General features: G+C 68.6%; 54 protein-coding genes (1 of these 54 only partly in view). 25 read left to right on the top strand and 29 right to left on the bottom strand.

What is annotated here, in order from left to right:
• Positions 1 to 552, bottom strand: the 5' portion of a protein-coding gene (locus BLT64_RS08465; protein WP_011749031.1) for a peroxiredoxin. The gene continues 105 nt to the left of window position 1, outside the view; only the first 552 of its 657 coding nucleotides appear in the window; its start codon is at positions 550 to 552; its stop codon lies off the left edge, out of view.
• 161 nt (positions 553 to 713) lie between these two features.
• Here BLT64_RS08465 and BLT64_RS08460 point away from each other — a divergent pair, with 161 nt between their 5' ends.
• The 3 genes from BLT64_RS08460 to BLT64_RS08450 all read left to right on the top strand — a co-directional run bounded on the left by BLT64_RS08460 (position 714) and on the right by BLT64_RS08450 (position 3865).
• A complete protein-coding gene (locus tag BLT64_RS08460) occupies positions 714 to 2165 on the top strand; it encodes an aldehyde dehydrogenase family protein (protein ID WP_011749030.1) in 1452 nt (483 codons plus the stop codon).
• Between the two features lie 87 nt (positions 2166 to 2252).
• Positions 2253 to 2990 (top strand): SDR family oxidoreductase, encoded by a 738-nt coding sequence (locus BLT64_RS08455; RefSeq protein WP_011749029.1) that lies wholly within the window; start codon positions 2253 to 2255, stop codon positions 2988 to 2990.
• A gap of 29 nt (positions 2991 to 3019) precedes the next feature.
• Entirely contained in the window at positions 3020 to 3865 is an 846-nt protein-coding gene (locus BLT64_RS08450) for an ureidoglycolate lyase (protein WP_011749028.1), read from the top strand.
• Positions 3866 to 3905: 40 nt separating this feature from the next.
• Here BLT64_RS08450 and BLT64_RS08445 read toward each other — a convergent pair whose 3' ends face one another.
• The 10 genes from BLT64_RS08445 to efp all read right to left on the bottom strand — a co-directional run bounded on the left by BLT64_RS08445 (position 3906) and on the right by efp (position 13933).
• Positions 3906 to 4628: a GntR family transcriptional regulator gene (locus BLT64_RS08445; protein WP_011749027.1), complete on the bottom strand. Its 723-nt coding sequence runs from the start codon at positions 4626 to 4628 to the stop codon at positions 3906 to 3908.
• Positions 4629 to 4671: 43 nt separating this feature from the next.
• Positions 4672 to 5682 carry an aldose epimerase family protein gene (locus BLT64_RS08440; RefSeq protein ID WP_011749026.1) on the bottom strand — a complete coding sequence of 337 codons (1011 nt, stop codon included), beginning with the start codon at positions 5680 to 5682 and terminating at the stop codon, positions 4672 to 4674.
• A complete protein-coding gene (locus tag BLT64_RS08435; protein WP_011749025.1) occupies positions 5679 to 6521 on the bottom strand; it encodes an SMP-30/gluconolactonase/LRE family protein in 843 nt (280 codons plus the stop codon). The genes BLT64_RS08440 and BLT64_RS08435 overlap by 4 nt, the downstream gene beginning before the upstream one ends.
• Positions 6518 to 7120 (bottom strand): 2-dehydro-3-deoxy-6-phosphogalactonate aldolase, encoded by a 603-nt coding sequence (locus BLT64_RS08430; RefSeq protein WP_011749024.1) that lies wholly within the window; start codon positions 7118 to 7120, stop codon positions 6518 to 6520. The genes BLT64_RS08435 and BLT64_RS08430 overlap by 4 nt, the downstream gene beginning before the upstream one ends.
• Entirely contained in the window at positions 7117 to 8019 is a 903-nt protein-coding gene (locus BLT64_RS08425; RefSeq protein WP_011749023.1) for a 2-dehydro-3-deoxygalactonokinase, read from the bottom strand. The genes BLT64_RS08430 and BLT64_RS08425 overlap by 4 nt, the downstream gene beginning before the upstream one ends.
• The gene (gene mmsB, locus BLT64_RS08420; protein WP_011749022.1) at positions 8016 to 9200 is read right to left on the bottom strand and encodes a multiple monosaccharide ABC transporter permease; all 1185 of its coding nucleotides are present in this window, start codon (positions 9198 to 9200) and stop codon (positions 8016 to 8018) included. The genes BLT64_RS08425 and mmsB overlap by 4 nt, the downstream gene beginning before the upstream one ends.
• Positions 9193 to 10767, bottom strand: a complete 1575-nt coding sequence (gene mmsA, locus BLT64_RS08415) for a multiple monosaccharide ABC transporter ATP-binding protein (RefSeq protein WP_011749021.1) — start codon at positions 10765 to 10767, stop codon at positions 9193 to 9195. The genes mmsB and mmsA overlap by 8 nt, the downstream gene beginning before the upstream one ends.
• Positions 10768 to 10826: 59 nt before the next feature.
• The gene (gene chvE, locus BLT64_RS08410; protein ID WP_011749020.1) at positions 10827 to 11891 is read right to left on the bottom strand and encodes a multiple monosaccharide ABC transporter substrate-binding protein; all 1065 of its coding nucleotides are present in this window, start codon (positions 11889 to 11891) and stop codon (positions 10827 to 10829) included.
• Between the two features lie 257 nt (positions 11892 to 12148).
• A complete protein-coding gene (locus BLT64_RS27815; RefSeq protein ID WP_011749019.1) occupies positions 12149 to 13282 on the bottom strand; it encodes a GNAT family N-acetyltransferase in 1134 nt (377 codons plus the stop codon).
• Positions 13283 to 13369: 87 nt separating this feature from the next.
• On the bottom strand, positions 13370 to 13933 hold the full coding sequence (gene efp, locus BLT64_RS08400; RefSeq protein WP_011749018.1) for an elongation factor P: 564 nt from the start codon (positions 13931 to 13933) through the stop codon (positions 13370 to 13372).
• Between the two features lie 347 nt (positions 13934 to 14280).
• Here efp and BLT64_RS08395 point away from each other — a divergent pair, with 347 nt between their 5' ends.
• Both BLT64_RS08395 and BLT64_RS08390 read left to right on the top strand, forming a co-directional pair.
• Positions 14281 to 14601 (top strand): DUF6280 family protein, encoded by a 321-nt coding sequence (locus BLT64_RS08395; RefSeq protein WP_024842734.1) that lies wholly within the window; start codon positions 14281 to 14283, stop codon positions 14599 to 14601.
• A gap of 148 nt (positions 14602 to 14749) precedes the next feature.
• The gene (locus BLT64_RS08390; protein ID WP_041529995.1) at positions 14750 to 15181 is read left to right on the top strand and encodes a hypothetical protein; all 432 of its coding nucleotides are present in this window, start codon (positions 14750 to 14752) and stop codon (positions 15179 to 15181) included.
• Between the two features lie 12 nt (positions 15182 to 15193).
• Here the strand turns inward: BLT64_RS08390 and BLT64_RS08385 are convergent, their stop codons facing one another.
• Complete coding sequence (locus tag BLT64_RS08385; protein WP_011749015.1) at positions 15194 to 15910, bottom strand: LrgB family protein; 717 nt, start codon at positions 15908 to 15910, stop codon at positions 15194 to 15196.
• Positions 15907 to 16260 (bottom strand): CidA/LrgA family protein, encoded by a 354-nt coding sequence (locus BLT64_RS08380; protein ID WP_011749014.1) that lies wholly within the window; start codon positions 16258 to 16260, stop codon positions 15907 to 15909. Before BLT64_RS08380 ends, BLT64_RS08385 begins: the two co-directional genes overlap by 4 nt.
• 153 nt (positions 16261 to 16413) lie before the next feature.
• On the opposite strand from BLT64_RS08380, the gene BLT64_RS08375 reads away from it, so the two are divergent.
• From BLT64_RS08375 to BLT64_RS08355, 5 genes are read left to right on the top strand one after another with little or no spacing between them, the layout of a single operon-like run.
• The gene (locus BLT64_RS08375; protein WP_041529994.1) at positions 16414 to 19857 is read left to right on the top strand and encodes a chromosome segregation SMC family protein; all 3444 of its coding nucleotides are present in this window, start codon (positions 16414 to 16416) and stop codon (positions 19855 to 19857) included.
• A 45-nt stretch (positions 19858 to 19902) separates the two neighbouring features.
• Entirely contained in the window at positions 19903 to 20355 is a 453-nt protein-coding gene (locus tag BLT64_RS08370) for a YbjN domain-containing protein (protein ID WP_011749012.1), read from the top strand.
• A gap of 9 nt (positions 20356 to 20364) precedes the next feature.
• Positions 20365 to 20805, top strand: a complete 441-nt coding sequence (locus BLT64_RS08365; protein WP_011749011.1) for a RidA family protein — start codon at positions 20365 to 20367, stop codon at positions 20803 to 20805.
• Positions 20805 to 21560, top strand: a complete 756-nt coding sequence (locus BLT64_RS08360; RefSeq protein WP_011749010.1) for a glycerophosphodiester phosphodiesterase family protein — start codon at positions 20805 to 20807, stop codon at positions 21558 to 21560. Before BLT64_RS08365 ends, BLT64_RS08360 begins: the two co-directional genes overlap by 1 nt.
• Before the next feature lie 32 nt (positions 21561 to 21592).
• Positions 21593 to 22738 carry a GNAT family N-acetyltransferase gene (locus BLT64_RS08355; RefSeq protein ID WP_041530305.1) on the top strand — a complete coding sequence of 382 codons (1146 nt, stop codon included), beginning with the start codon at positions 21593 to 21595 and terminating at the stop codon, positions 22736 to 22738.
• Here BLT64_RS08355 and BLT64_RS08350 read toward each other — a convergent pair.
• Both BLT64_RS08350 and BLT64_RS08345 read right to left on the bottom strand, forming a co-directional pair.
• Positions 22725 to 23522 carry a TIGR02186 family protein gene (locus BLT64_RS08350; protein ID WP_011749008.1) on the bottom strand — a complete coding sequence of 266 codons (798 nt, stop codon included), beginning with the start codon at positions 23520 to 23522 and terminating at the stop codon, positions 22725 to 22727. The two genes, BLT64_RS08355 and BLT64_RS08350, sit on opposite strands and share 14 nt — an antisense overlap.
• Positions 23519 to 24442, bottom strand: coding sequence for a sulfite exporter TauE/SafE family protein (locus tag BLT64_RS08345; RefSeq protein ID WP_011749007.1), 924 nt, complete (start codon positions 24440 to 24442; stop codon positions 23519 to 23521). Before BLT64_RS08345 ends, BLT64_RS08350 begins: the two co-directional genes overlap by 4 nt.
• 191 nt (positions 24443 to 24633) lie before the next feature.
• Here BLT64_RS08345 and surE point away from each other — a divergent pair, with 191 nt between their 5' ends.
• Genes surE through BLT64_RS08330 form a run of 3 tightly spaced genes read left to right on the top strand, consistent with a single transcriptional unit; the run spans position 24634 to position 27288 of the window.
• Complete coding sequence (gene surE / locus BLT64_RS08340; protein WP_011749006.1) at positions 24634 to 25428, top strand: 5'/3'-nucleotidase SurE; 795 nt, start codon at positions 24634 to 24636, stop codon at positions 25426 to 25428.
• A gap of 8 nt (positions 25429 to 25436) precedes the next feature.
• Entirely contained in the window at positions 25437 to 26087 is a 651-nt protein-coding gene (locus BLT64_RS08335; RefSeq protein WP_011749005.1) for a protein-L-isoaspartate(D-aspartate) O-methyltransferase, read from the top strand.
• A 31-nt stretch (positions 26088 to 26118) separates the two neighbouring features.
• Positions 26119 to 27288 carry a M23 family metallopeptidase gene (locus BLT64_RS08330; protein WP_011749004.1) on the top strand — a complete coding sequence of 390 codons (1170 nt, stop codon included), beginning with the start codon at positions 26119 to 26121 and terminating at the stop codon, positions 27286 to 27288.
• A 77-nt stretch (positions 27289 to 27365) separates the two neighbouring features.
• On the opposite strand, the gene BLT64_RS08325 is transcribed toward BLT64_RS08330, so the two are convergent.
• From BLT64_RS08325 to BLT64_RS08285, 9 genes are all read right to left on the bottom strand, one after another.
• Positions 27366 to 28154 carry a hypothetical protein gene (locus BLT64_RS08325; RefSeq protein WP_011749003.1) on the bottom strand — a complete coding sequence of 263 codons (789 nt, stop codon included), beginning with the start codon at positions 28152 to 28154 and terminating at the stop codon, positions 27366 to 27368.
• 26 nt (positions 28155 to 28180) lie between these two features.
• Positions 28181 to 29575, bottom strand: a complete 1395-nt coding sequence (locus BLT64_RS08320; protein WP_011749002.1) for a TolC family outer membrane protein — start codon at positions 29573 to 29575, stop codon at positions 28181 to 28183.
• Between the two features lie 22 nt (positions 29576 to 29597).
• Positions 29598 to 30251, bottom strand: coding sequence for a protein-L-isoaspartate O-methyltransferase family protein (locus BLT64_RS08315; protein WP_011749001.1), 654 nt, complete (start codon positions 30249 to 30251; stop codon positions 29598 to 29600).
• Positions 30252 to 30573: 322 nt separating this feature from the next.
• Positions 30574 to 30993 carry a PaaI family thioesterase gene (locus BLT64_RS08310; RefSeq protein ID WP_011749000.1) on the bottom strand — a complete coding sequence of 140 codons (420 nt, stop codon included), beginning with the start codon at positions 30991 to 30993 and terminating at the stop codon, positions 30574 to 30576.
• A gap of 67 nt (positions 30994 to 31060) precedes the next feature.
• Positions 31061 to 31426: a hypothetical protein gene (locus BLT64_RS08305; RefSeq protein WP_011748999.1), complete on the bottom strand. Its 366-nt coding sequence runs from the start codon at positions 31424 to 31426 to the stop codon at positions 31061 to 31063.
• 94 nt (positions 31427 to 31520) lie between these two features.
• Complete coding sequence (gene selD / locus BLT64_RS08300; RefSeq protein WP_011748998.1) at positions 31521 to 32564, bottom strand: selenide, water dikinase SelD; 1044 nt, start codon at positions 32562 to 32564, stop codon at positions 31521 to 31523.
• On the bottom strand, positions 32561 to 35659 hold the full coding sequence (locus tag BLT64_RS08295; RefSeq protein ID WP_011748997.1) for an efflux RND transporter permease subunit: 3099 nt from the start codon (positions 35657 to 35659) through the stop codon (positions 32561 to 32563). Before BLT64_RS08295 ends, selD begins: the two co-directional genes overlap by 4 nt.
• Positions 35660 to 35662: 3 nt before the next feature.
• The gene (locus BLT64_RS08290) at positions 35663 to 36832 is read right to left on the bottom strand and encodes an efflux RND transporter periplasmic adaptor subunit (protein ID WP_011748996.1); all 1170 of its coding nucleotides are present in this window, start codon (positions 36830 to 36832) and stop codon (positions 35663 to 35665) included.
• Between the two features lie 158 nt (positions 36833 to 36990).
• Complete coding sequence (locus BLT64_RS08285; protein WP_036751458.1) at positions 36991 to 37164, bottom strand: DUF1674 domain-containing protein; 174 nt, start codon at positions 37162 to 37164, stop codon at positions 36991 to 36993.
• A gap of 54 nt (positions 37165 to 37218) precedes the next feature.
• Between BLT64_RS08285 and BLT64_RS08280 the strand changes: the two genes are divergently transcribed.
• The 10 genes from BLT64_RS08280 (at position 37219) to BLT64_RS08235 (ending at position 48847) form a co-directional block, all read left to right on the top strand.
• Entirely contained in the window at positions 37219 to 38493 is a 1275-nt protein-coding gene (locus BLT64_RS08280) for an RsmB/NOP family class I SAM-dependent RNA methyltransferase (protein ID WP_041529992.1), read from the top strand.
• 30 nt (positions 38494 to 38523) lie between these two features.
• Positions 38524 to 40173, top strand: coding sequence for a heparinase II/III family protein (locus BLT64_RS08275; RefSeq protein WP_011748994.1), 1650 nt, complete (start codon positions 38524 to 38526; stop codon positions 40171 to 40173).
• Positions 40174 to 40212: 39 nt separating this feature from the next.
• Entirely contained in the window at positions 40213 to 41802 is a 1590-nt protein-coding gene (gene purH / locus BLT64_RS08270) for a bifunctional phosphoribosylaminoimidazolecarboxamide formyltransferase/IMP cyclohydrolase (RefSeq protein ID WP_011748993.1), read from the top strand.
• A complete protein-coding gene (gene lspA / locus BLT64_RS08265) occupies positions 41802 to 42485 on the top strand; it encodes a signal peptidase II (protein ID WP_011748992.1) in 684 nt (227 codons plus the stop codon). Before purH ends, lspA begins: the two co-directional genes overlap by 1 nt.
• Before the next feature lie 31 nt (positions 42486 to 42516).
• Positions 42517 to 43089, top strand: a complete 573-nt coding sequence (locus tag BLT64_RS08260) for a DUF3035 domain-containing protein (protein WP_011748991.1) — start codon at positions 42517 to 42519, stop codon at positions 43087 to 43089.
• Positions 43090 to 43189: 100 nt separating this feature from the next.
• Complete coding sequence (locus tag BLT64_RS08255; RefSeq protein WP_011748990.1) at positions 43190 to 44608, top strand: M16 family metallopeptidase; 1419 nt, start codon at positions 43190 to 43192, stop codon at positions 44606 to 44608.
• Positions 44605 to 45918, top strand: coding sequence for a M16 family metallopeptidase (locus BLT64_RS08250; RefSeq protein WP_011748989.1), 1314 nt, complete (start codon positions 44605 to 44607; stop codon positions 45916 to 45918). The genes BLT64_RS08255 and BLT64_RS08250 overlap by 4 nt, the downstream gene beginning before the upstream one ends.
• A 43-nt stretch (positions 45919 to 45961) precedes the next feature.
• Positions 45962 to 47782, top strand: coding sequence for a DNA mismatch repair endonuclease MutL (gene mutL, locus BLT64_RS08245; protein ID WP_011748988.1), 1821 nt, complete (start codon positions 45962 to 45964; stop codon positions 47780 to 47782).
• Positions 47779 to 48426 (top strand): sulfotransferase family 2 domain-containing protein, encoded by a 648-nt coding sequence (locus BLT64_RS08240; RefSeq protein ID WP_011748987.1) that lies wholly within the window; start codon positions 47779 to 47781, stop codon positions 48424 to 48426. The genes mutL and BLT64_RS08240 overlap by 4 nt, the downstream gene beginning before the upstream one ends.
• Positions 48427 to 48475: 49 nt before the next feature.
• Complete coding sequence (locus BLT64_RS08235; RefSeq protein ID WP_011748986.1) at positions 48476 to 48847, top strand: DUF3775 domain-containing protein; 372 nt, start codon at positions 48476 to 48478, stop codon at positions 48845 to 48847.
• Positions 48848 to 49030: 183 nt separating this feature from the next.
• On the opposite strand, the gene BLT64_RS08230 is transcribed toward BLT64_RS08235, so the two are convergent.
• From BLT64_RS08230 to BLT64_RS08210, 5 genes are all read right to left on the bottom strand, one after another.
• Positions 49031 to 50215 carry a PQQ-dependent sugar dehydrogenase gene (locus BLT64_RS08230; RefSeq protein ID WP_011748985.1) on the bottom strand — a complete coding sequence of 395 codons (1185 nt, stop codon included), beginning with the start codon at positions 50213 to 50215 and terminating at the stop codon, positions 49031 to 49033.
• A 63-nt stretch (positions 50216 to 50278) separates the two neighbouring features.
• Entirely contained in the window at positions 50279 to 51334 is a 1056-nt protein-coding gene (locus BLT64_RS08225) for a saccharopine dehydrogenase (RefSeq protein ID WP_011748984.1), read from the bottom strand.
• 22 nt (positions 51335 to 51356) lie between these two features.
• Positions 51357 to 52205, bottom strand: a complete 849-nt coding sequence (locus BLT64_RS08220; protein ID WP_011748983.1) for a C40 family peptidase — start codon at positions 52203 to 52205, stop codon at positions 51357 to 51359.
• Complete coding sequence (locus BLT64_RS08215; RefSeq protein WP_011748982.1) at positions 52202 to 53605, bottom strand: leucyl aminopeptidase family protein; 1404 nt, start codon at positions 53603 to 53605, stop codon at positions 52202 to 52204. The genes BLT64_RS08220 and BLT64_RS08215 overlap by 4 nt, the downstream gene beginning before the upstream one ends.
• Positions 53606 to 53677: 72 nt before the next feature.
• Positions 53678 to 54055: a hypothetical protein gene (locus tag BLT64_RS08210; RefSeq protein ID WP_041530300.1), complete on the bottom strand. Its 378-nt coding sequence runs from the start codon at positions 54053 to 54055 to the stop codon at positions 53678 to 53680.
• Between the two features lie 143 nt (positions 54056 to 54198).
• Between BLT64_RS08210 and BLT64_RS08205 the strand changes: the two genes are divergently transcribed.
• Together BLT64_RS08205 and BLT64_RS25995 are read left to right on the top strand one after the other, a co-directional pair.
• Positions 54199 to 54849, top strand: coding sequence for a carbonic anhydrase (locus BLT64_RS08205; protein ID WP_011748980.1), 651 nt, complete (start codon positions 54199 to 54201; stop codon positions 54847 to 54849).
• A gap of 314 nt (positions 54850 to 55163) precedes the next feature.
• Positions 55164 to 55915, top strand: a protein-coding gene (locus BLT64_RS25995; protein WP_086000141.1) for an IS5 family transposase whose coding sequence is annotated in 2 segments (ribosomal slippage) — positions 55164 to 55485 and positions 55485 to 55915 — 753 coding nt in all. Because the reading frame shifts where the segments join, the coding sequence is not laid out codon by codon here.
• Positions 55916 to 55935 lie beyond the last annotated feature (20 nt).

Below are 55935 nucleotides of genomic sequence, written 5' to 3'. Positions count from 1 at the left end.
CTGGCCCGGCACCCAGTTCGCGGGAGTGGCCAGCGGCACGCCGTCGGTCTTTTGCACCGCATCCAGCGCCCGCAGGATTTCGGCAAAGTTGCGGCCGACCGACATCGGATAGGTCATGGTCAGCCGCACCTTCTTGTCCGGGCCGATGATGAAGACGGTCCGCACCGTGGCCGAATGCTGCGGCGTGCGGCCCTCGGTCGGCAGGTAGTAATCGGCCGGAAGCATGTCATAGGCCTTGGCGACCTTGAGGCCGGTGTCGTCGATGATGGCGAAATTCGCCGGCGTGCCGGCCACCTTTTCGATATCGGCCTTCCATTTGCCGTGGTCCTCGACCGAATCGACCGAGACGCCCAGAACCTTGGTGCCGCGCTTCTCGAACTCGGGGATCAGCTGTGCCACGACGCCGAATTCCGTGGTGCAGACCGGGGTGAAATCGCGCGGATGAGAGAACAGGACCGCATAGCTGTCGCCGATCCAGTCGTGGAAACTGATCTGGCCCTCGGTCGAGTTCGCGGTGAAATCCGGGGCGGTGTCGTTGATGCGCAGGGACATGTCGGATCCTTTCGGTTGATCTCAGGCGCCAAGATAGGCATCCGCGGCGGATTGTCCAACTCGATCTGTTCAGTCGTGATAAAATCCACCCCTGCTGCCGCTTGCAGCCCGGTCCCGCGGGTGCCAGTCTGCGGGCCAATCGCAGATCAAGGGAGGCTCGGATGAGCGGACTTGCCGACAAGCGGAAATTCTACATCAACGGCCAATGGGTCGCGCCCAGCCAGCCGAACGACCTTGAGGTCATCGACCCCTCGACCGAAGAGCCGGTTGCGGTCATCAGCCTGGGCGGCCAGGCCGACACCGATGCGGCGGTGGCCGCGGCCAAGGCGGCCTTCCCGGCCTGGGCGGCCACGCCCCCGGCCGAGCGGCTGGCCCATGTCGAAAAGATCCTGGAGATCTACAAGCGCCGCGCGCCCGACATGGCCGCCGCCATCAGCGCCGAGATGGGCGCGCCGCAGGACATGTCGCTGAACGACCAGACCGCCGCCGGCAGCTATCACATCGAGACCTTCATCGAGGCGTTCAAGGGTTTCGAATTCATCCGCCCGCTGCGTCCCGACACACCGACCAGCATGGTGGCATGGGAGCCGGTCGGCGTGGTCGGGTTGATCACCCCCTGGAACTGGCCGATGAACCAGGTCACGCTGAAGGTGATCCCGGCGCTGCTGGCCGGCGATACGGTGGTGCTGAAGCCCAGCGAGATCGCGCCGCTGTCCTCGATCGTCTTTACCGAGATCGTGGACGAGGCCGGGTTGCCGCCGGGGGTCTACAACATGGTGAACGGCGATGGCGTGGGCGTGGGCTCTCAGCTTTCGGTGCATCCCGACGTGGACATGATCAGCTTTACCGGCTCGACCCGCGCCGGCATCGCCATCACCAAGGCCGCCGCGGACACGCTGAAGAAGGTGGCGCTGGAACTGGGCGGCAAGGGTGCGAACCTGGTCTTTGCCGATGCCGACGAAAAGGCGGTGGTGCGCGGGGCGCGGCATTGCTTCTACAACAGCGGCCAAAGCTGCAACGCGCCAACGCGGATGCTGGTCGAGCGGTCCTTCTATGAGACCGCGGTCGAGCAGGCCCGCAAGGTGGCCGAGGAAACGGCCGTGGCAAGCGCGCATCAGCCCGGGCGGCATATCGGCCCAGTGGTCAGCAAGCAGCAATGGGACAAGATCCAGGATCTGATCCAGAAGGGCATCGACGAAGGTGCGCGCCTGGTCGCCGGCGGCCCCGGCCTGCCCGAGGGCGTCAATCGCGGCTATTTCGTGCGCCCGACGGTCTTTGCCGATGTCACCAACGACATGACCATCGCCCGGCAGGAGATCTTTGGCCCGGTGCTGTCGATCATCCCCTTCGACAGTGAGGAAGAGGCGGTCGGGATCGCCAACGACACGATCTATGGCCTGACCAATTACGTCCAGACCGGCGACGGTGCGCGCCGCAACCGGCTGGCGCGGCAATTGCGCGCCGGCATGATCGAGACGAATGGCCAAAGCCGCGGCAGGGGCTCGGCCTTCGGCGGCGTCAAGGCGTCCGGCCGGGCGCGTGAGGGCGGCGTCTGGGGGCTGGAGGAGTTCATGGACAGCAAGCAGATCAGCGGCTGGGACCCGGAAGCGTGATCCGTGGGGCCGCCTTTCGGGCGGCCCTTTTCCTTGCGGGGTCATGCCGCTAGCATCCGCGCCATGAAGGGCGAGGGGGCGCGAAAGATGAAAACCATCCTGATCACCGGCGGCGGCAGCGGTATCGGCCGGCTGACCGCCCGGCGGTTCCTGGAGGCCGGCTGGCGCGTCGGGCTGATCGGCCGGCGCGAGGCGGCCTTGGCCGAGACGGCGGCGGGCCACCCGGATGCGCTGGTCCTGCCTTGCGACGTGACGGACGAGGCGGCGGTCGATGCCGCCTTTGCCCGCGCGGTGGCGGAATGGGGACGGCTGGACGTGCTGTTCAACAATGCCGGCGCCATCCTGATCTCGCGCCTGATCGACGAGATTTCCTGGCAGGAATGGCGCGACATCGCCGGGGTGAACATCGACGGCATGTTCCTGTGCGCCCGCGCCGCCTTTCGCCAGATGCGGCGGCAGCAGCCGATGGGCGGGCGGATCATCAACAACGGCTCGATCGCGGCCGAGGCACCGCGTCCCGGCTCGGTGCCCTATACGGTCTCGAAACATGCGGTGACGGGGTTGACGCGGACGCTGGCGCTGGACGGCCGCCCCTATAACATCGCCTGCGGCCAGATCGACGCCGGCAATGCCGCGACCGAGATGATATCGGCCGTGGCGACGCAGGGCGCGCCGCAGGCCGACGGCTCGATCCGGCCCGAGCCGGTGATGGATGCGGCGAACGTGGCCGAGGCGGTGCTGCACATGGCCAGCCTGCCCGAAGGCGCCAACGTGCTACATATGACGGTGATGGCGACCAACATGCCCTTTGTCGGGCGCGGCTGAACAGTCTTGGACATGCGAAAGGATAAGGGATGAAACTGCTGCGCTATGGCCCGCCGGGCCGGGAAAAGCCGGGGCTTCTGGACGGCGAGGGCCGCATCCGCGACCTGTCGGCCCATGTCGCCGATATCGCCGGCGCGGTGCTGGAGCCCGAGGGGCTGGCCGGGATCGCGGCGCTGGACCTGGACGGGCTGCCCATCGTCTCGGGCCAGCCGCGGCTGGGGCCCTGCGTGGGCCAGGTGCCGAAATTCGTCGCCATCGGGCTGAACTATGCCGACCATGCCGCCGAGGCCGGGCTGCCGGTGCCGGCCGAACCGGTGGTGTTCAACAAATGGACCAGCTGCATCATCGGCCCGGACGACGACGTGGTGATCCCGCCGGGCGCGCAAAAGACCGATTGGGAGGTCGAGCTGGGCGTGGTCATCGGCGCCCGCACGAGCCATGTGTCCGAGGCGATGGCGCTGGAGCATGTCGCGGGCTATTGCGTGGTCAACGACGTGAGCGAGCGCGAATGGCAGGCCGAGCGCGGCGGCACCTGGGACAAGGGCAAGGGGTTCGACACCTTCGGCCCGATCGGTCCCTGGCTGGTCACGCGCGACGAGGTGCCCGATCCGCAGGCGCTGGAGCTGTGGCTGGAGGTGGACGGGCTGCGTCGCCAGCAGGGTTCGACCGCGACGATGATCTTCGGCGTGGCCGAGATCGTGGCCTATTGCTCGCGGCTGATGACGCTGATGCCCGGGGATGTAATCACCACCGGCACGCCGCCCGGCGTCGGCATGGGCGCGACGCCGCCGGTGTTCCTGCGGGGCGGCGAGGTCATGCGGCTGGGCATCGAGGGTCTGGGCGAGCAGCGCCAGAGGGTGCGGCGCAGCGACTGACGGCGCGGGTGCCGGAGTATTTGCAGAACGAAGAAGGCCGTCAGGCTTCGGCGGCCAGCGTTTCCGCCAGCGTGTCGGTCTTGGTGAAGTAGTCCGGCGACAGCCGCAGCACCCCCGGCAGGTCCAGCAGAACGCGGCGCAGGTGCTGGCGGATGGCGGCCTCGGCGCGGTCGGGGTCGCCCGCGGCGATGGCCTCGGCCACGTCGCGGTGCTGGGCCAGCATGGTGTCCTTGGGCGTCATCGCCGTCAGCAGGTGGCGGGCGCGGTCGAGATGCATCTTCATCTGGTGCAGGTGGTTCCAGACCATCGCCTTGCCGGCGATCCCTGCCAGGGTGGCGTGGAATTCCTCGTCCAGCTGCGCCAGTGCCGCCGGCTCGGTCTCGGCCTCCTGCCGGGCGATCTGGCGGGACAGCGCCTCGCGGTCCTGCGGTTGCGCGCGGGCGGCGGCCAGGCGCGCGATGTCGGATTCGACCGATTCGCGGATGAAGCGCGTGCAGAGCACCCATTCCATGTCGATGCGGGTGACGAAGGTGCCGCGCTGCGGCCGGACCTCCAGCAGCCCCTCTCCGGCAAGGCGGATGAAGGCTTCGCGCACCGGCTGGCGCGACAGGGCGCATTGGTCGGCGATCTCCTGTTCGGAGAGGCGCGTGCCGGGCGGCAGTTCGCCGCGGATGATGCGCTGGCGCAGGCGGGCGTGCAATTGCGCCGCGAAGGGCGCTTGCCCGCCCGTGGCGGATAGGGCTTCGGTCGATGCGGGGTCCATGAATCCTCCCTGAACCCGCATTAGTTCTATCCTTGATCTTGCGTCAACCTTTCGGGCTGCGGCAAAAGCTCATCACCGTGCTTTGGCGGTAGAGCTCGCCCGGCCCCAGCAGCGCCGAGGGATAGTCGGCATGGTTGGGCGCATCGGGCCAGAGCTGCGATTCCAGCGCGATGCCGGCATGGCGGCCATAGGGCCTTCCGTTTAGGCCCGGCGCGCCGGGCGCCAGATGCTCGCCGGGATAGACCTGGAGCCCCGGCTCGGTCGAGCGCAGGCTCATCATCAGCCCGCCCGCCCGGAGCATCGCGACCTTGCGCGGCATGATCCGGCGCCGGGACGAGACGCAGAGGTTGTGGTCGATGCGCGGCCCGCCCAGCCGTTCGCCCAGGGCGACCGGGGCGCGGAAGTCCAGATGCGTGCCCTGGACCGGGGCGGGGTCGCCCAGCGGGATCATGTCCCCGTCCACCGGCAGATAGGTCTCGGCCGGGATGGCCAGCCGGTGGTCCGACACGGTTTCCGCGCCGTCGAGGTTGAAATAGCTGTGCTGGGCGAAATTGCAGAAGGTGGCCTCGTCCGAGGTGGCGAGGATCGTCAGCATCAGGGTCGGGCCGGGCAGGATGGACCAGGTGGCGCGGATCAGCATGGCGCCGGGAAAGCCCATATGCCCCGCGGGCAGGTAATCGGCCAGCGCCACCGAGCTTTCGTCCCAATCGGCCAGCATCCAGTTGCGGGTGCCGCAGCCGTCATGGCCGCCGTGCAGCAGATGGCGCCCGTCCTGGTTGCGATCCAGTTGCAGATCCTGCCCGTCGATCACGGCGCGGCCATGCGCGATGCGGTTGGCATGGCGCCCGACCACAGCGCCGAAATAGCGGCCTTCGTCCAGATAGGGCTCCAACCGGGGAAAGCCCAGCACCAGCGAATGCCCCACCCCAGACAGCCGCAGATCCTGGAGCGAGGCGCCCAGCGTGATGATCGAGGCCGTCAGCCCGTGGCCCGAGATCGTCGCCTGCATCACTGGCCGGCCATCGGGAAGCATGCCGAACTTGCGGGGCATCATGCCTTGACCCGCGGCTCTGGCCGGCCCCGGGTGCCCGGATCCAGAAGCCAGGTGCGGCCATCCTCGGGACCGTGCCGGCCCTCGGCGGCGCTGGTCACGATTAGCTGCGAAAGATCCGGGCCGGCGAAGGCCGGGCAACTGGGCTGGCTGGCTGGCAGGGTCAGGCGGCGAAGCAGGCTGCCGTCCGGGGCATGGCAGGCGACCGAGCCGCTGCCCCAGCGCGCGTTCCAGAACCGGCCCTGCTCGTCGGTGACGGCGCCGTCGGGGAATTGGTCGGTGCCGGCCAGGTCCAGGAAGACGCGGGCCTCGGTGCGGGGCCAGCCCCGCTCGTCCAGGTCCTGCGACCAGACAGTCTGGGCGGCGGTGTCGGCGAAATAGGCCCGGCGCCCGTCAGGAGAAAAGCAGATCGCGTTCGGGATGGACATGTTTCCCCGCAGCAGGCGTAGCTCTCCTTCAAGATACCGATAGATCGCGCCTTTTCCAGCCTTGGCATCGCGTGCCATCGTGCCGAGCCAGAAGCCGCCGAAAGGATCGGCCCGCCCGTCGTTCGAGCGGTTGCCGGGCCGGTCGGCTTCCAGTGCGACCAGCCGTTCCTGCCGGCCGTCGCGCAGGTCGAAGCGGATGAGCGCGGTTTCGCTGGCGATCAGCAGGTGGTCGCGGTCGATCCAGCCGGCGGCCGAGACCATCTCGTCGAAGCGCCATTCCAGCTCGGCCCCGTCCTGCCGCGACAGGAGCCGGCGGCCGAGGATGTCGAACCAGAAGGGCTGGGCGCGCTCAGGATGCCAGAAGGCGCCTTCGCCCAGCTCGCAGATGCGGGGGTCGAAGACCTGTGCGCTCATGCGCAGGCCCGCAGCGCCGCCACGATTTCGCGCGCGCGGGCGCCAACTGTCTCGGGCCCGTCGCCGGGACGATAGAGCGCGCTGCCGATGCCGAAGCCCTGCGCCCCGGCGTCCAGCCATTCGACGAAATTCCCCGGGCCGGCACCGCCCACGGCATAGACCGGCAGGTCGGGCGGCAGTACCGCGCGCAGCGCCTTCAGCATGCCGGTGCCGGCCTGGTCGGCGGGAAACAGCTTCAGCCCGGTCGCACCGGCGGCGATGGCGGCAAAGCATTCGGTGGCGGTAAAGACGCCGGGCCAGGATTGCAGGCCGCGCGCCCTCGTCTCGCGGATCACCGCCGGATCGGTGTTGGGTGAGACGATCATCCGCCCGCCCGCATCGGCCACCTGCGCGACCTGGTCCACCGTCAGCACGGTTCCGGCGCCGATGGTCGCCTGTCCGTCCAGTGCCGCTGCCATCAGCCGGATGCTGTCCAGCGGATCGGGCGAGTTCAGCGGCACCTCGATCCGGTCGATGCCGGAAGCGACCAGGGCGCGGGCGACGGGCAGGGCCTCGGCCGGGGTCAGGCCGCGCAGGATGGCGATGATGGGCTGGGTCATGTGTCCTCCGGCAAGTCGAGGCGGGCGGCGGCAAGGCCGGCCAGGACCAGGGCGCTTGCGTCTTTCTGGCATGTCCTGGCGCCCGCTGCCAGCAGCAGGGTTTCGTAAAGCCGCGCCAGATCCGGCGCGCCGACGATCACGGTCGGGGCGTCCTGCCAGAAATCCCGCGCGGCGGCCAGTTCGGCGCCGATGAGCAGGCCCGAAAGCCGCCCCGCCGCCTGCTCCGGCGCGAGGCCCCGCAGCAGGGCGGCGGCGCGCAGGGCAAACAGCCCCGATTGCGCGGCATGGGGATCGGCCAGCGCCTGGGCCCCTGCCTGGACAACGGCCGTCGGGTCGGGTCGCGCCGTGCCGATGGTCAGCCGCAGCACCGATTGGCCGGCAAGCAGCGCGAAGATCTCTCCGGTCATGAAGCTGCGAAAGCGTTCGACCCGGCCCCGCGACAGGCGGACCCATTTGCTGTGGGTGCCGGGCAGGCAGAGCGCGCCCTCGAAATCCGGGTGCCCGGCCAGGAAGCCGGCGATCTGGGTTTCCTCGCCGCGCATGACGTCGGGCGGCTCGGCCTGCGACAGGCCGGGCAGGATGCGGACATCCAGCCGCGGGTCGCGGGTGGGAATGCTCGTGGCGCGGCGCGGGTCGATGGGCGGGCAGGGGATGGCGCGATAGCTCGCCTCGGCCCAGCCGCCGCGGGCGCCGACCATGCCGCAGGCGACGACGCGCATCCGGCCGGTCGCGGGCAGCCAGTCGGCGATCAGGTCGAGCAGCGCCGGCTCGAATTCCGTAGGCGTCAGCGCGCTCATGCCGCGATCCGAACTGCGGGCGCCCAGCGGCTGCGCATCCCGCATGGCCCAGGCGCGCAGCCTTGTGGTGCCCCAGTCGACGGCGATCCAGTTGGGGGTCACGACTTGCTCTTGTTCGACACGTCGAAGATCACCGCGGCCATCAGCACCAGCCCCTTGATGACCTGCTGATAGTCGATGCCGATGCCCAGGATGGACATGCCGTTGTTCATCACCCCCATGATGAAGGCGCCGACGACCGCGCCGATCACCGTGCCGACGCCGCCCGCCATCGAGGCGCCGCCGATGAACACCGCCGCGATCACGTCAAGCTCGAACCCCACGCCGGCCTTGGGCGTGGCCGAGTTCAGCCGGGCCGAGACCACGATCCCGGCCAGCGCCGCCAGCATCCCCATGTTCATGAAGGTCAGGAACACCACTCGCTCGGAATTGATGCCCGACAGCTTGGCGGCCTTGGCATTGCCGCCGATGGCATAGATGCGCCGGCCGATGGTGGTGCGTTCGGACACGAAGGCGTAAAGCGCGACCAGCACCGCCATGACCATGAAGACGTTGGGCAGGCCGCGGAAATTCGCCAGCACCCAGGTCATCCAGACCAGCGCCAGGAAGATCAGCGCGTTCTTGGCGGCGAAAAAGGCGAACGGCTCGTCCACGATGCCCACCGCCTCCTCGCGCTTGCGGCCGCGGATCTGCAGCCACAGGATCGCCAGCGCTGCGCCCCAGCCCAGGATCAGCGACAGCGTGTTGGGCTTGTCCGGGCCGAAGAGGTCGGGAATGAACCCCGAGGCGATCATCTGGAATTCGCGCGGAAAGGGGCCGATCGACTGGCCTTGCAGGATCCACATGGTCAGGCCGCGGAACACCAGCATCCCGGCCAGGGTGACGATGAAGCTGGGGATCTTCCAATAGGCGATCCAATAGCCCTGGATGCCGCCGATCACCGCGCCTGCGGCCAGGCTCAGCACCACGACGACCGGGATCGGCAGGCCCAGCCGGACGATCATCAGCGCCGAAAGCGCGCCGACGAAGGCCGCGACCGAGCCGACCGACAGGTCGATATGGCCGGCGACGATGACCAGCAGCATGCCGACCGCCATGATGACGATATGGCTGTTTTGCAGGAACAGGTTGGTCAGGTTCACCGGCCGGAACAGGATGCCGCCGGTCACTACCTGGAAAAAGGCCATGATGACGATCAGCGCGAAAAGGATGCCGTATTCGCGGATGTTGCGGCGGATGAAGCCGAAGGTGTCGCCGCGGCGGTCGGTGGTGGTGTCAGACATGGGCGGCCTCTGCCTCGATTTCCTCGGGGGTGACGGTTTCGTCGGTCAGGTCGTGGCCCGAGCGGATGATGACCTGCATGATGCGTTCCTGCGTCGCCTCGGCCGTCGGCATCTCGCCGACCAGCCGGCCCTCGTTCATCACCAGGATGCGGTCGGTGATGCCCAGAAGCTCGGGCATTTCCGACGAGATGACGATGATCGACTTTCCGGCGGCGGCCAGATCGCGGATGATGGTGTAGATCTCGTATTTCGCGCCCACGTCGATGCCGCGCGTCGGTTCGTCCAGGATCAGGATTTCGGGCTCGGCGAACAGCCATTTCGCCAGCACCACCTTTTGCTGGTTGCCGCCCGACAGGTTCATCGTGCGGCTTTCGACCGAGGGCGAGCGGATGTTGATCCGCTGGCGATAGTCGCGCGCCACCGCCCCCTCGCGCTGGCGGTCCACCACGCCGCGGGTCGAGATGCCGGCAAGGTTCGCCAGCGGGATGTTGCGGCGGATCGTGTCGTCCAGCACCAGGCCCAGCGACTTGCGGTCCTCGGTCACATAGGCAAGGCCGGCGCGGATCGCGCGCGGCACGGTGGACAGGTCGGCCGGCTTGCCGTGCAGCGTGACCGAGCCGGATTTCCAATCGCCCATCGAGCGGCCGAACAGGCTCATCGCCAGTTCGGTGCGGCCAGCCCCCATCAGGCCGGCGATGCCCAGAACCTCGCCGCGCCGCAGGTCGAAGCCGGCGCCCTTGACCAGCAGGCGGCCGTCGCGCGCCGGATCGGCGACGGTCCAGTCGCGCACCTGCATCACCACCTCGCCGACCTTCGGCTGGCGCGACGGATAGCGGTCGCTCATCGAGCGGCCGACCATGTCGCGGATGATGCGCGATTCCTCGACCATGCCGTCGTGATGCGCCACCGTCGCGCCGTCGCGCAGCACGGTGATGCTGTCGCAGACCTGGCTGATCTCGTTGAGCTTGTGCGAGATCAGGATCGCCGTCATGCCCCGGTCGCGAAATCCGGCAAGCAGGCGCAGCAGCGCATCGCTGTCGTTCTCGTTCAGGGACGAGGTCGGCTCGTCCAGGATCAGCAGGTCGACCTTTTTCGACAGCGCCTTGGCGATCTCGATCAGTTGCTGCTTGCCCATGCCCAGGCTGCCGACCTTGGTTTCCGGGCTTTCGCGCAGGCCCACCTGGGCCAGCAGCTCGGCGGTGCGGCGGTTGGTCTCGCGCCGGTCGATGATGCCGCGCGTCGCGATCTCGTTGCCCAGGAAGATGTTCTCGGCAATGGACATCTGCGGCACCAGCGCCAGTTCCTGGTGGATGATGACGATGCCCTGTTCCTCGCTGTCCCTGATCGAGCGATTGGCCACGGGCCGGCCGTCATAGAGGATCTCGCCCTGATAGCTGCCATGCGGATAGACGCCCGACAGCACCTTCATCAGCGTGGATTTCCCGGCGCCGTTCTCGCCGACCAGTGCGCGGATCTCGCCGCGCCGGACGGCCATGTTGACATTGTCGAGGGCCTTCACGCCGGGGAATTCCTTGGTGATCCCCCGCATTTCCAGAATCGCGTCCATGGCCACCCCTTGCGGTCACGCGGATCGCGCCGCCGCAAGAAACCTGCGGCGGCACCCGGTCACTTCAACTGGTCCTCGGTATAATAGCCCGAACCGACCAGCACCTCTTCGAGATTCCTTTCGGTCACGGCCACCGGCTCCAGCAGATAGGAGGGCACGGTCTTGACGCCGTTGTCATAGCTTTCGGTATCGTTCACCTCGGGCTCTTCGCCCTTCATCATGGCGTTGACCATGCCGACGGTGACCTTGGCCAGCTCGCGGGTGTCCTTGAAGATGGTGGAGTATTGCTCGCCGGACTTGATCGACTTGACCGACTGGATCTCGGCGTCCTGGCCGGTCACGATGGGCATGGCCAAGTCGCCCGAGCCGTAGCCGACGCCCTTCAGCGACGACAGGATGCCGATGGACAGCCCGTCATAGGGCGACAGAACCCCGTGCAGCGGCTTGTCGGTGTAGTTCGCCGACAGGATGTTGTCCATGCGTGCCTGGGCCGTGGCCGGATCCCAGCGCAGCGTGCCCACCTTGTCCATGCCCATCTGTCCCGAGGCGATCACGACCGAGCCGTCGTCGATCAGCGGCTGGAGGACCGACATGGCGCCGTCATAGAAGAAATAGGCGTTGTTGTCGTCCGGGCTGCCGCCGAACAGCTCGACATTCCAGGGCTTCATGTCCGGAAAGCGTTCCTTCAGCCCGTCGACCAGCGTGGTCGCCTGTTCCACCCCGACCTTGAAGTTGTCGAAGGTGGCGTAATAGTCGATGTCGGGTGTGTCGCGGATCAGCCGGTCATAGGCGATGACCTTGATGTCGGCGGCCTTCGCATTGGCCAGCGCGTTCGACAGCGTGGTGCCGTCGATGGCGGCGATCACCAGCACATTGACGCCCTTGGTGATCATGTTCTCGATCTGCGCCAGCTGGTTGGGGATGTCGTCGTCGGCATATTGCAGGTCGGTCTGGTAGCCCGCGTCCTGGAACTGCTTGACCATGTTGTTGCCGTCGTCGATCCAGCGCGCCGAGGTCTTGGTCGGCATCGAGATCCCGACCATGCCCTCGGCCACGGCGATGCCGGGCAGCGAAAGCGCCGCCGCCGAGGCCAGAGCCAGGGCGTATTTCCTCAGGTTCAGCATGTTTCCTCCCTGTCGATATTGCCCGGGTGGCGGCCGCCTCCACGGCATGGCCCAGCCGGTGCTCCCCCTTCTTGCGCGGCGCGGAAAAATCGGGCCTCCGAGCCGCGGCGGCGGTTGCGAACCGCCAGTCCGACCGTGAGGCTAGTCCTGGGTCATATGTCCGTCAATTATGCAGAAAGTGAGTTTGCATATCGAAACTGATATGAAGGTTTGCGCCAACATGAGCGGCATCCGGTTTGCAGGCAAGGCAGCGTGGTTCAGGCGTCGGCGCGCAGATCGGACCAGTCGGGATGGCGGTCGAACTGGGCGCGCACATAGCTGCAGGCCGGCACGATCAGCACGCCGCGCGCCCGTGCATCCGCCACCAGCCGCCGCACCAGCGCGGCGGCGGCGCCCGAGCCGCGCATGGCGTCGGGCGCATAGGTGTGGTCGGCGACGATGATGCCGGGGCCGCCGGCGCGCCAAGTCAGTTCGGCCTCGCCCTCGATTCCGGGCAGGGTGACGACATAGCGGCCGGAACTGCCGTAATCCTCATGCGCGACATGAATGGTCGGTTGCACCATGGTTTCCTCCGTCACTTCGCCGCCATCATGCATGACGGTTGTAATCCGGCCCATCCCCGCTTGGTCGCGACGTTGCGGCCCGGGCGCGTAGCGGTCGTCGGGGCTGGTGCTCCGGCCCTGCTGTGGGCGGGGATCCGGCGCCAGGATCCGGCGCAGTTCGGGCGAAAACGGCCCGGCGAGGCGTTCGAGCCGGGCGATATCGACCTTGATGCCGCCCATGCGGTCCTTGACGGCACGCAACCCGGTGCGGTGCCAGCATCCGTCCTGCCACCGCTCGATCTCAAGATAGTTCGAGCCGCTGTCGAGCGGCAGGCGCAGGTGCCGGTCAAGGCGCAGATAGGACTGTGCCGCGGTATCCTTGCGCGCGCTGTCGACCGGACGCAGTTCGCGACCGGCCCGCGGATGCGCATGGGCCTTACCCAGCATCGCGGCCAGTTCGTCGAGCATGCGGCGCGAGATCTGGCCGGGAACCGGCGTCGGTTCGGCGGTGTCCGCCTCGGTTGCCGGGCCGGATGCTTGCGCCGGCGATCCGGCGGCTTGGGACCAATTGCCCAGGACCGCGATGCGGGCGGCCAAGGTGCGGGCTGCGGCATGGCCGGCAGGCGGGCCGGTGGCGATCAGCCCCTCGCCGCCGCCGACGGTGGGCGCCAGCCCGGCCCGGATCATCTCGTGCATGATGTTCTCGAGCCGACCGAGCCGCGCGATCGCCTCGTCCATGGCGGCGCGGGCCTGGTCCAGCCCATCGGCATCGGGGAAAGTGCGGCGAAGCCGGGTGACTTCACCGTTGCCGGGACCGCCGTTTTCCGCCTTTCCGGACGCCTTTGCCATCCCGTCCCATTGCCAGTTCGACACCGCGTTGCAGGCGATCCTATGCCCGCACGCGGCGCTTGGCCATATGCGGCATGGCAAGCCGGGTCAGGCGCGTTCGGAATACTCGAACAGTTCGGTATTGACGACGATATCCTCGTCCGCGCCGACGAATGGCGGGATCATGATGCGCAGCCCGTTGTCCAGGATCGCCGGCTTGAAGCTTTTCGCGGCGGTCTGGCCGTTCAGTACCGGCTCGGTCTCGGCCACGCGGCAGATCACCTTCTGGGGAATGCGCACCGACAGCGCCTCGTCGCCGTAATATTCGACAGCGGCCACCATGCCGTCTTGCAGGAAAGGCCGCCGCTCGCCCAGGAGATCGGCGTCAAGCTCGGTCTGCTCGAAGGTCTCGCTGTCCATGAACACCAGCTTGCCGTCCGATTCGTACAGGAATTGCTGGTCCTTGGTCTCCAGATGGACCTGCTCGACCTTGTCTTCGGAACGGAATCGTTCGTTCAGTTTGCGCCCGTCGCGCAGGTTCTTCAGCTCGACCTGGGCAAAGGCGCCGCCCTTGCCGGGCTTGACGTGGTTCACCTTGACCGCCGCCCACAGCCCGCCGTCATGATCCAGCACGAAGCCGGGCTTGATTTCATTGCCATTGATCCTGGCCATTTGGGATTACCTTGAAAATATTAGGGAATTTCCGACGGTCCGGGGGTTGAACCGGGATTGCGCGCACCTATATCCATTGCCGTGCCTCAAGGCAACCGAAAGGCGTTTCGTGCGTTGTCAAGGGTGCCTGCGAATTTCCGCATGTCGCAAGAACGTTGCTTTTGGCAGCTATTCAACGTATCTGCCGGGGTTTGCATGCCATGCATGGCGGTCATGCGGCGGGAGGCATACCGAATCACGGCACCGATCGGCTAAGCCGGCCAGTGCCGCCTATGAGGCAGGATGATGCAGCAACCTTGGCATTGGTCAAGGTGCGGGGGCACCGCAAGAAAAACAGGATAATGATGATGCGCGATTTCGTGGATGGCTCGGCTTTCAATTTCGAACAGGGACAGCGGGCCCGCAAGCTTTTTGCGGCCGTTGTGCTGGCTGCGCTGGACGATGCGATCGCCGATGACAAAAAATACGGCAACGGGCCCGATCAGATCGCACGTTGGGCACGCTCGCGCGACGGGCGCGAGGTGCTGTCCTGCGCCGGGATCGATCCGAACGAGCGTGTCGTGAAGGGGCTGATGGAATTCGTGGCCAAGGGCGTACGCACCTCGGTCGCGCTGTCGCGCGAGGAAAGCGAGCGCCGCCACGCCGCCGAAGAGGCCGACGCAGCGTAAGCGCGTCCGCCGCGCATTGGCTGGGCCGTCCTGCGGGGCGGCCTTTTTCGTTGCGGGCGGTGGCCGCTATGCAGGACGGGGCTGACATTGGCATTTGCTGCCTGCCGTCATGCCAAGCACCCAATCTCTCTGGTGGCAGGAACGGGAAATGATCAACGCCTATACAGCCGGGGCAAGCCTGTTGCGCGTGAAGGGCATGACCGTGGGGCTGGTGGCCATGCTCAGCGGCATTGCCTCGAATCCGGCCTATGCGAACATGGTTTCCACGATTCAGACGCCACCGGAGCAAGGGATTGAAGAACTGTCCAACGCCCAGTCCCTCCATGAGCTTTCTCTGGCGAACTTCATCGCGAGCAACTGCCGGATAGAAGGCGTCGGTGCCGGCGATGCGGCACTGATCGCCGGCACTGCTCAGGCCGTTGCCGGCCACATGGGCCTGAGCATGGACGACTACTTTTCGAACTTTCTCCAGCCTGCCTTGAACAAGGTCAGCATGCCCGACGCCTGCGACAAACATGCCGAGGCGACGCGCGACATCGCCCTGAGGCTGAAAGAACTGGGCGGCGCGGTCATCGAGTGAGGGGCGGGCGGCTCAGCGAAACAGATGCAGCGCCAGCGGCGCGATGATCGAGGTCAGCACCGCGTTCAGCCCCATGCCGATGCCGGCGAATGCGCCCGCGGTCTCGTTCACCTGAAAGGCGCGGGCGGTGCCGATGCCATGTGCGGCCACGCCCAGCGAAAAGCCGCGCGCCCGCCAGTCGCGGATCCCCAGCGCATTCAACAGCGGCGTGGCGATGATCGCGCCGAAGATCCCCGTGACCAGCACCAGGACGGCGGTGATCGTGGGCTCTCCGCCCAGCCCCTCGGCGATGCCGATGGCGACGGGCGCGGTGGTCGATTTCGGCGCCAGGCTTGCCAGCATCACCTCGGACAGCCCGAAGGCCCGGCCGATGGCCAGCGCCGAGACCACAGCCGTCACCGAGCCCGCCAGCAGCGCCGCGACCAGCGGCAGCAGCGCCTTTCTGACCCGGCGCAGGTTGTCGTAAAGCGGCATTCCCAGCGCCACCGTGGCCGGGCCCAGCATGAAATGCACGAATTGCGCGCCCTCGAAATAGGTCTGGTAGCTGGTGCCGGTCAGCCCCAGCACGCAGGCCAGCAGGATCACCGCGCAAAGCACCGGGTTGGCCCAGCTTTGCCGGCCCATGGCCCGAAAGAAGGTGTCGCCCAGCCAATAGGCGATCAGCGTCGCCGTCAGCCACAGAAGCGGCCCTTGCGTCAGATAGCTCCAGATCAGCGCCGCGTCGGTCATTCCTCGGGCCCGCCCATCCGTTTCACCACGGCGCGGAACACCAGCGCCCCAGCCGCGATGGCCAGCGCGGTCGATACGGTCAGCGCCAGGGCCACCGCCAGCCCATCGCTACGGAACTGGCCCAGATGCGCCACCACGCCGACGCCCGCCGGCACGAAGAATAGCGACAGATGGCCCAGGATGCCGGTGACCACCGGGCGCAGCATCTCGGCCAGCGCCGGGCGCAGGCTGCAGGACAGGACCAGCAGCAAAAGGCCCAGCACCGGGCCGGGCAGCAAAAGGCCAAGGCTGCGCGTGGCAACCTCTCCGATAAGCTGGAAGACCAGGATGATGGCAAGCGCGGGAATCATGCCGGCCAGATTAGCAGCGTATTTCTTGTGGTGAACCCTTAAATCTTGTGGATAACCGCCGAAGCCCCGCCATATCTGGGGGTTTGTGTTGACTTGAGGCCCAGGATCGCCAAAAATCCGGGGGATTTGAACGATCTTCGTGGACCCTTCGCATTGCGCTTTGACCGCCTGCGCCTCAATGGTTTCAAAAGCTTCGTGGACCCGACCGACCTGGTCATCCACGAGGGCCTGACCGGCGTGGTCGGCCCGAACGGCTGCGGCAAGTCGAACCTGCTCGAGGCGCTGCGCTGGGTTATGGGCGAAAACCGGCCCACCGCCATGCGCGGCGAGGGGATGGAGGACGTGATCTTTGCCGGCACCGCGCGGCGTTCCGCCCGCGCCCATGCCGAGGTCACGCTGACCATCGACAACAAGGCCCGCCTCGCCCCCGCCGGCATGAACGACAGCGATGCGCTGGACATCACCCGTCGCATCACCCGCGACGCCGGCAGCGCCTATCGCATCAACGGCAAGGAGGTGCGGGCGCGCGACGTGCAGATGCTGTTCGCGGATGCCTCGACCGGGGCGCATTCGCCGGCGCTGGTGCGGCAGGGGCAGATTTCCGAACTGATCAATGCCAAGCCCAAGGCGCGGCGGCGGGTGCTGGAAGAGGCGGCGGGGATTTCCGGCCTCTACCAGCGCCGGCACGAGGCCGAGTTGAAGCTGAACGCGGCCGAGGCGAACCTGACGCGGGTCGACGACACGCTGGACCAGCTTTCCACGCAGGCGGCCAGCCTTGCGCGGCAGGCCCGTGCCGCGGCGCGCTATCGCGAGATCGGCGCCGCGCTGCGCCGGGCCGAGGGCGTGCTGCTTTATCGCCGTTGGGCCGAGGCCGATCAGGCCAAGGCAGCCACGGCCGAAGCGCTGCGTGCGGCGATCCGCGCCGCTGCCGAGGCCGAGGCAGAGGCCCGCCGCGCCATCGCCGCCCGCGAGGAGGCCGAGGCGAAGCTGCCGCCCCTGCGCGAGGAAGAACAGGTCGCCGCCGCCATCCTGTCGCGCGCCACCGTCGAGCGCGAGGCGCTGGACGAGGCCGAGGCCCGCGCCGGCCAGGCCATCCAGACGCTTCTGGCGCGGATCGCCCAGCTCGACCGCGACATCGAGCGCGAATCGGCGCTGAACCGCGATGCCGGCGAGGTGATCGAGCGGCTGGAATGGGAACGGCGCGAACTGGAAAAGGCTGGGCAGGGCCATGAGGAACGGTTGGACGCAGCCGGCAATACCGCCGAGGAAGCCGCCGAGGCCCTGCGCGAGGTCGAGGCCAAGCTGGCCGAGTTGACCGACGAATCCGCCCGTCTTGCCGCCCGCCACCAATCCGCCGAGCGGCTGGTCCATGACCTGCGGCAGATGCAGGAGCGCGCCACCCGTGCCGCGCATGATGCCGAGGCTGCGGCCGCCCGCGCCACCGAAGCCGGTGCCGAGGCCGATGCCGCCCGCGAAGCCGCCGAGGAAGCGCAGGAGGAAGCCCGCGAGCGCGTCGAGGCTGCCGAGGAGGCGTTGGCCGACGCCGAGGAAGCCCGCGCCGCGCTGGAGACCGAGGAATCCGCCGCCCGTGCGGCGAGGGCCGAGGCCGAGGGCGAGGTCTCGGCGCTGAGTGCCGAGATGGCGGCGCTGAAGCGGTTGGTGGAGCGCGGGCAGGGCGGCGATTCGATCCTTGACCTGGTGCGGGTCGCGCGCGGCTACGAGGCGGCTTTCGGTGCGGCGCTGGGCGACGATCTGGGCGTCGGGCTGGCCGGCGACGGTTCGGGCTGGCACCTGCTGCCGGCCTATGGCTCGCCGCAGCCGCTGCCTGAGGGCGCCGCTCCGCTGTCGCCGCATGTCGAGGCGCCCGAGGCGCTGGCCCGCCGGCTGTCGCAGGTCGGGCTGGTCGCGGATGCGGCGATGGGCGCGGCGATGCAACCGGCGCTGGCCCCCGGCCAGCGGCTGGTCACGCAGGCGGGTGACCTGTTTCGTTGGGACGGCATGCGGGTGATGGCGGGCGAGGCGGCGTCCTCGGCCGCGCTGCATCTGCAAAAGGTCAACCAGCTTGCCGAACTGACCGAACAGGCCGAGGCGGCGCAGGCCCGTGCCGGGGATGCGCAGGCCGCGCATCAGGCGCTGCGCGACCGCCACCTGGCCGCGACCGAGGCCGAAAAGCGCGCCCGCGACGCAAGGCGCGAGGCCGAGCGCGGGCTGTCCGACGCCGTGCGCGCCGTGACCCGGGCCGAATCCGAGCTTTCCATGGCGCAAAGCCGCGCCGAATCCGCCCGCGCCGAACTGGCCCGGCATCGCGAGGATGCACTGGACGCACGTGCCCGGCTGACCGAGGCCGAGCGGGTGCTGGCCGAACTGCCCGACCGCGGCGCAGCGGCAGCGGCGCTGGAACATGCCCGCACCGGGGTCGAGGCGGCGCGCATCGCCACCCTGACCAGGCGTGGTGCGCTGGACGAGCTGCGGCGCGAGGCGAATGCGCGGACCAGGCGCCTGCAAGAGATCGCCAAGGAGGAATCCGGCTGGCGGCTGCGGCTGGATCAGGCCGGAACCCGTGCTGCCGAACTCGCCGCCCGCCGCGAGCAGGCCGCGGAGGATCTGGAGGAAGCCGAGGCCCAGCCCGAGATCCTGGCCGAGCGTCGCGGCGTTCTGACCGAGGCCGAGGCGCAGGCCGCCGCCCGCCTGTCCCGCGCCCGCGATGCGCTGTCGGCCGCCGATCAGGCGCTGCGCATCGCCGCCGAGACCGAGCGCGAGGCCGAGCGCGCGGCATCCGACGCGCGCGAGACCCGCGCCGCCCGCGAGGCCCGCGCCGAGGCTGCGACCGAGGCCGAATCCACTGCCCGGCTGCGCATCCACGAAGAGCTTGAGGCCACGCCCGAGGCGCTGCTGGAATCTCTGGGCGAGGTCGAGGAGATCGCTCCCGAGGCGCTGGAGGACCAGATCGCCCGGCTGCGCCAGCAACGCGACGCGCTGGGCGCGGTCAACCTGCGTGCCGACGAGGACAAGCGCGAGCTTGAGACCGAGCGCGACCGGCTGGCGACCGAGAAAGAGGACCTGACCGAGGCGATCCGCAAGCTGCGCCAGGGCATCGGCAGCCTGAACCGCGAGGGACGCGAGCGCTTGCTGGCCGCCTTCGACACGGTGAACGCCAATTTCACCACGCTGTTCACGCATCTTTTCGGGGGCGGCGAGGCGCGGCTGGTGCTGGTCGAATCCGACGACCCGCTGGAGGCGGGGCTGGAGATCATGTGCCAGCCTCCGGGCAAAAAGCTCAGCACGCTCAGCCTTTTGTCGGGTGGCGAGCAGACGCTGACGGCGTTGGCGCTGATCTTTGCGGTCTTCCTTGCCAATCCGGCGCCGATCTGCGTGCTGGACGAGGTGGACGCGCCGCTCGACGATGCCAACGTCACCCGGTTCTGCGACCTGATGGACGAGATGACCCGGCGGACCGAGACGCGCTTTCTTGTGATCACGCACCATGCCGTCACCATGTCGCGCATGGACCGGCTGTTCGGCGTGACCATGGTCGAACAGGGCGTCAGCCAGTTGGTCAGCGTCGATCTGAAACGCGCGGAAGCTCTGGTGGCCTGACGCGCAAAGCGGTAATCAGCGCGCGATTCCGTGACGGAGAAAATGATGCGAACCTTGGTTCCCCTTGTGCTGGCGGCGCTGATGCAGGCGCCCGCGGCGCAGGCACAGGTCATGGGCGATCCCGAGGTGATTCGCCTGATGATGATGGATTTCGGCCTGCCGACCAAGCTGACGACCGACGCCGCCGGCGATCCGCTGATCGAAAGCCGCATCGACGGCACCAGCTTTCAGGTCTATTTCTACCAATGCGAAAAGACCTGCGCCGCGATCCAGTTCTCGGCCGGGTTCGATCTGGACGATTCGATGTCCGAAAGCATGGCGAACCGCTGGAACCGCGAAAAGCGGTTCGGCAAGGTCTGGCTGGACGAAACCGGCGATCCCTTCATCGAGATGGATATCGGGGTTGCAGGCGACGGCATCGGACGCAAGAATTTCGACGATGCGCTGGACACCTGGCGCATCGTGCTGAGCGATTTCCGCGACTTCATCGACTGGTAGGAGGATAGCATGTCCATCGAGACGAAACTGGCAGAGCTGGGGATCACGCTGCCCGACGCACCCGCGCCGGCCGCGAATTACGTGCCCTATGTGATCACGGGCAACCTGCTGTTCGTCTCGGGCCAGATCAGCCCGGCCAAGGGCCGCCTGGGCGCCGATCTGGCGGTCGAGGAGGGCGCCGAGGCGGCGCGCGGCTGCGGCCTGGCGCTCTTGGCGCAGGCGCGGGCGGCGCTGGGGTCGCTGGACCGGGTGGTGCGCGTGGTCAAGCTGACCGGCTTTGTCAACTCGACGCCGGAATTCACCGACCAGCCCGAGGTCATCAACGGCTGTTCGAACCTGATGGTCGAGGTGTTCGGCGACAAGGGCCGCCATGCTCGCGCCGCCGTTTCGGCTCCGGCCCTGCCGCGCGGCGTTGCGGTCGAGGTCGAGGCGATCTTCGAGTTCGCCTGATGCGCCTTGCCCCGGATTTCCTGCGCTTGCCCATCGCTCATCGTGGGCTGCACGGGCCGGGCGTGCCGGAAAACAGCATGGCGGCGTTCCGCGCCGCCATCGCTGCCGGCTACGGCATCGAATGCGACATCCAGCGCGCCTCGGACGGCACGGCGCTGGTCTTTCACGACGACGACCTGCCGCGCCTGACCGGGGCCGAGGGGCTGGTCAGCGCCCTGGGCATCGACGCCTTGTCGCAATTGCGCATCATGGGCAGCGCCGAACCCATCCCGACGCTTGCCGAATTGTTGGACGAGGTTGCGGGCAGGGTGCCGCTGCTGATCGAGATCAAGGACCAGAGCCTGCGCATCTCGGCCGAGGTCGGCGATCTGCAGGCCGAGGTGGCGCGGCTGCTTTCCGGCTATGACGGGCCGGTCGCGGTCATGTCCTTCAACCCGCATGCGGTGGCGGCCTTCCATGCCGCGGCGCCGGGGGTGACGGTGGGGCTGACCACCTGCGGCTATGAGGCCTGGGACTGGCCGATGCTGGACGAGGCCACCCGCGCGCATCTGGCGGCGATCGCCGATTTCGACCGCGTCGGGGCCAGCTTCATCTCGCATGACCGCACGGACCTGGACAATCCGGCGGTGGCGGCGCTGAAGGCGCGGGGCGTGCCGGTGCTGTGCTGGACCGTGTGTTCGCCCAAGGAAGAGGCGATTGCCCGCCGCGTGGCCGACAATATCACATTCGAGCATTACCTGCCCGCCAAGCCCTGACAATCGCCGCGCCCGCGCCTATGTTTCCCGCCATGAGCGAGCTTGCCGTTTCCGTCCTGCCTGCGATTTCCGGGATCGACGCCGCCGAATGGGACGGCTGCGGGGCGGGCGCCAATCCCTTTACCACGCATCGCTTCCTGTCGGCGCTGGAGCAATCCGGCTCGGTCGGCGACGAAACCGGCTGGCACCCCAGCCATCTGGTCGCGCGGCTGGACGGGCAGGTCGCGGGCGTCGCACCCTGCTATGTCAAGACCCACAGCCAGGGCGAATACATCTTTGACCACGGCTGGGCGCAGGCCTATGAGCGCGCGGGCGGGCGCTATTATCCCAAGCTGCAATGTGCCGTGCCCTTTACCCCGGTCAGCGGGCCGCGGCTGATCGCCTCCAGCCCGGCGGTGCAGCGCGCGCTGCTGGCGGCCATGGCGCAATTCGCGCAGCAATCGGGCCTTTCGGGCGCGCATGTCACCTTCTGCACCGAGGCCGAGGCGCAATTGGGCGAGGCGGCCGGCTTTCTGCCCCGCGCCAGCGAACAGTTCCACTGGCTGAACCAGGGCTATGAAAGCTTCGACGACTTCCTGGCGCAACTGTCCTCGCGCAAGCGCAAGGCGATCCGCAAGGAACGCGAGCGGGCGCAGGCCTTCGGTGGCAGCATCCGCAGTCTGACCGGGGACCAGATCCGGCCCGGGCATTGGGACGCCTTCTGGACCTTCTACCAGGATACCGGCGGGCGAAAATGGGGCCGGCCCTATCTGACGCGCGCCTTTTTCGACATCCTGCACCACACCATGCGCGACGACTGCCTGCTGATCCTGGCCGAGCGCGACGGCCGCCCCATCGCCGGGGCGCTGAACCTGATCGGGCGGGACGCGCTTTACGGCCGCTACTGGGGCTGCGTCGAGGACCACCCCTTCCTGCATTTCGAACTGTGCTATCACCAGGCCATCGACTGGGCCATCGCCCATGGCATTCCCCGCGTCGAGGCCGGGGCGCAGGGCGAACACAAGCTGGCCCGCGGCTACATGCCCAGCCAGACCCATTCGCTGCATTGGGTTGCGGATCGCGGCTTTCACGGCGCCATCGCCGATTACCTGCAACGCGAGCGCGAGGCCGTCGGCGAGGAAATGGCGATCATGGCCGAGATGGGGCCGTTCCGTCGCGGCGAGGTCAGGGACGCTTGACCAGCCGGAACGCGGCCGAGGCGGCCCAGCCCGCCGCCACCGCGATCGCCAGCGACATGATGCCGTAGATGAAGGGCTGCTCCAGCGCCAGGCGATAGAGCCAGCGTTCCAGCCCGACCTTGCGCACCTCGATGGGCGCGCGGAAGGTGTCGATGACCTGGCCGTCGCGCAACAGGAAGATGCGTGTGCTGTAGAAGCCCTCGACCAGGTTCGCGGGCAGGCGGACGTCGGCGCGGAACAACGTCTGTTCGGCCAGCCGCACCGTGCCGTCGTCCTGGCGGTAAAGCCCGTTGGCCTGACGCAGGCGGATCAGCGCCGCGGTATAGGGCACGGCGTCCTCGACCTCCATCGGTCCGGCAAAGGCGCGCATCGCCAGCGGAATCGAGACGCGGTAACGCTGGTCCTCGGCCGGGGGCAGGATCAGGTGCAGCGGCCGGGTCGTCGCCACGGCATAGAAGCTGGGCGCCGAGCCGATGCTGACCCGGCCGGTATTGATCCAGATGCCCAGCCGGCGTTCCTTGTGGCGCACGGTCAGGGTCTGGGCCGGGCCCTCGACCGCGACGATCACGTCCAGCGGGTGGCCCTGCGGAATGCGTGTCTCGCGCTTGATGGCGCCATAGATGATGATCTCGGAGCCGTCGAAGCTGGTGGTGATGTCCACGTCGTCCCGCGACAGCCCGGCGACGATCTGCTCGGAGGGCGGGGCAGGGGCCGGCGCCTGCTGCGCGGCCAAGGGCAGGGCCAGCAGCATCAGGGCCAGCAGCGGGGCAAATGCGCGTCTCATCGCAATATCCCCGGCGTGATCGAGTAAAGCTCGTCCGGGCGCAGGAACAGGTCCAGCGCCAGCCTGCCGCAGACGGCCAGCACCAGAAGCGCCAGCAGGATGCGCAACTGCTCGGCCCGCAGCCGCGCGCCCAGATGGGTGCCGATTTGCGCCCCGGTGACCCCGCCGACGATCAGAAGCACCGCCAGCATCACGTCCACCGTGTTCGACGAGACCGCATGCATCAGCGTGGTATAGGCCGACAGGAATGTGATCTGGAACAGCGAGGTGCCGATGACCACCTTGGTCGGCATGCCCAGCAGATAGATCATCGCCGGCACCATGATGAAGCCGCCGCCGACGCCCATGAGCGCACCCAGAACGCCCACCGCGGCGCCGACCAGCAGCACCGGGATCGAGCTGATGTAAAGCCCCGAGGCGCGGAACTTCATCTTCAGCGGCCATTTGTGGACCCAGCCGTGCTGGTGGCGGCGCATCGGCTTGATCGGCCCGCTGCGGCGCGCGCGATGCAGCGCGCGCAGGCTTTCCTGAAGCATCATCGCGCCGATGAGCCCCAGGAAGACGACATAGCAAAGCTGCACCACCAGGTCGACCTGGCCCAGCCGCGACAGCAGGTTGAACAGCAACACCCCTGCGGACGAGCCGACAAGGCCCCCGGCCAGCAAGACCCAGCCCATGCGGAAATCCACGGTCTTGCGCTTGACATGCGCCAGCACGCCGGAAAAGGACGAGGCCACGACCTGATTGGCGCCGGTCGCCACCGCGATAGCCGGCGGAATGCCGATGAAGAACAGCAGCGGCGTGATCAGGAAACCGCCGCCAACCCCGAACAGGCCGGACATCAGCCCGACGATGCCGCCAAGACCGATCAGCGTCAGCGCATTGACCGCCACTTCGGCGATGGGAAGATAGATCTGCATGTCCTGCCCGGCTTATTGCCTTGTTCCGATGCTGCCCCGGCAACAGCCCTGCGTCAAACGCTTCCATGGCTCTTCCGGCGGGTTGTCGCAAGGCTGTGGCGCGGATAAAGCAGATGTGACAGGCAGATAACGGCGAGAGGCGCGGGCGGCGCGGACAACGCCCCCGGCGCGGCGGCCGGACAGGGAAAAGCATGCGCATTCTGATCACCAACGACGACGGCATCAACGCTCCGGGGCTCGAGACGCTGGAGGCGATCGCGACCGAAGTCGCTGGACCTGCGGGCGAGGTCTGGACCGTCGCCCCGGCCTTCGAGCAATCGGGCGTCGCGCATTGCATCAGCTACGTTCACCCGACGCTGATCGCCGAGCTGGGGCCGCGCCGCTTTGCCGCTGAGGGCACGCCGGCCGATTGCGTGCTGGCCGCCATCGCCGACGTGATGCGGGACAACCCGCCGGACCTGGTGCTGTCGGGCGTGAACCGCGGCAACAATTCGGGCGAGAACGTGATGTATTCCGGCACCGTGGGCGGTGCGATGGAGGCGGCGTTGCAGGGCCTGCCCGCCATCGCCCTGTCGCAATACATGGGAAGCCGCACCGCGGTGCTGGACGATCCGTTCCAGGCGGCGCGGATGCACGGGCCGCGGCTGATCCGGCAATTGCTGGATTACGGCGACTGGACCTCGGACGAGGATTTCCGGCTGTTCTACAACATCAACTTCCCGCCCTGCGACGCGGGCTCGGTCAAGGGCACGCGGGTGGCGCCGCAGGGCCGGCGCCAGGGCGTGCGCTTCGAGGTCGAGCCCTATCACGCGCCGAACGGGCGGCGGTTCCTGTGGGTGCTGGGCGGCTCGCAGACCGCCGAGGCCACGCCGGAGAGTGACGTGGACGCAAATATGCGCGACTATATCTCATTGACGCCGATGCGGCCGGACCTGACCTGCCACAAGACCCTGGCCGAACTGCGCGGCGTTCTCGAAGAGGGCTGAACCTGGGCATGAGCGACGATCCCGAGACTGCCGAACGCAAGATGCGCTTCCTGTTCGCGCTGCGGCAGCGCGGGGTCACCGATCCGCGGGTGCTGGAGGCGATGGAGCGCATCGACCGCGGCGAATTCGTGCGCGGCCATTTCGAGGATCGCGCCTATGACGACACGCCCTTGCCCATTCCCTGCGGGCAGACCATCAGCCAGCCTTCGGTCGTGGGGCTGATGACCCAGGCGCTGGAGGTGGGGCCGCGCGACAAGGTGCTGGAGATCGGCACCGGCTCGGGCTACCAGGCGGCGGTGCTGTCGCTCTTGTGCCGGCGGGTCTATACCATCGACCGCCACCGCCGGCTGGTGGCCGAGGCCGAGGCGCTGTTTCGCCACCTGGGCCTGCCCAACATCACGGCGCTGGTGGGCGACGGTTCGCGCGGGCTGCCCGAGCAGGCGCCCTTTGATCGCATCATGGTGACGGCGGCGGCCGAGGATCCGCCGGGGCCGCTCTTGGCGCAGTTGAAGATCGGCGGTATCATGGTGGTGCCGGTCGGGCAGTCGGATGCGGTCCAGACCCTGATCCGCGTGCGCCGCGGCGAAAACGGCTTTGACTATGACGAATTGCGGCAGGTGCGCTTCGTGCCGCTGGTCGAGGGGTTGGGACAGACATGACCCCCGGCTATCCAGAGTGAGGAACGGGCAGATGATCAAGATCAGGCAGTTGGCGATGCTCGCCGGCGCTGCGGTGGCTTTGGTGTCATGCGGGCCGCAGGGTGGCTTGGATTTCAGCAATTTCGACCCCGACCTGCGCCGCTGGGGCGGCGGCGGGTTGGAAACCGCCCAGGCCGCGGCGCGGGCCCAGCCTCGGCCGGCCCCCGACCAGCGCGGCGTGATCTCCTATCCCGGCTATCAGGTCGCCATCGCGCGGCAGGGGGATACCGTGGCGACGATTGCTGCGCGGCTGGGGCTGAACGCGGCCGAACTGGCCAGATACAATGCCATCGAGGCCAATACCGTGCTGAACCCCGGGGCGGTGGTCGCCCTACCGCGCCGCGTTGCTGCCGGGGCTCCTGCGGCGGCGCCCATCGTGTCGTCGACCGGGCAGGTCAGCGATCCCTTTGCCGGCCAGGGGATCAAGCAGCCGAACGTGCCCGCGGCCTCGGGCGCCGGAGCGGTGACGTCGCAGACCCTGCCGGCCGCAAGCCAGCCCAAGCAGCATGTCGTGGCGGCGGGCGAGACGGCCTGGTCCATCGCGCGCAAATACAACGTCTCGGTGAACGACCTGGCCCAGTGGAACGGGCTGACGCAGGATATGACCCTGCGCACCGGCCAGCGCCTGCTGATCCCCGTCGCCGGGCAAAGCCGCCCCGCCACGGCGGCCGTCACCGCGCCCGGAACGGGCAGCCCGACGCCGAGCCCGCCGTCTTCGGCCCAGCCGTTGCCGAACGAGAAGACGCAGCCCGCCGCGAGCCCGGTGGACAAGCCGGCCGGCCCCGATCTGGGCAAGACCCGCACCGCCGCCTCGGGCAGCGGCAAGTTCCGCATGCCCGCCAATGGCGCGATCATCCGCACCTATCAGAAGGGCAAGAACGACGGCATCGACATTGCTGCCGCGCCGGGCAGCACCGTTGCAGCCGCCGGTAGCGGCACCGTCGCCGCGATCACCCGCGACACCGACCAGGTGCCGATCATCGTCGTTCGGCACGACGGCAACCTGATGACCGTCTATGCCGGCCTCGAGGATGTCGCCGTGACCAAGGGCCAGACGGTCAGCGCTGGCACCCCGCTGGGCAAGACCCGCAACCAGGGCGTCGTGCATTTCGAGGTGCGCAACGGTTTCGACAGCGTCGATCCCGAGAAATACCTGAACTAGCCTGCCGGGATCCTTCTTTCGGTCCCGGGGCCGGCAAGCTGCCAGCCGGACGGTTTTGCCGGCCCGGTGCGGCGTGCTCAGTCCCGCTCGCACATCTGGCGCAGGGCCATTTCGATCTCGTGACGGATCATCTGTTGCAGGTTGCGGCTGAGCCGGTCGCCGATTTCGCCCTGAAGTTCCTGCCGGATCGCCTCGCGGATCATGCCGCGCAGATGGGTGCCCTTTGGCGCATCCTGGTCCTGCGGTGCGAAAAGACGCGGCTCGCCATTGTCGCAGGCGATGGCCTCGGCGGCCCGAGCGGCGGCGGCGGGATTGATCGGGGTCGCGGAAGCATTCGCGTGCAGCATGGTTTCCTCCAATTGCGGGGTGGCGGCGGTCGGCGCCGGCGAAGAAGACTGGGTCGGTCCTGGATCGATGTCGGAAAAAAGCGAGGGCCCGGAGGAACCGGCCGAAGGCTCGGCCATATTCGCCCGGTCGGCATGGGTTGCGCCGATGGCAGCCCCTTTGTCCGGTGGAACGGGCGGCCAGGCATCCAGTCGCCCCGGCTCGGTGGAGTGCAGTTCTGCCGAGGTCTCACCCCTTCCCACCGCCTCGATCCGTGGCACGGGATCGGGCGCGACCAGAGTGCTGTTGTCCAGCACCAAGGGGGTGATTCGCGTCGAAGATGGGGGACGGGCCGGCTGCACCAGCTTGATCGGAGCGGCCGGCGGGCCGTCCTGTTCCGGCAGTCGTCCGTTCAGCGCCGGGTTCTGGATCCGGCATCCCGCTCCGTCCTGCGCGATGAGCCGCCGGATCGAGGCCAGCACGTCGCCGACATTGTCCGATCCGGGCGAGGGGACCGGATGGCGCATCGCTTCATGTTGCATGATGCGCCCCCGGATCGCGGGCGGTGTCAGTCCCTGCCGATCGCGCGCAACACGCGGTCGAGGCTTTCGCCCTGCCTGCTGGTATAGGGTGCGTCCTGCACCGCATTGTAATAGGCCGATGGGTCATAGGTCGGTATCCCCAGTTTCAGGTTTTCCACCGTCAACAGACCCATAGCAGCCAGAAGTTGATAATGTGCTAATTGCAGATTGGCCTCTGCCGAAATCTTGTCGGCCCGCGCTTCGAGCAGCGATTGCTCGGCATCCAGCACGTCCAGAGTGGTGCGAGCGCCCAGCGTCGCCTCCTCGCGCACGCCTTCGTAGGCCTGCTGCGCGGCGACGATCTGCTCGTCGATGGCGCGGATCTGTGCCCGCGCCACATCGATTCCCGCCCAGGCCCGGCCGACCGCTTCGTCGACCTGGCGCGAAACCTGAAGCAGTCCCGCCCGCGCCTCGTCCCGCCGCGCCATCGCCTTGCGATGGGCCGAGGGCAGGCGCCCGCCGGAATAAATCGTCTGCGACAGGCTGAGCGAGGCGCCAAGGCTGTTGCGGGTCGATTCCTGACCCTGGATCGAAAGCTCGTGCGAGCGGCCGATGCTGGCCTGGCCGCTCAGCGTCGGATTGCGCTCGGCGGCAGCGGCGGCGACGCCCAGTTCGGCGGCAGCAGCCAGGCGCTGTGCCTGCGAGATCGCGGGATGGCTGCGCTGGCCGATCTGCCGTGCCGTCTCCAGCGAGGCGGGCAGCGACGGGGTGGGCGGCGGCGGATCGAGCTGGCCAGGCGCCCGGCCGGTCGCGGCCCGATAAACCTCGCGCGCCACCTCCAGATTGCCTCGTGCGGCCGCGAGGCTGGCGCGCGCCGCGGCCAGGGCGGCATCGGCCTGCGACACGTCGGTCTGAGTGATCTCGCCCACCTCGAAACGATCTGCGGCTGCCTGCTGTTCCTGCCCGATCACGCGCACGGAATTGGATTGCAGATCAACCTGTTCGGTCGCGCTGCGCACATCCAGATAGGCCTGGACCGCGCCCAGAAGCACGTCCTGTTCGACGCCCACCAGCGCGGCGCGAGTGGCCAGCACGGTTTCCTTGGCGGCGTCGATGGCGATGGCGTTGCGACCCCAGTCGTAAAGCGTGATCTGGGCTTGCAGGCCGATGCTGGTCGAGCGGCCGATCGCCAGGCCGTTGATCTTCTGGAAACTGTGCTCGGCGATCCATTGCACAACGGGGCGCAATTGCGCCAGGGCGGTCGCCGCATCCTCGTCCGCGGCGCGCAGGACGGCGCGGTTCTGCTCCAGCAATGCCGAATGGCGATAGGCTGCGACCATGGCATCGGCCAGCGATTCGGCGCTTGCCGGAACGGCCGTCGCGCCAGCGAACAGGGCCGCGATCAGCGGGCGCCGCAGTGTTCTCAGCGTTTTGCGAAACATGCCATGGCCTTTCCTGTCGGCATCACAAGACGAAGCCCCGCGGGCGCGCAAAGCCCGGCAGCAGCGGGGCGACGGCATTGAAGGCAAAGCGCCAGTTCACGCGCCCGTCCAGCTTGTGGCCAAGGCGGACGATGCCCAGATTGCCCTCGCGGAACAGGGCGACGATGCGGCCGCCCTCGCGCAGTTGCTCGGTCAGCGCCTCGGGCACCTGCTCGACCGCGCCTTCGATCAGGATGGCGTCATAGGGGGCCTGGCCGGGGCAGCCCTCGGCCAGCGCGCCCTGGACGACGGCGACGTTGAACACGTCCTGCGCGGCCAGCCGGCCTTCCGCCTCGGCAGCCATCGCGGCATCCTCCTCGACGGCGACGACGGCCTCGGCGATGCGGGCCATGACCGCGGCGGAATAGCCGTAGCCGCAGCCGACATCCAGAACCAGGTCGCCGTTCTGCAGGTTCAGGATATCCATCATCTTGCCCAGCGTGCGCGGCTCCAGCAGCACGCGGCCGGGGGCAAGGTCGATATTGTTGCCGACATAGGCGACATCCCGGCGCGATTCGGGGACGAACTGCTCGCGCGGGACGTTCAGCATCGCCTCGATCACGGGATAGCTGGTCACTTCGTTCGGACGAACCTGAGTATCGACCATCATGGTGCGGCGCTGCGCGAAATCGGTCATTTATGCGAACCCTGCTCTCGGTTGGCTTTGTGCTCTCTTGCCACGAAAATCCGATGCGGGCAACGGCGCCGGAGGTTCTTGCCGCGACGGTGTGGCCGTGGCGGGTCAGCGGGCACGAGCGGCCATCCGTTTCCCCGCTACCGCCTGTTGCGCCGCCTGTTTCGGCGCTGGAGGCGGGATTCCCCATCAACCGCCTTTTCCGCGCCGGCCACGACCATGCTGCCCATGCCTGCCAAGATGCTCTGCGAGGCGCTGTTTCCTTTCCGAAAATGCGGCCCTGCGGTGCGGCAAAGTGGCGCGACCATCGGTCCGGCGAAACGGATCAGGCCGGCTCCTTCCATTCCAGCACCAACTGGGTTTGGATCACCACGGCGGCGAGCTTGCCGTCGCTGCGCAGGATATCGGTCTGCCAGATCATCGTGGTCCGGCCCAGGTGCAGCGGCCGGGGTCGCGCCTCGGCCACGTCGCCCAGCCGAATCGGCCGCAGGAAATTCGTCTTGCTCTCCAGCGTGGTCGTGGCGGCGCCGGGCGGCAGGCGCAGATGGGTGGCGGTGCCGGCGGCGTGATCGGCCAGACTCATGATCGCGCCGCCATGCAGCACGCCGTTGCGATTGGTCAGCGTCCGCGTCACCGGCATGCGCAGGATGACCTCGTCCAGGGTTGCCGCAACCACCTCCATCCCCAGCGATTCGGAATAGGGCGAATGCGCCTCGATGGCGGCGGGCATCTGGCTGTCGTTCATCACGCTCCCCTTGTTTGCCCGCATCTTCGGCGGCGGGAGGGGCGGCGTCAATCGCCCGTCGTGCTGGTCAGCAGGCCGGGACGGGTTCGGGGCGCCCGGCAAGGTCGAGGCCGCGGGCGGTGGGCGGCTGCCAGGTCCTGGTGGCATGATGCGCGCCCGAGGGGTTGGTGCCGATCTGCGACCCGCCGGTGCCGCCGGTCCAGCCGGTCGAGCCGGAATTGTCCGGTGCCGTGCCGTCGGTCGAGGCGGTCTGGGGTGTCGCGGGTTCGGCCATGCCGGCCGCAGGCGGGCATTCCCCGGCAGGGGCGGCGGTGGCGACGGCCTGCGCCGGCTTGGGCGCGTCGGCCGGGGCGGTCTGGGCCGAAAGCGGCGCGGCCAGGCAGGCCAGCGCAAGGCTTAGGGCCAGCGAGGGCAGTGAGGGAAACTGGGGCATGGGCTGCGTCCTCCTGCGCCCCAACGCCCGCCACTGCGCCGGGTTCCGCATGGCCCCGGCTTCACCGTTTCCCAAATACTCGAGAATCCCGGCGCTATTCGACCGAGATACCCGCAACCCCCTGCTCGGCATGGCCGACGATGGCCGCCAGCGGGAAACCCGCATCGCGGATGAAATCCAGCACCTCGCCGGCCGCCTCGGGCGCGCAGGCGACCAGCAGCCCGCCCGAGGTCTGCGGATCGGTCAGCAGCGCCCGCTGCCACAGGGGCAGGCCCTCGGGCAGCGCCACCTCGGCGCCGTAGGCGGCCCAGTTCCGGGTCGAGGCGCCGGTGACGAAGCCTGCCTCCGCCAGCTCTGCCGCCCGCGACAGAAGCGGCAGGTCCGTGAGCCGCAGCCGCAGCCGCAGCCGGGCGCCGCGGGCGATCTCCAGCCCGTGGCCCAGGATGCCGAAGCCGGTCACGTCGGTGATGGCATGGACATCGGCGCGCTTTGCCAGATCGGCGCCGACCCGGTTGAGCGTCGTGGCCGATGCGACCATCTCGGCCACGCCGGCCTCGTCCAGCGCGCCTTTCTTGATCGCGGCGGAATAGATGCCGACGCCCAGCCCCTTGGTCAGGATCAGCGCGTCGCCCGGCCGCGCATCGGCATTGCGGCGCAGCTCGGACGGATGGCAAAGCCCGATCACCGCCAGGCCATAGATCGGCTCGGGCGCGTCGATGGAATGGCCGCCGGCGACGGGGATGCCGGCCTGATGGCAGATCTCGCGCCCGCCCTCCAGGATCTCGCGGATCCGTTCGGGGGCGAGCTTGTCGATGGGCATGCCCAGGATGGCCAGCGCCATGATCGGCCGGCCGCCCATGGCATAGATGTCGGAAATCGCATTGGTCGCGGCGATGCGGCCGAAGGCGCGCGGATCGTCCACCATCGGCATGAAGAAATCGGTGGTGGCGATGACGCAGGTGTTGTCGTCGACCTGCCAGACCGCGGCGTCGTCCGAGGTCTCGGTCCCGACCAGCAACTGCGGAAAAGCCTGCGCCATGGGCTGATCGGCCAGCAATTCGCGCAGGACCGAGGGCGCCAGCTTGCAGCCGCAGCCGCCGCCATGCGCCAGCGAGGTAAGTCTGGGAAGGTCGTTCATGTCCGGGCTCTCCTATCGGTCAGCCGCCGCACGGTAACGTAGAATGCCGGGACCATGAAGATGCCAAGGAAGGTCGCCGCGATCATGCCGCCCATCACCCCGATGCCGATCGAGTTCTGCGCCGCGGCGCCCGCGCCGGTGGCGATGGCCAGGGGCAGCACCCCCAGGATGAAGGCCAGCGAGGTCATCAGGATCGGCCGCAGCCGCAGCCGCGCCGCCTCGACCGCGGCCTCGACGGTGGCCCGGCCCGATTGTTCAAGCTCGCGTGCGAATTCGACGATCAGGATGGCGTTCTTGGCCGCCAGGCCGATGGTGGTCAGGATGCCGACCTTGAAATAGACGTCGTTGGCCTGGCCGAAGGTCAGCGCCGCCACCACCGCGCCCAGGACCCCCACCGGCACCGCCAGCATGACCGAGAACGGGATGGACCAGCTTTCGTAAAGCGCTGCAAGCGACAAGAACACCACCAGTGCCGAGAGCGCGAAAAGCCAGGGCGCCTGGTTGCCCGATTGCCGCTCCTGGTAGGACAGGCCCGTCCAGGCCGTGCCATAGCCGCCGGGAAGCTGCGCCACCAGTTCCTCCATGGCCGCCATCGCCACGCCGGAACTGGCGCTGTCGCTTTGCTGGCCGGTGATCTCGATGGCGTCGATGCTGTCCATGCGCGACAGGCTGGGCTCGACCGGCTCCCAGCGGGTGGTCATGAAGGCGGTAAAGGGCACCATCTCGCCATCGGCGTTGCGGGCATACCAGCTGTCCACGTCCTCGGGTTGCATGCGGTTCGCCGCCGCCCCCTGCACGACCACCGGGCGCAGCTGCGCGCCAAGCGCGAAATCGTTCACCTCGGTCCCGGCGAAGATGGTCGAGAGCATGGCGTTCACGCCCGACAGGCTGACCCCCAGGCTTTCCGCCTTTTGCTGGTCGATGTCGATCTTCAGCGCCGCCTCGGTCTCGGTGCCGCTGCTTTCGACGCTTTGCAGGCGGGGGTCCTCGGCGGCGGCCAGTTCCAGCGCCTTGGCGGCCTGGGTCAGCGCCTCGGCTCCGCCGCCGGACTGGTCCAGCAGGAACATGCTGAACCCGGCCGCATTGCCCAGCCGGGGGATCGCCGGCGGCTGCAGGAAGGTGATCCGCCCCGCCCGGTGCTTTTCGAAGCGCGCATTGGCACGCGAGGCGACCGCGCTGGCCGCAAGCGCGGGGTCCTTGCGCTGGTCGAAATCGCGCAGCTTGACAAAGACCATGGCCCGGCTTTGCGAGGTGCCCGAAAAGCCGAAGCCCATGGCGACGAAGACCGATTCCACCGCCGCCTTTTCCTCGGTCAGCATGTAGTTCTCGATTTCCTGCACGACGGCGGCGGTCTGCTGCGCGGTCGAGCCCTCGGTCAGGGTGATGCGCGATTGCAGCACGCCCTGGTCCTCGCCGGGGATGAAGGTGGTGTGCATGCGGCCGAAAAGATCGGTCGCGCCGTAGCTGATGGCCGCAAGCAGCAGCATGACCAGCATCGGCCGGCGCAGGCTGCGGCGCACGGTTGCGGAATAGCCGCGCGTCACCCGCTCGAACCCGGCGTTGAACCAGCGGGCGGGGGCAAAGCGCGCCGGGCCGTGGCTTTGCCGCAGAAGGCTGGCGCACATCGCCGGCGTCAGGATCAGCGCCACCAGCAAGGACAGCACCATCGCGGTGATGATCGTGACCGAGAACTGGCGATAGATCACCCCGGTCGAGCCGGGCATGAAGCCCATGGGCAGGAACACCGCCGACAAGACCAGCGCGATGCCGATCAGCGCGCCGCTGATCTGGCCCATGCTCTTTTCCGTGGCCTCGACGGGGCCCAGCCCGTCCTCCTGCATCACCCGCTCGACGTTTTCGACCACGACGATGGCGTCGTCCACCAAAAGGCCGATGGCCAGCACCATCGCGAACATGGTCAGCGTGTTCACCGAATATCCCAGCGCCGCCAGCATGCCGAAGGTGCCCAGCAGAACCACCGGGATGGCGATGATCGGGATCAGCGTCGCCCGCCAGTTCTGCAAGAACAGCAGGATGACCAGGAAGACCAGCCCGATGGCTTCGATCAGCGTGTGATAGACCTTCTCGATCGACAGCTCGACGAAGGGCGCGGTGTCATAGGCGATATGCACCTCGACCCCTTCGGGCAGGGCGTTCTTCAGCCCCTCCAGCGTGGCGCGCACGGCGCTTGCCGTCTCGACCGCATTGGCGCCGGTGGCCAGGTTCACCGCAAAGCCCGAGGCGTTCATGCCGTTGAAGCGCGAATCGCGGCCATATCGGGTCTGGCCGATCTCGACCTCGGCCACGTCGCCCAGGCGCACGGTGGCGCCGTCCTCGCCGGTCTTCAGCAGGATGTTGCGGAAATCCTCGACCGAGGTCAGCTGGCTTTGCGCGGTGATGTTTGCGGTGAATTGCTGGCCCGCCACCACCGGCTGCTCTCCCAGTGCGCCGACCGACACGGTGCTGTTCTGCTGCGCCACGGCGGTGGTCAGGTCCGTGGGCGTCAGCTGGAACTGCGCCAGCCGCAGCGGGTCCATCCAGATCCGCATCGCATAGCCCGAGCCGAAGACGTTGACCCCGCCCACGCCCTCGGTGCGCTTGACCGGGCCCTCGACCACCTGTTCCAGCAGGTTGCCCAGCTCGATGGTGGAATGCTGGCCGGTGGTCGAGACCAGCGAGCCGACCATCAGGATCGACGAGGACGAGCGGGTGACCGAGACGCCGTCGTTCTGGACCGGAGTGGGCAGCCGGCTTTCCACCGAGCGGACCTTGGACTGCACCTCGTTCAGCGCATCGACCGGCTCCACGCTGTCGTCGAAGGTCAGCTCGATGACGCTCCGTCCGGTCGAGGCAGACGAGACGGTATAGAGAAGCCCGTCCAGCCCGGTCAGCGCATCCTCGATCGGCGTGGTGACCGAGTTCTGCACCGCCCGCGCCGTCGCGCCGGAATAGTTGGCGGTGATGCGGATCGTGGTCGGCGCGATGTCGGGATATTGCGAAACCGGCAGGCCGATCAGCGACCAGGTCCCGATCAGCATGGTCACGATGGCCAGCACCCAGGCAAAGACCGGGCGGTGAATGAAGAATTGCGCCATGTCCTAGCCTTCCCCGCGCTCATCGACCTCGCGCACGACGCCCTGGGCGTCGATGGTGACGGGGACGGTGGCGATCTCGGTGCCGGCGCGCAGGTTGTCCAGCCCGTCCACGATCAACTGCTCGCCCGGATTGATGCCCTGGGTGACGATCCAGCTGTTGCGATGGCTGCCCTGTTCGCTCAGCGTGACCTGCTGGGCCTTGCCGTCGCGGGCGACAAAGGCGGTCAGCGTGCCGTCCGAGGCGCGGCTGGTCGCACGCTGCGGCACCAGGACGGCGCGGGTCGTGCCCAGCGTCAGCTTCACGCGCAGGAACTGGCCGGGCAGGATCATCTGGTCGGGATTGTCGAATTGCAGCCGAATCGGCACCGTCCCGGTGGTGGGCGAAACCGTGATGCCGGGGCTGACGATCCGCCCCGCGCCCTGGTATTCCTCGCCGGTCTCCAGGATCAGTTGCGTCCCCACCCCGCCGTTGACGGTCAACTGGCCGGCACTGATGCGCGCCCGGTTGCGCAGCATGCGGGCGCTGGATTCCGACACGTCGACATAGATCGGGTCGAGCTGGGTGATGGTGGTCAGCGATTCGGACTGGCTCGCCGTCACCAGATCCCCGACCGAGACCGCGGCCACATCCGCCACGCCGTCCAGCGGGCTCCTGATCTCGGTGCGCTGCAAGGCCAGCCGCGCCGCATCCCGCGCGGCTTCGGCGGATTTCAGGTCGGCCTCGGCCTGTTTCAGCGCCACCTCGGCATTGGCGCGGTCCACGGCCGAGACGCCCGAGCCCTCCAGCCGGCGATAGCGGGTGACGGTGTTCTGCGCCTGGGTCAGGCTGGCCTCGGCGCCCGCCACGGCGGCCTCGGCTGCGGCCAGCGCTGCGGCCAGGGTCTCGGGGTCCAGCCGGAACAGCACGTCGCCGGCCTTGACCGGCCTGCCCGGATCATAGGCGATTTCAAGAACTTCACCCCCGACCTGCGGCCGGATGCCGGTCTGCTGATAGGCGATGGCGCGGCCGGGCAGGGTGACGGTATAGGGCACGTCCTCCTCGGCGGTGGCCATCACGCCGACTTCGGTCGGACCTTGCGGCCCGCGCCCGCCCGGCCCCTGTTGCGCGAAAGCCTGGCCCGCCAGCAGGATCGCCAGCGCCGCCCATCTTATCATCCCCTGCCCAGAGGCCATCTGCCGTTCCTTGCGGTTTGGTGGTTGGCGCATTGTTTAGACGGCAAACCCCAATGGCAAGTAAACGACCGGCTCACCCCCGATCACGGATTCGCCAGCGGGCCCGGCCTTCACCGTTCTCCAAATACTCAGCCGACCGCGCGCAGGGGCCCGGCATCTCAGAAATCGACGCAGATGCCCTTTTTCTCGTAATCGCCATAGCGCACCGGCTCGGGCCCGTCGCGCCCGCCCAGTTCGACCGGCAGGTCCAGCGGCTTCGCCTTGCGGCGGCGCTCTTCGGCCTCGGCCAGCGCGCGCTGTGCGGCGGGCGGCAGATCCTTGCGGTCGGTCATGGCGGTTTCCCCTGCTTCGCGCTAGACGAAGTCAATCTAGGCAAGAGGCAGGCTTTGAACAAGACGCGCACGCAGGGACAGGCAAGGGACGGGGCAAGATCGGGTGCGCTGCGCCTGCTGGCCGCGGTCGACGATGGCGCGACGCTGGACGAGGCCGGCGCGCTGACCGACCGCCTTGCCCCCGCCGAACGGGCCCGCGCCCGCCGGCTGGCGCTGGAGGTCCTGCGCAGGGCCGATCGGGTCGACCTGCTGCTGGCGCCGATGCTGGCCCGTCGCCCGCGGCCCGAGATCATGCGCATCCTGCGGCTCGCCGCGGTCGAGATGCTGGCCCTGGGCGAGGCGCCGCATGGCGCGGTCAATGCCGCCGTGGCGCTGGCCCGCGCCTCGGGGCGCAAGGGGCAGGCCGCGGCCGGCATGGTGAACGCGGTGCTGCGCAAGATCGCCGGCGCCGCCGAGGCCTGGGCACGGCTTTCGCCGCAGAAGATGCCGTTCTGGCTGCGCGCCCCGGTCGTGGCCGCCTGGGGCGAGGATGCCGCCCGCGCCATCGAGGCCGCGCATGAGGCCGGCGCGGTCCTGGACCTGACGCCCAAGGGCGCGGATTGCCCGGGCGAGGCGCTGCCCACCGGCTCGCACCGGCTGCCCGCCGGCACCCGGGTCTCGGCGCTGCCGGGCTATGCGGAGGGCGACTGGTGGGTGCAGGACGCGGCGGCGGCGCTGGCGGTCCGGGTGCTCGATCCGCAGCCGGGCGAGCGGGTCGCCGACCTTTGCGCCGCGCCGGGCGGCAAGACGCTGCAACTGGCCGCAGCCGGGGCCGAGGTGACGGCGGTGGACATTTCCGAGCTGCGCCTTGCCCGCGTGGCCGAGAACCTGGCGCGCTGCGGCCTCCAGGCCCGGCTGGTCGCGGCGGATGCGCTGGACTGGCGGCCCGACCAGCCGCTGGACGCGGTGCTGCTGGATGCGCCCTGTTCGGCCACCGGCACCATCCGCCGCCATCCCGAACTGCCGCGTATCCGCGACGGCGCCGGCCTTGCCGAACTGACCGGATTGCAGGCCCGGCTGATCGACCATGCGCTGGACCTGCTGAAACCCGGCGGCCGGCTGATCTATGCCACCTGCTCGCTCCTGCCCGCCGAGGGCGAGGATCAGCTTGCCGCCGTTCTTGCCCGCCATCCCGGCCTGGTGGTCGAGCCGCCCCGCGCGCCCGGCGTCGAGCCGGACTGGATCACGCCTCAGGGCGGGCTGCGGCTGCGCCCGGATCTGTGGCCGGAACGCGGCGGTATGGACGGGTTCTTCATCGCGCGCTTGCGAAAATCCGCCGAGCGGACCTAAGGTTGCGCCGTCCTAGTGAATGCGTTGCCCATGACCGATAGCTCCGTCGCGCCCAGGGGGTTTCTGCGCCGCCCCGAACCCAAGGCCATCGGCCATCCCGGTCGCGGCGAGCAGATCGTCGGCGGTGCGCTGCACCTGGGCGGCATCACGCTTTCCGGCGATTTCTTCGCCGCCGACCTGCCGGCCAGCGTCGCGGCCGAGTTGCACGGCTTCGGCTGGCTCGACGACCTTGCGGCCGTGGGCACGCCCCGCGCCCGCGCCATCGCCCAGGACCATGTGCTGCGCTGGCTGCGCCGGCACCGCCAGCCGCAGCCCGAGACGCCGGAATGGGTGCCCGAGGTCACGGGGCGGCGGCTCTTGCGGTGGATCTTCCATGCCGGGATGATCCTGCCGGGCCTGGACCGCGACGGGGCCGAGCCCTATTTCCGCGCCCTCGACCAGCACCTGATCCATTTGCGCGACAGCTGGTATGACAGCGTGGACGGGATCTGCCGGCTCGAAGCGCTGGCGGGGCTGGCCGTCGGCGCCATGTCGCTGCGCGACCGCCAGGCCATGGCGCAGCCGGCCCTGATCGCCCTGGCCGAAGAGGCCGATGCCATGGGCGTCGCCACCCTGTCCGAGGCGCGCTCGCCCGAAACGCTGCTGGAGGCCATGGCGCTGCTGGTCTGGGCGCAGGAGGTGGCCGAGGAGGTGGGGCTGGACTGCCCGTCCGAGCTGCGCGCCACCATCGCCGAGATCGCGCCGATCCTGCGGGCGCTGCGCCATGCCGACGGGGCGCTGCCCGCCTTCCACGGCGGCGGGCGCGGCGCGGCAGGCCGGCTGGACCGCTGCCTGCGCGCGGCCGAGGGCGCGGCGCTGCCTGCGCACGGGCTTGCCATGGGCTTTGCCCGCATGGCGCGGGCGCGCACGACGCTGATCCTGGATGCCGCGCCGCCCCCGGGCGGTCCGGCGGCGGTGCGCGCCCATGCCTCGACGCTGGCCTTCGAGCTGACCGTGGCGCGCCAGCCCCTGATCGTGAATTGCGGCCCCGGCGACGGCTTCGGCCCGCTTTGGGCCCGGGCCAGCCGCGCCACGCCCTGCCATTCGGCGTTGTGCCTTGCCGGCCTGTCCTCGTCGCGGCTGAACCCGAACCGGCAGGAGGGCGAGCCCGACATCCTGACCGAACGTCCCGATCTGGTCTGGGCCGGCGATTGCGATGCGCTGGGCAACCTGACCGCCCCGGATTGCGGTCCGGCGCATTCGCCCGAATCCGCGCATCTGCTGGCCGGCCATGACGGTTGGCTGGCCAGCCACGGGCTGACCCACCTGCGCGAGCTTTGGCTGGATCCCGACGGCATGGGGTTGCGCGGCGAGGATTCGCTGGCGGCGCTGGATGCCAGCGCGCAGGCCCGGCTGGACCAGGTCCGCCCCGAAGAGGGGCTGGCCTTCGACATCCGCTTCCACCTGCACCCCGAGATCGAGGCCCGCCAGCAGGGGCATGAGGTGCATCTGACCCTGCCCAATGGCGAAGAATGGCTGTTCGCCCATGACGGGGTGGGGCAGTTGCGGCTGGAGGCGTCCTGCCTGCTAGACCGTGCCCTGGCCGAGCCTCGTCCCTCGCGCCAGATGGTGATTTCCGCCCATCTGCTGGGCCGGGCCATCCAGATCGGCTGGACCTTGGCGCGTTCCGAGGGTAGGTGACGGGCCAAATCCGCCATCCATCCCACGGGGCACCGACCGATGACCGACCGCATTCCGCTGAAGCGCGCGCTGATTTCCGTTTCCGACAAGACCGGGCTGGTCGATTTCGCGCGGGCGCTTTCCGCGCGGGGCGTCGAGATCCTGTCCACCGGCGGCACGGCCAAGACGCTGCGCGAGGCGGGGCTGAGCGTGGTGGACGTTGCCGACGTGACCGGCTTTCCCGAGATGATGGACGGCCGCGTCAAGACGCTCCACCCGGTGGTGCATGGCGGCCTTCTGGCGCTGCGCGACAATGACGAGCACATGGCGGCTGCGAAATCGCACAGGATCGGCATGATCGACCTGCTGGTCGTGAACCTTTATCCGTTCGAGGCGACGGTGGCCAAGGGCGCCGCCTATGACGACTGTATCGAGAACATCGACATCGGCGGCCCGGCGATGATCCGCGCTGCCGCCAAGAACCACGCCTTCGTGACGGTCGTGGTCGATGTCCAGGATTACGCCGCCGTGCTGGCCGAGCTTGACGCCAACGACGACCGCACCGGCCTGGCCTTCCGCCAGCGGCAGGCGCAGATCGCCTATGCAAGGACGGCCGCCTATGACGCCGCGGTCTCGACCTGGATGGCGGGTGCGATCGGCGAAGAGACCCCGCGCCGCCGCAGCTTTTCGGGCCAGCTCGCGCAAAGCCTGCGCTATGGCGAGAACCCGCACCAGTCCGCCGCCTTCTACAGGGACGGCTCGGATCGCCCGGGCGTCGCCACCGCGCGGCAATGGCAGGGCAAGGAGCTTTCCTACAACAACATCAACGACACCGACGCGGCTTTCGAACTGGTGGCCGAGTTCGACCCGGCCGAAGGCCCGGCGGTGGCGATCATCAAGCACGCCAACCCCTGCGGCGTCGCGCGGGGCGACAGCGCCGTCGATGCCTACCTGCGCGCCTTCGACTGCGACCGCACCTCGGCCTTTGGCGGCATCATCGCGCTGAACACCACGCTCGACGGCGAGACGGCGCAGGCGATCACCGAGATCTTTACCGAGGTGGTCATCGCCCCCGACGCCACCGACGAGGCGAAGGAAATCTTCGCCGCCAAGAAGAACCTGCGCCTGCTGACCACCGGCGGGCTGCCCGATCCGGCCGCGCCGGGCCTGGCCTTCCGCCAGGTCGCGGGCGGCTTTCTGGTGCAGGGCCGCGACAACGGCCGCATCCTGCGCGCCGACCTGAAGGTGGTGACCAAGCGCCAGCCGACCGATCAGGAACTGGCCGACCTGCTTTTCGCCTGGACCGTGGCCAAGCATGTGAAGTCGAACGCCATCGTCTATGCCCGCGACCTGGCGACCGTCGGCATCGGCGCCGGCCAGATGAGCCGCGTCGATTCGACCCGCATCGGCAAGCGCAAGTCCGAGGACATGGCCGAGGCGCTGGGCCTCGCGCAGGCGCTGACCATCGGTTCCTCGGTGGCCTCTGACGCCTTCTTCCCCTTCGCGGACGGGGTCGAGGCGCTGGCGGCGGCGGGCGCGCGGGCGGTGATCCAGCCCGGCGGCTCGATGCGCGACGCCGAGGTGATCGAGGCCGCCGACCGGCTTGGCCTGGCCATGGTCTTCACCGGCCAGCGGCATTTCCGTCACTGATGGCCGAGACCGCGACCCCCAAGCCGCGGAAAAGCCCGGCGGCCCGGAAGCGGCGCTCGAAAAAGCCGCCGCCGCGTGTCTGGCGCAATGTCTCGCTGGTGGCGGGATTGGTCTTTCTGCTGGACCAGGCGCTGAAATACCTGGTCGTGCATGTGCTGCGGCTGGACCAGCTGCGCGAGATCGACGTGATCGACCCCTGGCTGAACCTGCGCATGGCCTGGAACCAGGGCATGAACTTCGGCCTGTTCGCCAGCGATGTCGAGGTGATGCGCTGGGTGCTGATCGGGATCGCGCTGGCCGTCTGCCTTTGGGTCGGGATCTGGATCGGGCGGGCCAAGCCCTCGCGGTTTGCGCAGGTTTCGGCCGGGTTGCTGATCGGCGGGGCGCTGGGCAACGTCGTGGACCGGCTGACCTATGGCGCGGTCGCGGACTTCCTGAACATGTCGCTGCCGGGCTGGCGCAACCCCTACAGCTTCAACGTGGCCGACATCGCGATCTTCCTGGGCGCGATGGGGCTGGTGCTGCTGCCGCCGGAAAAGAAGCCGGCGGCGAAAAGGCGCAAGACGTCTGCCAGGCCGCGCCCGGCGAAATCCCGCGCGCCCGACGCCCCGTCGGAGCCCGAGGGGCAGGGCGAGCTGGCGCTGGACGACAAGACCCGTGACGAGGCCGGCAATACGCGCTAAGAACGGGCCGGACGAACAAGAGGGACGGAAGATGCGGGCGATCGCGCTGACCATGACCACGCTGCTGCTGGCCGCTTGCAGCAGCGATCCGCATCTGATGAACACCAGCGCCGGCCGCTCCAGCCCGGACGAGTTCTCGATCCTGCCGACCAAGCCCTTGCAGATGCCCGCCGACCTGAACGTGCTGCCCACGCCGACGCCGGGCGGTGCGAACATCACCGATCCGACGCCCCATGCCGATGCCGTGGCGGCGCTGGGCGGCAATCCGGGCCAGCTTTCCGTGCAGGGCGTCGGTGTTGCGGATGCGGCGCTGATCGCTCATGCCTCGCGCCTGGGTCGCGACCCGGCGATCCGCCAGACCACCGCGCAAGAGGATCTTGCCTGGCGCAGCCGCCATTCCCGCCGCGCGCTCGAGGTGCTGGCGCGGACCAATGTCTATTATCGCGCCTACGATCCGATGACGCTGGACAGCTGGTCGGAACTGGAGCGCTGGCGCCCGACCGGCGTGCAACTGCCCGCGGCACCGCCCCGCGGCCTGAGCCAGGGGGGCGAAGTCGCCCCGCCCAGCGTCCACGACCGGGTGCCGATCCTGCGCGAGGACTAGGCGCCTCGCGCGCCGATCACGCCGAGATGAGGGGCGGCAGGCTTGCGCGCGCCCGTCCGCGCGGGCAGGTTCGGGGCGCAACCCGGAACCGGAGCCTGCCATGACCATCCTGACCCGCCTTGCGCCCGTTGCGCTGCTGCTGGCCGCATCCCCCGCGCTGGCCGAAATGCCCAAGGGGATCAGCCATTTCACCCTGGAAAACGGACTTGAGGCCGTGGTGATCGAGGATCACCGCGCCCCGGTCGTCGTGCAGATGCTGTGGTATCGCATCGGCTCGGCCGACGAGCAGCCGGGCAAGTCGGGCATCGCGCATTACCTGGAACACCTGATGTTCAAGGGCACCGACAAGCTGGGACCGGGCGAGCTGTCCAAGACCGTGACCGCCAATGGCGGCCGGGACAATGCCTTTACCAGCTATGACTTCACCACCTATTTCCAGCGTATCGCCAGCGACCGGCTGCCGCTGATCATGGAAATGGAGGCCGACCGCATGGCCAATCTGAAGATCGGCGAGGATGACTGGCAGGCCGAGCGGCAGGTGGTGCTGGAGGAGCGCTCGCAGCGCACCGACAGCGACCCCGGTGCGCAATTCTCGGAAGAGCGCAGCGCGGTGCAGTTCTACAACCACCCTTACGGCCGCCCGGTGATCGGCTGGCGGCAGGAGATGGAGGGGCTGACGCGCGAGGACGCCATCGCCTGGTATGACGCGCATTACGCCCCGAACGCCGCCGTTCTGGTCATCGCCGGCGACGTGACGCCCGATCAGGTGCGCGAACTGGCCGAAGAATATTACGGTCCCGTCCCGCCCAAGCCCGATGCGACCCGCAAGCCGCGCCCGCAGGAGCCGATCCAGCGTTCGCCCCGGCGGATGGAGCGGGTGGATGCCCGCGTCGCCCAGCCGGTGATGATCCGCACCGTGATCGCACCCGAACGCAACCGGGGCGAGCAGCAGACCGCTGCAGCGCTGACCGTGATGGCCGACCTGCTGGCGGGTTCGGCGCAGACCTCGGTCCTGGCGCGGGATCTGGTGCTGACCGGCAAGGCGCTTTACGTCAACGCCTCCTATGACGGGTTCTCGGTCGATCCGACGACCTTCGGCATCTCGATGGTGCCGGCGCCGGGCGTGTCGAATGCCGAGGCCGAGGCGGCGCTGGACGCGGCGCTGGCGAAATTCCTGTCCGACGGTCCCGACCCGGCGCAGCTGGAACGGGTCAAGACCCGGATCCGCGCCGCCCGCATCTATGCCCAGGATTCGGCGCATGGCCGGGCCTATGACTATGGCCAGGGCCTTGCCACCGGCCTGACCGTCGAGGACGTGAACGACTGGCCCGACATCCTGGCCGCCGTCACGCCCGAGGATATCCGCGCCGCCGCGAAACTGGTGCTGGAGAGCAAGGGCAGCGTCACCGGCTGGCTTCTGCCGCCCCCGGATGCGCAAGTCGAGGCCGGGGCCCAGCCTGTTCCCGCGGCCCCGCAACCCGTCTCTGCCGATGCCGCCAACCCGGGAGAAGCCGAATGATCCGCACTCTTGCCACCCTTGTCTTCGTCCTGCTGGCCAGCCTGCCTGCCCGCGCCATCGAGATCCAGCAGATCACCTCGCCCGGCGGCATCAGGGCCTGGCTGGTCGAGGATCACTCGATCCCCTTCACCGCGCTTTCGCTGATGTTCAAGGGCGGCGCCAGCCTCGATGCGCCCGGCAAGCGCGGCGAGATGAGCCTGATGACGGCGCTGCTGGAGGAAGGCTCGGGTCAGATGGATTCGGTGCAATATGCCGAGGCGGTCGAGGCGCTGGGGGCGCAGAACCGTTTCGACGTGGGCGACGACGCGCTGATCGTGAGCGCCCGCATGTTGACCGAGAACCGCGACGAGGCGGCCGAACTGTTGCGCCAGGCGCTGGCCGAGCCGCGCTTCGACCCGGATGCCGTCGAGCGGGTGCGGGCCCAGTTGCAGGCGGTGATCCGCTCCGAGGCGACCGATCCCAACGCCATCGCCAGCAAGGAACTGGCGCGGCTGGCCTGGGGCGAGCATCCCTATGCCACCTCGATCAACGGCACGCGGGATTCTGTCGCGGCGTTGACCCGCGAGGATCTGGCCGCGGCCAAGGATCGCATTCTGGCCCGCGACCGCGTGGTGGTGGCGGCAGCAGGCGACATCACCGCCGAGGACCTGGGCAAGTTGCTCGACAAGGTGCTGGGTGGGCTGCCCGAGCAGGGCTTGGCGCCGCTGCCGGAAAAGGCCGCGCTGGAACTGACCGGCGGGGTGACGATGATCGACTGGGACAGCCCGCAAACGGTGGTCAGTTTTGCCCAGCCCGGCCTGCCCATGTCCGACCCGGATTACTTTGCCGCCTATGTCGCCGATCACATCCTGGGCGGCGGCGGCTTTTCGTCGCGGCTGATGGACGAGATCCGCGAGAAGCGCGGGCTGACCTATGGCGTGCGCACGGGCCTTGCGAACGGCGTCTATGGCGAGACCTGGCAGGGCGGCATGGCCAGCGCCAACGATAAGGTGGCCGAGGCGGTCGGCCTGATCCGCAGCGAATGGGACCGTTTCGCCGAGGGGGGCGTGACGGAAAAGGAACTGGCCGACGCCAAGACCTATCTGACCGGCGAATATGCGCTGCGCTTCGACGGCAACGGCAAGATCGCCGGCATCCTGGCCGGGATGCAGCTGATCGGCCTGCCGGCGGATTATGTCAACACCCGCAACGGCAAGATCGAGGCGGTGACGGCCGAGGACGTGCAGCGCGTGGCGCAGCGCCTGCTGCATTCCGACCAGATCCGCTTCGTGCTGGTCGGCCGGCCGGAAGGCGTCGACGCGACGAACTGACGAATCCTTTCCCGGAGCGCCGGGAAATGCTAGATCTGGGGGCATGAACACTCATGCCCCCAAGATGCGCCCGATTATCCGGCAATTGGACGAGGCCGCCGCCAACCGCATCGCCGCCGGCGAAGTGGTCGAGCGCCCGGCCTCGGCGGTCAAGGAACTGGTCGAGAATGCGCTGGACGCCGGCGCCTCGCGCATCGAGGTCGCAATCGCCAAGGGCGGCAAGGCGCTGATCCGGGTCAGCGACGACGGCTGCGGCATGACGGCCGAGGATCTGCCGCTGGCGCTGGCCCGGCACGCGACCAGCAAGATCGACGGCAGCGACCTTCTGGACATCCGCAGCTTCGGCTTTCGCGGCGAGGCTTTGCCCAGCCTGGGCGCCGTGGGCCGGCTGTCTATCACCAGCCGCGCCGCCGGTTTCGACGGCGCGCAGATCGCGGTTGCGGGCGGGCGCATCGGCCCGGTCAAGCCTGCGGCGGGCAATCGCGGCACGGTGGTGGAACTGCGCGACCTGTTCTTTGCCACGCCGGCACGGCTGAAGTTCCTGCGCTCGGACCGGGCCGAGACCCAGGCGGTGGCCGAGGTGATCCGCCGCCTCGCCATGGCCGAGCCCTATGTCGGCTTCACGCTCTCGGACGAGGACGAGGGCCGCGTGCTGTTCCGCGCCGATGCCGAGCAGGGTGAGCTGTTCGGCGCGCTGCAGACCCGGCTGGCCCGCGTCATGGGCCGCGATTTCATCGACAATGCGTTGGCCGTAGACGCGACGCGCGACGGCATCACCCTGACCGGCTTTGCCGCCCTGCCGACCTATTCGCGCGGTGCGGCGGTGGCGCAGCATCTTTATGTCAACGGCCGCCCGGTCCGCGACAAGCTGCTGACCGGGGCGCTGCGGGCGGGCTATATGGACGTGCTCGCCTCGGGCCGGCATCCGGCGGCGGTGCTGTTTCTGACCTGCGATCCGCATCAGGTCGATGTGAACGTGCATCCGGCCAAGGCCGAAGTCCGTTTCCGCGAGCCCGACATTGCCCGCGGGCTGGTGGTCAGCGCCTTGCGCCATGCGCTGGCGGGGGCGGGGCATCGCGCCTCCTCGACCGTGGCGATGGCGGCGCTGGGGGCGGCGCGGCCCGAGCCCGCTTCCGAACAGCCGCGCCGCTATCAGGCGAGCTACGCCCCCGCCCGCCCCTCGGCCCCGGCCATCGCCGCCAGCCTGGCCTTTCAGGCGCCGGGCTTTGCCGAGGCGCCCACCGCGCGGGTCGAACCGCAACCCGAGGCCCTGCCCGAACCCACCCAGGCGCCGCTGGGCGCCGCCCGCGCGCAGCTGCACGAGAACTGGATCGTCGCCCAGACCGCCGACGGCATCGTCATCGTCGACCAGCATGCCGCGCATGAGCGGCTGGTCTATGAGCGGCTGAAGGCCCAGCTTGATGCCACCGGTATCGCCAGCCAGGCCCTGCTGATCCCCGAGATCGTCGAACTGTCCGAAGCCGACGCCCATCGCATCCTTGCCATTGCCGGGGAACTGGCGGCGCTGGGGCTGGTGATCGAGCCCTTTGGCGGCGGCGCCGTGGCGGTGCGCGAGGTGCCGGCGCTGATCCAGCGCCTGAACGCTGCGGCCCTGATCCGCGACATCCTGGACGACCTGGCCGATCAGGGCGCATCGGACCGGCTGCGGGCGCGGGTCGATGCGGTGCTGTCCTCGATGGCCTGCCACGGCTCGGTGCGCTCGGGCCGGCGCATGTCGGCGGACGAGATGAACGCGCTTTTGCGCGAGATGGAGCGCGTGCCGAAATCCGGCCAGTGCAATCACGGCCGACCGACCTGGATCGAGCTGAAGCTGGCGGATATCGAGCGGCTTTTCGGGCGATGATCATCTCGCACCGGCACCGCTATGTCTTTGTCCATATTCCGAAAACCGGCGGCACCTCTTTGACGATGGCGCTGGAGGCGCGGGTGGGCAAGGATGACATCATCCTGTCCGACACGCCCAAGGGCCGCAACCGCCGCCGCCGGGTCAGGGGCGTGGCCGCGCGCGGGCGGTTGTGGAAACATTCGACGCTGGCCGATATCCAGGGGCTGGTCGATGCGGCCGCCCTGGCCGACTATCTGGTCTTTACCCTGGTGCGGAATCCCTGGGCGCGGGCGCTGAGCTATTATTCCTGGCTGCGCGGTCAGGGCTTTGCGCATCCCTCGGTGCGGCTGGCCAAGGCGGCCGGCTTTGCCGATTTCCTGCGCGACCCGATGACGCAGGCGCAACTGGCGGTTCCGGCCCGGCATTACCTGACCGGCCCGCAGGGAGAGCGCGCGGCGCTTTGCCTGCGGCTGGAACATCTGGGCGCCGACCTGCCGCAGCTCGAGGCTCGGCTGGGCTTTTCCCTGCACCCGCTGCCGCATGAGAACCGCTCGGAGCATGGGGACTGGCGCCTGGCCTATGACGCCGAAACCGCCGGCATCGTCGCACGCGCCGCGGCCGAGGACATCGCCCGCTTCGGCTATCGCTTCGATCCCGATTGACCCGGGCGCCCGTCGGGGCGACAAATGGACAGATCCCGGAGGAGCCGTCATGCTGGAAATCAGTCCCGAAAAGATCGCCCATGTCGTCATTCGCGCCCGCGAATACGACAGCGGCGTGAACGCCTGGGCGCATAGCGGGCATCGCAAGGGCCATGGCACCCAGACCGAACTTGCCGAATTCATCGCCAGCCTGAACGAGGACGAACAGGCCAGCCTTGTCGCGGTGATGTGGATCGGCCGCGATACCTTCGGCCCCGAGGATCTGGACGAGGCGATCGAGACCGCCAAGGCCGAGCGCAGCTCCCCGACCGAGGACTACCTGATGGGTGAGCCGCAACTGGCCGATTACCTGGAAGCGGGGATGGAGGCACTGGGCATTTCGCCCGAAGAGGTCGAGGACGAGTTGCAGCGCCCCGTCTAGCCGCCCGAACCGGATCGGCAACCGTTCTGTTCGAGCCTGCGGAAGCAAGCGCAGGTTCCCGGCTCTCGGCGGATCATGCCGGGGTCGTCGGGTCGATGCCAGGCTTTGGGTCCAACGCCGTGATCGGGACCGGGCATCGGCGACCGGGCCTGCCCCCATGCTTCGGAGGCGAGTATCCCGCCGTCAGCCGCGCGCCAGCCGGATCAGCTCTCCGGCATCGGTCAGGATCAGCAGTGCACCATCCGGCGCCAGTTCGATGTCGCGCACCCGGCCGATGCCCTCGACCAGGCGCTGCTCTCCGGTCACGCGGTCGCCCTCGATCCGCAGCCGCACCACCGCCCCGGCCTGCAAGCCACCGATCAGCGCATCGCCCCGAAGCTCCGGGAACATCGCGCCGTCATAGAACAGCATGCCGCTGGGCGCGATCACCGGATCCCAGTAATAGACCGGCTGCTCCATGCCTTCGCGGCTGGTGATGCCCTGGCCGATGGGGGCGCCGCTGTAATCCTGGCCATAGGTGATGACCGGCCAGCCGTAATTGCGCCCTGGCTCGGGGCGGTTGAGTTCGTCGCCGCCCTGCGGGCCGTGCTCGACCGTCCACAGCCGGCCCTGCGCGTCCAGCGCCGCCGCCTGGATGTTGCGATGGCCCCAGGACCAGATCTCGGGCCGGGCCTGGCCGTCGCTGAACGGGTTGCCGGGTGCGGGAGCCCCGGTTGCGGGGTCGATGCGCAGCACCTTGCCCAGATGGGTGTTCAGATCCTGCGCCAACTGCCGTGGCTCTGGCCGCGAGCGCTCGCCGGTGGTGACGAACAGCCGGCCCTGCCGGTCGAAGACCAGGCGCGAGCCGAAATGCAGGGTTGAGGCCCATGCCGGCTCCTGCCGGAAGAGCACGCGCATTTCCTCCAGCGCGGTGCCGTCGTCCGACAGCCGCCCGGTGCCGACCGCGGTGGCGTTCCGCCCGTTGCCGCGCGGTTCGGAAAAGCTGAACCAGACCTGCCGGGTGCTGGCGAAGTCCGGCGCCACCGCCACGTCCAGCAGCCCGCCCTGGCCGCGGGCATCGACCCGGGGCAGGCCCCGGATCGGCTCGGACAGCCGGCCGTCGCGATAAAGCCGCAGCGTGCCGGGGCGTTCGGTGATCAACAGCCCGCCATCGGGCAGAAGCGCCATGCCCCAGGGATTGCCGAGCCCCCGGATCAGCGGCGTCCGAGAGATGGGGATCTGCTGGTCGATCTCGGCCGCGCGGGTCTGGCCTGGAAAGGCCGGCTCCTGCCCCCTGGCATTCGGCGGCCGGTCGTTCAACTCGGCCAGCGCCGGCAAGGCGGCGAGGCACAGGGCAAGGCTGGCGGCAAGGGCGCGTCGCGGCATCATGGTCGCATCCGTCTGGCAGGGTCGCGCCTCAACGCGCCTGCCGGCGCTTGCGTTCCCGCGCCGTCACAGCGCCGAGAGGTGGTCCTGGAAGGTCGCCCGCGCCCGGCCCCATGCCCCCTCGTCGATGCGGTCCAGGCCTTTCAGCACCGGCAGCAGCTGCCCGGCATAGTCCAGCGCGCTTTCGCGCGGCAGCAGCGAGGGCAGATTGTCGATCGCCATCACGTCCAGCGGCGGATGATCGGCGACGCGGATCACCGGCTCGGCCCAGTTGGTCGCGCGGTCATAGACCTTGACCGGGTTGAAATCGCTGGAGGGATCGCAGGCGACATCGCCGATCACCCTCAGCCGCCGACCGGGATCGACCGCCTCGGGCGGCACGAAGACCGGGGTTCGTGGCCCGGCCAGGATGCAGTTGATGAACAGTTCATGCGCCAGGATCTCGGGGAACGGGCCGCCGCTGGCGGTCTCGGCCATGTCCCATTTCGTGACCCGCACCCCCATTGCTGCCAGCAGGTCCGAGGCACCGCCGCCGACCCGTCCCAGCGCGCCGATCACGATGGCATGTGGTCGCGGCGCGCCGGTCGCGTCCAGCTCGGCCCGCAACTCGTCCTGCATCGCCTCTTGCGATGGCCAGCCGGCGACCGGCGCGCAGATGCCCCCCTGTCGCTGCGTCGCCCAGGCTTTCAGCGTGACCGCAGCCCCTGCGAAACCGGCCCAATAGCCGAATGCCGCCAGCCTGCGGCCGTCGCTGTCGGTCAGGTATTCCAGATCGTAAAGCGTGCCGCCGCCTTCGCGAAAGCGGCGCAGCAGCGCCAGCCCGGCCGGCTGGCCCTTGTAGGCATGGCCGAACATGATGTGGCGATGCGACAGGGGCGTGCCGTCCTCGGGCAGTTCCTTGAGGCCGAAGATGACGGCCTCGGCCGGGGCACCCGGCCAGGCGCCTTCGGGCGCGATCTCGGCCCCGGCTGCGGCGTAATCGGCGATGGGCAGGATGCGATGCGGGCTTTCCTCGACCGTGACGTGGAAGCCCTGCGCGATCAACTCGCGCACACCCGCAGGAGTAATGCCGACCCGCCGTTCGTTGGCGCGGCTTTCCGTGCGGACCCAGAGATGAACCATAGGTGCCTCCTTATGCTTGGGGCTAGGGAAACCGGGCCTGCGCGGCAAGCGAGGGCCGCCGCGCGCCGCGAAACGGCCCTTGCCCGGCGGCGTCGATGCGGGCGATGGCCTGGGCGATAGGCTCGACGATCACCGCCATGGCGAAGGCAGTGGCGTGGACCATGCGCTCGCCGTCCAGCGCCAGGGCGACATGGCCGGGCCAGAACAGCAGGTCGTTGCGGCGGACCCGGTCGTCGGCCGGGGCGAAGGCGGCCTCTTGCAGGTCGCTGTCGCCGGGGCAGGGCACGGCGCAGGCCGCCAGCGCCGCCTGCGCCAGACCCGAGCAGTCGATGCCGCAGCGGCTGTTGCCGCCCCACAGATAAGGCGTGCCCAGGAAACGCTCGGCCACCGTGGCGGGATCGCGCTCGGGCCGGTCCGAGATATGCTGGGCCGGCACCCAGCCGCCCTGCGCCAGCCGGGCGAAACCGTCCTGCATGGCGATGACCGACAGCCGCGCACCCAACGACAGGCGCATCGACTCGGGCGTCTTCATGTTCGGCTCGGCATAGACATGGGTGGCGGGGGCGCTGACGCGATGGGTGATCGCGGGCATCTGCCCGTCCAGCCCTTCGGCCCGGACCCAGCCGCAATAGCCATCCGCCGCCGCCTGCACGAAGGCCCAGCCATCCACCTGTTCCAGCAGCACAAGATCCGCGCCGAAATTCAACTGACGGTCGCGGGCGCCTCCGGGCGCACGGCACAGGTCGGCCAGCGGCACCGCCAGCCGCACCGGCTGGCCGGGGGTATAGGCCGGGCGCTGCAGGATGCCGCGCAGGCAGTCCAGCGCAATACGCTCGGTCGCCGGCGTCAGGCGGCGGTCGGGTGCCGTCATCGCAGGATCTCCGGCAGGGCGTGCAGGATGGCGCGCATGGCCTGGCCCGCGCCGCCCTTGGGCCGGCCCGGTGCGGCGCTGGGCTGCCAGCCGTAGATGTCGAAATGCGCATAGGCCCGCGCCTGGCCGGTAAAGCGGCGCAGGAACAGTGCCGCAGTGATCGCCCCGGCGAAGCCGCCCGAGGGTGCGTTGTCCAGATCGGCGATGGCGGGCTCGATCATCGCCTCGTAAGGCTCCCAGAAGGGCAGGCGCCAGACCGGGTCGGCATGGGCCCGGCCTGCGCCCTGGATCGTGGCGGCCAGCGCGTCGTCGTCGCAGAAGAATGGCGGCAGTTCGGGACCAAGCGCGACGCGGGCGGCGCCGGTCAGCGTCGCCATCGAGACCAGCAGATCCGGCGCCTCCTCATCCGCCAGCGCCAGCGCGTCGGCCAGCACCAGCCGGCCCTCGGCATCGGTGTTGTTGACCTCGACCGTCAGGCCCTTGCGGCTGGTCAGCACGTCGCCGGGGCGGAAGGCATTGGCGGAGATGGCATTTTCGACCGCCGGGATCAGGATGCGCAGCTGCATGGCGCGGTGCAGGCCCAGGCGGGCCAGGGTCTCGGCCAGTCCCAGCACGTTGGCAGCACCGCCCATGTCCTTTTTCATCAGCGCCATCGAGGCGGACGGCTTGATGTCCAGCCCGCCGGTGTCGAAGCAGACCCCCTTGCCGACCAGCGTCAGCCGCGGCCCCTCGCCCGGGAAGCGGATGTCGATCAGCCGGGGCGGCTGAGCACCGGCCCGGCCGACGGCGTGGATCATGGGGAAATTCCGCGCGAGCAGATCGTCGCCGCAAGTCACCTCGATTTCCGCGCCATGCCTCTGGGCCAGTTCGCGGGCGGCCTGCTCCAACTCGCCCGGCCCCATGTCCGAGGCCGGGGTGTTGATCAGGTCGCGCGCCAGATACTCTCCTGCCGCCATGGCGATCAGCCGGTCGCGATCCAGCCCGTCGGGGCAGACGATCCGGGCGCGCGGTGCCTCGATCCGCTTGTAGCGGTCGAAGCGGTATTGCGCGAAAAGCCAGCCCAGGGCGCCTTGCGTCAGGTCGAAACCTTGCGGGCGATTTGCCAGGTGCCAATTGCCGGCAGGCAGGGCCTCGGCCGCTCGTGCCAGCGCAAAGCGTTCGCGCGCCGGGCGATCCGCGGCCGCCGGTTCGGGGCCGATGCCGAACAGCGCCCCGTCGAGCCCGCCCTCGGCCGAGGGCAGCAGGCAGACCTGCCCCGGCTTGGCCGCGAAACCCTGCGCCCTGGCCCAGTTCGCCGCAAAGGGGCCGATTTCGGGCGGCAGGACGGGCTCGGCTTCGCCCGGCCGGATCAGCCAGAGCGGAAGCGAGGGGGCATCGGAATCGGCGAATTCGGGAATCATCGGCTTGCTCGTGATCTCTTGACCTTTGTGGCACCCTAGCGCCCGGGTGCGAGGCTGCAAGGCGCGATCCGCTCAGCGGTCGTCCGGCGGATCCCACAACTCGGTCAGGGAGCGATTGCCGATCCGTTCCAGCCGGCGGACCGTGGCGGCCAGGGCAGGGGGGTCCCGGCGTTCGGCGCAAGCACCGACATCGATGGCGACCCCGGCCAGGGTGACCAGCCCGACCTGCCAGGCCAGCCGCGAAAGCTGGTCGGCACTGGCGACAATGGCCCCGAGATCGCCGCGCTGCGAGGCCGCGACCGTGCGGCGCAGCGCCAGCGCAAGCTGTTCCAATGCTGCGCCGATGACTTGTGCCGCCGCCGGCTCACCCAGTTCACGAATGATCTGCTCAAGCCTTTGCACGTCGATCCGGACGGTTTCGTCCATGGCCAGAACTGCAATCTTGGTCATCCCTGCTCCCATGTCGGGCCCTGTCGCGCCGATGCGCAAACTGGCAGCAATCCATCAAGAAAAGGTTATGAGGCTTGCGCTAAACCACTCGAACTTTATCGGTTCAGCCGCTATCACTCGTTCGATCGGTAGATGAGGAAGCAATGAGAGAAGCACGTCCACTGCCGCAGTATCTGGTCCAGCGCTATCATGGTTGGCGCGCCACAGCCTTTGTCGAGAATCGGGTCTGGTATCGCCGGTTGGCCGATGACGGCCAGCACCCCCGCGCCATGGTCATTGCGTGCTGTGATTCGCGCGTGCACGTGACCTCGATCTTCGGGGCGGATACCGGCGAATTTTTCATTCATCGCAACATCGCGAATCTGGTCCCCCCCTATGCGCCGGATGGCGAGCAGCACGGCACCTCGGCCGCGGTCGAATATGCGGTGAACACGCTCAAGGTCGCGCATATCGTCGTCGTCGGGCATACGAATTGCGGCGGCGTGCAGGGATGCCATGCCATGTGTTCCGGCCATGCGCCCGAGCTTGAGGAGAAATCCAGCTTTGTCGGTCGCTGGATGGACATCCTGCGTCCGGGGTATGAGCGCGTGACCCCGCTGCCGCCAGAGCAGCAGATTCGCGAACTCGAACGGCAGGCAGTGCTGATTTCGCTCGAGAACCTGATGACCTTTCCCTTCGTGAAGATGGCGGTCGAATCGGGCAACCTGTCGCTGCACGGCGTCTTGCACGATATCGCCGAGGGAATGCTGGAGCAGTACGACCATCAGGCCGGAGGTTTCGCACCGATCGTCTGAACGGTCGCTGCGGCGGTTCCCGGGGGCAGCCCGCAATTTCAGGTGCCGGCGGGTGAATGCCTGGTCGGCCCTGATGCTGGTATGGGCCGGGGTTGTGGCAAAACTCTGCGTCGCTTGCACATCGGCAGGGGCTGCTGTGCGTTTCGTGCTGTATCAGCAAGACCCGTGCCGATTTTTGGGTGTCCTTGCGCCTGATCATCCCGGTATGGCCGCTATCAGATGTCGGATGCCGACCAATGCGACCACTTACTTGATGTTGTGTGCTAGGGCGTGTGGGGATTCACAAACGGGGGTTGATGTGATTCATCCTCCGGATGGATCGCGATGTTCTGACGGATGCCCAGTGGGCGAAGATCGAGCCGCATTGTCTGGGTAAGCCAAGCGACCCTGGACGCAGCGGCAAAGACAACCGGTTGTTTCTGGAGGCGGTGCTGTGGATTGTGCGCACGGGCAGTCCGTGGCGCGACCTGCCGGAGCGGTTCGGCAACTGGAACACGGCATTCCGGCGGTTCCGAGATTGGCGGGAAGCCGATGTTTTCAGGCGCATATTCGATGCGCTGTCGGATGAGCCTGACCTGGAATATGCCATGGTCGATGCGACGATCGTCAAGGTCCACCGTCATGGTCAGGGCGCAAAGGGGGGACTCAGAGCCAGGCCATTGGCCGCTCCAAAGGCGGCATGACGACCAAGATTCTGGCCCTCACCGATGCCTTGGGCAACCTCGTGCGCTTCCGTCTGATGCCGGGCCAGCGCTACGACAGCGTCGAGGTGCCGCCGCTGATCGACGGGATCGCTTTCGACGGGCTGATCGCCGACAAGGCCTTCGACAGCAATGCATTGGTTGCCGAGTTGAACGACCGCGGCGCTCGGATCGTGATCTCACAACACCCCGCCCGCGCGCAGAAACTCAGGATCGACCCCGACATCTACGCCTGGCGCCACCTCATCGAGAACTTCTTCTGCAAGCTGAAGGAGTTCAAGCGCATCGCCATGCGTGCCTGCAAAACCGATCAGAGCTTCGAAGCAATGGTCTACCTCGCTGCAGCCGTTATCAACTCACGATGAATCCCCACACGCCCTAGTGT

Source organism: Paracoccus denitrificans, from assembly GCF_900100045.1.
Taxonomy (GTDB): Bacteria; Pseudomonadota; Alphaproteobacteria; order Rhodobacterales; family Rhodobacteraceae; genus Paracoccus; species Paracoccus denitrificans.
Note: the sequence above shows the minus strand (reverse complement) of the source record. Positions and strands in the feature narration are given on the sequence as shown.

Bases quoted from the DNA above. Each gene is read 5' to 3' on its own strand.
- BLT64_RS08360 (WP_011749010.1), top strand. From the start codon at position 20,805: ATGCGCCTTGCCCCGGATTTCCTGCGCTTGCCCATCGCTCATCGTGGG.
- BLT64_RS08370 (WP_011749012.1), top strand. From the start codon at position 19,903: ATGCGAACCTTGGTTCCCCTTGTGCTGGCGGCGCTGATGCAGGCGCCC.
- BLT64_RS08385 (WP_011749015.1), bottom strand. From the start codon at position 15,910: ATGACCGACGCGGCGCTGATCTGGAGCTATCTGACGCAAGGGCCGCTT.
- BLT64_RS08435 (WP_011749025.1), bottom strand. From the start codon at position 6,521: ATGAGCGCACAGGTCTTCGACCCCCGCATCTGCGAGCTGGGCGAAGGC.
- mmsA (WP_011749021.1), bottom strand. From the start codon at position 10,767: ATGGACGCGATTCTGGAAATGCGGGGGATCACCAAGGAATTCCCCGGC.
- BLT64_RS27815 (WP_011749019.1), bottom strand. From the start codon at position 13,282: ATGGCAAAGGCGTCCGGAAAGGCGGAAAACGGCGGTCCCGGCAACGGT.
- BLT64_RS08235 (WP_011748986.1), top strand. From the start codon at position 48,476: ATGCTGGAAATCAGTCCCGAAAAGATCGCCCATGTCGTCATTCGCGCC.
- BLT64_RS08310 (WP_011749000.1), bottom strand. From the start codon at position 30,993: ATGAACGACAGCCAGATGCCCGCCGCCATCGAGGCGCATTCGCCCTAT.
- BLT64_RS08455 (WP_011749029.1), top strand. From the start codon at position 2,253: ATGAAAACCATCCTGATCACCGGCGGCGGCAGCGGTATCGGCCGGCTG.
- chvE (WP_011749020.1), bottom strand. From the start codon at position 11,891: ATGCTGAACCTGAGGAAATACGCCCTGGCTCTGGCCTCGGCGGCGGCG.
- purH (WP_011748993.1), top strand. From the start codon at position 40,213: ATGACCGACCGCATTCCGCTGAAGCGCGCGCTGATTTCCGTTTCCGAC.
- BLT64_RS08330 (WP_011749004.1), top strand. From the start codon at position 26,119: ATGATCAAGATCAGGCAGTTGGCGATGCTCGCCGGCGCTGCGGTGGCT.
- BLT64_RS08345 (WP_011749007.1), bottom strand. From the start codon at position 24,442: ATGCAGATCTATCTTCCCATCGCCGAAGTGGCGGTCAATGCGCTGACG.
- BLT64_RS08440 (WP_011749026.1), bottom strand. From the start codon at position 5,682: ATGATGCCCCGCAAGTTCGGCATGCTTCCCGATGGCCGGCCAGTGATG.
- BLT64_RS08215 (WP_011748982.1), bottom strand. From the start codon at position 53,605: ATGATTCCCGAATTCGCCGATTCCGATGCCCCCTCGCTTCCGCTCTGG.
- BLT64_RS08250 (WP_011748989.1), top strand. From the start codon at position 44,605: ATGATCCGCACTCTTGCCACCCTTGTCTTCGTCCTGCTGGCCAGCCTG.
- surE (WP_011749006.1), top strand. From the start codon at position 24,634: ATGCGCATTCTGATCACCAACGACGACGGCATCAACGCTCCGGGGCTC.
- BLT64_RS08315 (WP_011749001.1), bottom strand. From the start codon at position 30,251: ATGACCGATTTCGCGCAGCGCCGCACCATGATGGTCGATACTCAGGTT.
- mutL (WP_011748988.1), top strand. From the start codon at position 45,962: ATGAACACTCATGCCCCCAAGATGCGCCCGATTATCCGGCAATTGGAC.
- selD (WP_011748998.1), bottom strand. From the start codon at position 32,564: ATGAACGACCTTCCCAGACTTACCTCGCTGGCGCATGGCGGCGGCTGC.
- BLT64_RS08220 (WP_011748983.1), bottom strand. From the start codon at position 52,205: ATGACGGCACCCGACCGCCGCCTGACGCCGGCGACCGAGCGTATTGCG.
- BLT64_RS08260 (WP_011748991.1), top strand. From the start codon at position 42,517: ATGCGGGCGATCGCGCTGACCATGACCACGCTGCTGCTGGCCGCTTGC.
- BLT64_RS08395 (WP_024842734.1), top strand. From the start codon at position 14,281: ATGCGCGATTTCGTGGATGGCTCGGCTTTCAATTTCGAACAGGGACAG.
- BLT64_RS08305 (WP_011748999.1), bottom strand. From the start codon at position 31,426: ATGCCCCAGTTTCCCTCACTGCCCTCGCTGGCCCTAAGCCTTGCGCTG.
- BLT64_RS08210 (WP_041530300.1), bottom strand. From the start codon at position 54,055: ATGACCAAGATTGCAGTTCTGGCCATGGACGAAACCGTCCGGATCGAC.
- BLT64_RS08450 (WP_011749028.1), top strand. From the start codon at position 3,020: ATGAAACTGCTGCGCTATGGCCCGCCGGGCCGGGAAAAGCCGGGGCTT.
- BLT64_RS08240 (WP_011748987.1), top strand. From the start codon at position 47,779: ATGATCATCTCGCACCGGCACCGCTATGTCTTTGTCCATATTCCGAAA.
- BLT64_RS08285 (WP_036751458.1), bottom strand. From the start codon at position 37,164: ATGACCGACCGCAAGGATCTGCCGCCCGCCGCACAGCGCGCGCTGGCC.
- lspA (WP_011748992.1), top strand. From the start codon at position 41,802: ATGGCCGAGACCGCGACCCCCAAGCCGCGGAAAAGCCCGGCGGCCCGG.
- BLT64_RS08295 (WP_011748997.1), bottom strand. From the start codon at position 35,659: ATGGCGCAATTCTTCATTCACCGCCCGGTCTTTGCCTGGGTGCTGGCC.
- BLT64_RS08255 (WP_011748990.1), top strand. From the start codon at position 43,190: ATGACCATCCTGACCCGCCTTGCGCCCGTTGCGCTGCTGCTGGCCGCA.
- BLT64_RS08290 (WP_011748996.1), bottom strand. From the start codon at position 36,832: ATGGCCTCTGGGCAGGGGATGATAAGATGGGCGGCGCTGGCGATCCTG.
- efp (WP_011749018.1), bottom strand. From the start codon at position 13,933: ATGGCCAGGATCAATGGCAATGAAATCAAGCCCGGCTTCGTGCTGGAT.
- BLT64_RS08275 (WP_011748994.1), top strand. From the start codon at position 38,524: ATGACCGATAGCTCCGTCGCGCCCAGGGGGTTTCTGCGCCGCCCCGAA.
- BLT64_RS08380 (WP_011749014.1), bottom strand. From the start codon at position 16,260: ATGATTCCCGCGCTTGCCATCATCCTGGTCTTCCAGCTTATCGGAGAG.
- BLT64_RS08390 (WP_041529995.1), top strand. From the start codon at position 14,750: ATGATCAACGCCTATACAGCCGGGGCAAGCCTGTTGCGCGTGAAGGGC.
- BLT64_RS08350 (WP_011749008.1), bottom strand. From the start codon at position 23,522: ATGAGACGCGCATTTGCCCCGCTGCTGGCCCTGATGCTGCTGGCCCTG.
- BLT64_RS08205 (WP_011748980.1), top strand. From the start codon at position 54,199: ATGAGAGAAGCACGTCCACTGCCGCAGTATCTGGTCCAGCGCTATCAT.
- BLT64_RS08225 (WP_011748984.1), bottom strand. From the start codon at position 51,334: ATGGTTCATCTCTGGGTCCGCACGGAAAGCCGCGCCAACGAACGGCGG.
- mmsB (WP_011749022.1), bottom strand. From the start codon at position 9,200: ATGTCTGACACCACCACCGACCGCCGCGGCGACACCTTCGGCTTCATC.
- BLT64_RS08320 (WP_011749002.1), bottom strand. From the start codon at position 29,575: ATGTTTCGCAAAACGCTGAGAACACTGCGGCGCCCGCTGATCGCGGCC.
- BLT64_RS08355 (WP_041530305.1), top strand. From the start codon at position 21,593: ATGAGCGAGCTTGCCGTTTCCGTCCTGCCTGCGATTTCCGGGATCGAC.
- BLT64_RS08230 (WP_011748985.1), bottom strand. From the start codon at position 50,215: ATGATGCCGCGACGCGCCCTTGCCGCCAGCCTTGCCCTGTGCCTCGCC.
- BLT64_RS08445 (WP_011749027.1), bottom strand. From the start codon at position 4,628: ATGGACCCCGCATCGACCGAAGCCCTATCCGCCACGGGCGGGCAAGCG.
- BLT64_RS08460 (WP_011749030.1), top strand. From the start codon at position 714: ATGAGCGGACTTGCCGACAAGCGGAAATTCTACATCAACGGCCAATGG.
- BLT64_RS08365 (WP_011749011.1), top strand. From the start codon at position 20,365: ATGTCCATCGAGACGAAACTGGCAGAGCTGGGGATCACGCTGCCCGAC.
- BLT64_RS08335 (WP_011749005.1), top strand. From the start codon at position 25,437: ATGAGCGACGATCCCGAGACTGCCGAACGCAAGATGCGCTTCCTGTTC.
- BLT64_RS08325 (WP_011749003.1), bottom strand. From the start codon at position 28,154: ATGCAACATGAAGCGATGCGCCATCCGGTCCCCTCGCCCGGATCGGAC.
- BLT64_RS08430 (WP_011749024.1), bottom strand. From the start codon at position 7,120: ATGACCCAGCCCATCATCGCCATCCTGCGCGGCCTGACCCCGGCCGAG.